Source organism: Geodermatophilus sp. SYSU D00696 (assembly GCF_054050235.1).
Window position 1 is genome coordinate 1 of the sequence record NZ_JBJGYY010000006.1, and the last position, 55,426, is coordinate 55,426.

At 75.9% G+C, this 55,426-nt stretch carries 60 protein-coding genes; 33 read left to right on the forward strand and 27 right to left on the reverse strand.

What is annotated here, in order from left to right; genetic code table 11:
• Positions 1-307, reverse strand: a 307-nt coding sequence (locus tag ACI79O_RS05535; RefSeq protein ID WP_456913537.1) for an MFS transporter, incomplete at its 3' end; no start/stop codon positions are given.
• Positions 304-798 (reverse strand): MarR family winged helix-turn-helix transcriptional regulator, encoded by a 495-nt coding sequence (locus ACI79O_RS05540; protein ID WP_456873852.1) that lies wholly within the window; start codon positions 796-798, stop codon positions 304-306. The genes ACI79O_RS05535 and ACI79O_RS05540, both read right to left, overlap by 4 nt.
• A 310-nt stretch (positions 799-1,108) precedes the next feature.
• Between ACI79O_RS05540 and hrpA the strand changes: the two genes are divergently transcribed.
• Entirely contained in the window at positions 1,109-5,056 is a 3,948-nt protein-coding gene (hrpA, locus tag ACI79O_RS05545; RefSeq protein ID WP_456913538.1) for an ATP-dependent RNA helicase HrpA, read from the forward strand.
• A gap of 14 nt (positions 5,057-5,070) precedes the next feature.
• Here the strand turns inward: hrpA and ACI79O_RS05550 are convergent, their stop codons facing one another.
• Complete coding sequence (locus tag ACI79O_RS05550; RefSeq protein ID WP_456893324.1) at positions 5,071-5,478, reverse strand: hypothetical protein; 408 nt, start codon at positions 5,476-5,478, stop codon at positions 5,071-5,073.
• A 211-nt stretch (positions 5,479-5,689) separates the two neighbouring features.
• Here ACI79O_RS05550 and ACI79O_RS05555 point away from each other — a divergent pair, with 211 nt between their 5' ends.
• The 3 genes from ACI79O_RS05555 to ACI79O_RS05565 all read left to right on the forward strand — a co-directional run bounded on the left by ACI79O_RS05555 (position 5,690) and on the right by ACI79O_RS05565 (position 7,335).
• A complete protein-coding gene (locus ACI79O_RS05555) occupies positions 5,690-6,079 on the forward strand; it encodes an ATP-binding protein (protein WP_456913539.1) in 390 nt (129 codons plus the stop codon).
• A 79-nt stretch (positions 6,080-6,158) separates the two neighbouring features.
• Positions 6,159-6,329, forward strand: coding sequence for a hypothetical protein (locus tag ACI79O_RS05560; protein WP_456873856.1), 171 nt, complete (start codon positions 6,159-6,161; stop codon positions 6,327-6,329).
• A gap of 94 nt (positions 6,330-6,423) precedes the next feature.
• Positions 6,424-7,335, forward strand: coding sequence for an NAD-dependent epimerase/dehydratase family protein (locus ACI79O_RS05565; protein WP_456913540.1), 912 nt, complete (start codon positions 6,424-6,426; stop codon positions 7,333-7,335).
• A gap of 35 nt (positions 7,336-7,370) precedes the next feature.
• On the opposite strand, the gene ACI79O_RS05570 is transcribed toward ACI79O_RS05565, so the two are convergent.
• Positions 7,371-8,684 (reverse strand): sulfate adenylyltransferase subunit 1, encoded by a 1,314-nt coding sequence (locus ACI79O_RS05570; protein WP_456893330.1) that lies wholly within the window; start codon positions 8,682-8,684, stop codon positions 7,371-7,373.
• 100 nt (positions 8,685-8,784) lie between these two features.
• Here ACI79O_RS05570 and ACI79O_RS05575 point away from each other — a divergent pair, with 100 nt between their 5' ends.
• Positions 8,785-9,000 (forward strand): hypothetical protein, encoded by a 216-nt coding sequence (locus tag ACI79O_RS05575; protein WP_456893332.1) that lies wholly within the window; start codon positions 8,785-8,787, stop codon positions 8,998-9,000.
• Positions 9,001-9,024: 24 nt separating this feature from the next.
• On the opposite strand, the gene cysD is transcribed toward ACI79O_RS05575, so the two are convergent.
• The 6 genes from cysD to ACI79O_RS05605 form a co-directional block, all read right to left on the reverse strand.
• A complete protein-coding gene (gene cysD / locus ACI79O_RS05580) occupies positions 9,025-9,930 on the reverse strand; it encodes a sulfate adenylyltransferase subunit CysD (RefSeq protein ID WP_456893348.1) in 906 nt (301 codons plus the stop codon).
• Positions 9,931-9,959: 29 nt separating this feature from the next.
• Positions 9,960-10,685, reverse strand: a complete 726-nt coding sequence (locus tag ACI79O_RS05585; RefSeq protein ID WP_456893334.1) for an inositol monophosphatase family protein — start codon at positions 10,683-10,685, stop codon at positions 9,960-9,962.
• Positions 10,682-11,401 (reverse strand): PaaI family thioesterase, encoded by a 720-nt coding sequence (locus ACI79O_RS05590; RefSeq protein WP_456893336.1) that lies wholly within the window; start codon positions 11,399-11,401, stop codon positions 10,682-10,684. Before ACI79O_RS05590 ends, ACI79O_RS05585 begins: the two co-directional genes overlap by 4 nt.
• Positions 11,391-12,983, reverse strand: a complete 1,593-nt coding sequence (locus ACI79O_RS05595; RefSeq protein WP_456893338.1) for an ATP-binding protein — start codon at positions 12,981-12,983, stop codon at positions 11,391-11,393. The genes ACI79O_RS05590 and ACI79O_RS05595 overlap by 11 nt, the downstream gene beginning before the upstream one ends.
• 32 nt (positions 12,984-13,015) lie before the next feature.
• The gene (locus ACI79O_RS05600; protein WP_456893340.1) at positions 13,016-13,744 is read right to left on the reverse strand and encodes a response regulator transcription factor; all 729 of its coding nucleotides are present in this window, start codon (positions 13,742-13,744) and stop codon (positions 13,016-13,018) included.
• A 126-nt stretch (positions 13,745-13,870) separates the two neighbouring features.
• Positions 13,871-14,647 (reverse strand): siderophore-interacting protein, encoded by a 777-nt coding sequence (locus ACI79O_RS05605; protein WP_456893342.1) that lies wholly within the window; start codon positions 14,645-14,647, stop codon positions 13,871-13,873.
• A 335-nt stretch (positions 14,648-14,982) separates the two neighbouring features.
• Here ACI79O_RS05605 and ACI79O_RS05610 point away from each other — a divergent pair, with 335 nt between their 5' ends.
• Positions 14,983-15,192 (forward strand): DUF2945 domain-containing protein, encoded by a 210-nt coding sequence (locus ACI79O_RS05610; RefSeq protein ID WP_456913541.1) that lies wholly within the window; start codon positions 14,983-14,985, stop codon positions 15,190-15,192.
• A 25-nt stretch (positions 15,193-15,217) separates the two neighbouring features.
• Positions 15,218-15,649 carry a DUF2795 domain-containing protein gene (locus ACI79O_RS05615; RefSeq protein ID WP_456878078.1) on the forward strand — a complete coding sequence of 144 codons (432 nt, stop codon included), beginning with the start codon at positions 15,218-15,220 and terminating at the stop codon, positions 15,647-15,649.
• A gap of 22 nt (positions 15,650-15,671) precedes the next feature.
• Here the strand turns inward: ACI79O_RS05615 and ACI79O_RS05620 are convergent, their stop codons facing one another.
• Positions 15,672-16,754, reverse strand: a complete 1,083-nt coding sequence (locus tag ACI79O_RS05620; protein ID WP_456913542.1) for a hypothetical protein — start codon at positions 16,752-16,754, stop codon at positions 15,672-15,674.
• Positions 16,755-16,970: 216 nt separating this feature from the next.
• Here ACI79O_RS05620 and ACI79O_RS05625 point away from each other — a divergent pair, with 216 nt between their 5' ends.
• Positions 16,971-19,115 carry an LCP family glycopolymer transferase gene (locus tag ACI79O_RS05625; RefSeq protein WP_456913543.1) on the forward strand — a complete coding sequence of 715 codons (2,145 nt, stop codon included), beginning with the start codon at positions 16,971-16,973 and terminating at the stop codon, positions 19,113-19,115.
• A gap of 124 nt (positions 19,116-19,239) precedes the next feature.
• Here the strand turns inward: ACI79O_RS05625 and pstB are convergent, their stop codons facing one another.
• The 6 genes from pstB to ACI79O_RS05655 form a co-directional block, all read right to left on the reverse strand.
• A complete protein-coding gene (pstB, locus tag ACI79O_RS05630; RefSeq protein WP_456876354.1) occupies positions 19,240-20,019 on the reverse strand; it encodes a phosphate ABC transporter ATP-binding protein PstB in 780 nt (259 codons plus the stop codon).
• 25 nt (positions 20,020-20,044) lie between these two features.
• Positions 20,045-21,124: a phosphate ABC transporter permease PstA gene (gene pstA, locus ACI79O_RS05635; protein WP_456888593.1), complete on the reverse strand. Its 1,080-nt coding sequence runs from the start codon at positions 21,122-21,124 to the stop codon at positions 20,045-20,047.
• On the reverse strand, positions 21,124-22,077 hold the full coding sequence (pstC, locus tag ACI79O_RS05640; protein WP_456876352.1) for a phosphate ABC transporter permease subunit PstC: 954 nt from the start codon (positions 22,075-22,077) through the stop codon (positions 21,124-21,126). Before pstC ends, pstA begins: the two co-directional genes overlap by 1 nt.
• 104 nt (positions 22,078-22,181) lie before the next feature.
• Positions 22,182-23,303 carry a phosphate ABC transporter substrate-binding protein PstS gene (gene pstS, locus ACI79O_RS05645; RefSeq protein ID WP_456888595.1) on the reverse strand — a complete coding sequence of 374 codons (1,122 nt, stop codon included), beginning with the start codon at positions 23,301-23,303 and terminating at the stop codon, positions 22,182-22,184.
• A gap of 233 nt (positions 23,304-23,536) precedes the next feature.
• On the reverse strand, positions 23,537-24,493 hold the full coding sequence (gene mshD / locus ACI79O_RS05650; RefSeq protein ID WP_456888788.1) for a mycothiol synthase: 957 nt from the start codon (positions 24,491-24,493) through the stop codon (positions 23,537-23,539).
• On the reverse strand, positions 24,490-25,257 hold the full coding sequence (locus ACI79O_RS05655; RefSeq protein ID WP_456913544.1) for a winged helix-turn-helix transcriptional regulator: 768 nt from the start codon (positions 25,255-25,257) through the stop codon (positions 24,490-24,492). Before ACI79O_RS05655 ends, mshD begins: the two co-directional genes overlap by 4 nt.
• 216 nt (positions 25,258-25,473) lie before the next feature.
• Between ACI79O_RS05655 and ACI79O_RS05660 the strand changes: the two genes are divergently transcribed.
• The 6 genes from ACI79O_RS05660 (at position 25,474) to ACI79O_RS05685 (ending at position 29,520) form a co-directional block, all read left to right on the forward strand.
• Complete coding sequence (locus ACI79O_RS05660; protein WP_456888599.1) at positions 25,474-26,289, forward strand: hypothetical protein; 816 nt, start codon at positions 25,474-25,476, stop codon at positions 26,287-26,289.
• 2 nt (positions 26,290-26,291) lie between these two features.
• A complete protein-coding gene (locus ACI79O_RS05665) occupies positions 26,292-26,993 on the forward strand; it encodes an LmeA family phospholipid-binding protein (RefSeq protein WP_456913545.1) in 702 nt (233 codons plus the stop codon).
• A gap of 37 nt (positions 26,994-27,030) precedes the next feature.
• Positions 27,031-27,378, forward strand: a complete 348-nt coding sequence (locus ACI79O_RS05670; RefSeq protein WP_456888602.1) for a thioredoxin family protein — start codon at positions 27,031-27,033, stop codon at positions 27,376-27,378.
• Between the two features lie 275 nt (positions 27,379-27,653).
• Entirely contained in the window at positions 27,654-28,487 is an 834-nt protein-coding gene (locus ACI79O_RS05675) for a sulfurtransferase (RefSeq protein WP_456913546.1), read from the forward strand.
• A gap of 2 nt (positions 28,488-28,489) precedes the next feature.
• On the forward strand, positions 28,490-28,783 hold the full coding sequence (locus ACI79O_RS05680; RefSeq protein ID WP_456876345.1) for a DUF1416 domain-containing protein: 294 nt from the start codon (positions 28,490-28,492) through the stop codon (positions 28,781-28,783).
• Positions 28,784-28,902: 119 nt separating this feature from the next.
• Positions 28,903-29,520, forward strand: a complete 618-nt coding sequence (locus ACI79O_RS05685) for an NADPH-dependent F420 reductase (protein ID WP_456888607.1) — start codon at positions 28,903-28,905, stop codon at positions 29,518-29,520.
• Here the strand turns inward: ACI79O_RS05685 and ACI79O_RS05690 are convergent.
• Complete coding sequence (locus ACI79O_RS05690) at positions 29,481-30,290, reverse strand: DUF4184 family protein (protein ID WP_456888609.1); 810 nt, start codon at positions 30,288-30,290, stop codon at positions 29,481-29,483. The genes ACI79O_RS05685 and ACI79O_RS05690 overlap by 40 nt on opposite strands.
• Positions 30,291-30,357: 67 nt before the next feature.
• Here ACI79O_RS05690 and ACI79O_RS05695 point away from each other — a divergent pair, with 67 nt between their 5' ends.
• On the forward strand, positions 30,358-30,498 hold the full coding sequence (locus tag ACI79O_RS05695; protein WP_456913547.1) for a hypothetical protein: 141 nt from the start codon (positions 30,358-30,360) through the stop codon (positions 30,496-30,498).
• Positions 30,499-30,518: 20 nt separating this feature from the next.
• Here ACI79O_RS05695 and ACI79O_RS05700 read toward each other — a convergent pair whose 3' ends face one another.
• Positions 30,519-31,562, reverse strand: a complete 1,044-nt coding sequence (locus tag ACI79O_RS05700; protein WP_456913548.1) for an MBL fold metallo-hydrolase — start codon at positions 31,560-31,562, stop codon at positions 30,519-30,521.
• A gap of 117 nt (positions 31,563-31,679) precedes the next feature.
• On the opposite strand from ACI79O_RS05700, the gene ACI79O_RS05705 reads away from it, so the two are divergent.
• Positions 31,680-32,216, forward strand: a complete 537-nt coding sequence (locus ACI79O_RS05705; protein WP_456888617.1) for an FABP family protein — start codon at positions 31,680-31,682, stop codon at positions 32,214-32,216.
• Positions 32,213-33,925 (forward strand): DUF885 domain-containing protein, encoded by a 1,713-nt coding sequence (locus ACI79O_RS05710; protein ID WP_456913549.1) that lies wholly within the window; start codon positions 32,213-32,215, stop codon positions 33,923-33,925. The genes ACI79O_RS05705 and ACI79O_RS05710 overlap by 4 nt, the downstream gene beginning before the upstream one ends.
• On the opposite strand, the gene ACI79O_RS05715 is transcribed toward ACI79O_RS05710, so the two are convergent.
• On the reverse strand, positions 33,926-34,609 hold the full coding sequence (locus ACI79O_RS05715) for a TetR/AcrR family transcriptional regulator (protein ID WP_456888620.1): 684 nt from the start codon (positions 34,607-34,609) through the stop codon (positions 33,926-33,928).
• Between the two features lie 129 nt (positions 34,610-34,738).
• Between ACI79O_RS05715 and ACI79O_RS05720 the strand changes: the two genes are divergently transcribed.
• Positions 34,739-35,671 carry an NAD-dependent epimerase/dehydratase family protein gene (locus ACI79O_RS05720; RefSeq protein WP_456913550.1) on the forward strand — a complete coding sequence of 311 codons (933 nt, stop codon included), beginning with the start codon at positions 34,739-34,741 and terminating at the stop codon, positions 35,669-35,671.
• 33 nt (positions 35,672-35,704) lie between these two features.
• On the opposite strand, the gene ACI79O_RS05725 is transcribed toward ACI79O_RS05720, so the two are convergent.
• A complete protein-coding gene (locus ACI79O_RS05725) occupies positions 35,705-36,403 on the reverse strand; it encodes a hypothetical protein (RefSeq protein WP_456888625.1) in 699 nt (232 codons plus the stop codon).
• Between the two features lie 321 nt (positions 36,404-36,724).
• A complete protein-coding gene (gene nhaA / locus ACI79O_RS05730) occupies positions 36,725-38,110 on the reverse strand; it encodes a Na+/H+ antiporter NhaA (protein WP_456913551.1) in 1,386 nt (461 codons plus the stop codon).
• Positions 38,111-38,239: 129 nt separating this feature from the next.
• Here nhaA and murD point away from each other — a divergent pair, with 129 nt between their 5' ends.
• The 9 genes from murD (at position 38,240) to ACI79O_RS05775 (ending at position 45,820) form a co-directional block, all read left to right on the forward strand.
• Complete coding sequence (murD, locus tag ACI79O_RS05735) at positions 38,240-39,598, forward strand: UDP-N-acetylmuramoyl-L-alanine--D-glutamate ligase (protein ID WP_456913552.1); 1,359 nt, start codon at positions 38,240-38,242, stop codon at positions 39,596-39,598.
• Positions 39,591-40,919 carry a hypothetical protein gene (locus ACI79O_RS05740; RefSeq protein ID WP_456888630.1) on the forward strand — a complete coding sequence of 443 codons (1,329 nt, stop codon included), beginning with the start codon at positions 39,591-39,593 and terminating at the stop codon, positions 40,917-40,919. Before murD ends, ACI79O_RS05740 begins: the two co-directional genes overlap by 8 nt.
• A gap of 25 nt (positions 40,920-40,944) precedes the next feature.
• Positions 40,945-41,400: a Fur family transcriptional regulator gene (locus ACI79O_RS05745; RefSeq protein WP_456876333.1), complete on the forward strand. Its 456-nt coding sequence runs from the start codon at positions 40,945-40,947 to the stop codon at positions 41,398-41,400.
• Positions 41,397-42,503 carry a CAF17-like 4Fe-4S cluster assembly/insertion protein YgfZ gene (ygfZ, locus tag ACI79O_RS05750; RefSeq protein WP_456913553.1) on the forward strand — a complete coding sequence of 369 codons (1,107 nt, stop codon included), beginning with the start codon at positions 41,397-41,399 and terminating at the stop codon, positions 42,501-42,503. The genes ACI79O_RS05745 and ygfZ overlap by 4 nt, the downstream gene beginning before the upstream one ends.
• Positions 42,500-43,066 carry an RsiG family protein gene (locus ACI79O_RS05755; protein ID WP_456888634.1) on the forward strand — a complete coding sequence of 189 codons (567 nt, stop codon included), beginning with the start codon at positions 42,500-42,502 and terminating at the stop codon, positions 43,064-43,066. The genes ygfZ and ACI79O_RS05755 overlap by 4 nt, the downstream gene beginning before the upstream one ends.
• On the forward strand, positions 43,063-44,031 hold the full coding sequence (locus ACI79O_RS05760) for an asparaginase (RefSeq protein WP_456888636.1): 969 nt from the start codon (positions 43,063-43,065) through the stop codon (positions 44,029-44,031). Before ACI79O_RS05755 ends, ACI79O_RS05760 begins: the two co-directional genes overlap by 4 nt.
• Positions 44,032-44,131: 100 nt before the next feature.
• The gene (locus tag ACI79O_RS05765; protein WP_456888637.1) at positions 44,132-44,656 is read left to right on the forward strand and encodes a helix-turn-helix domain-containing protein; all 525 of its coding nucleotides are present in this window, start codon (positions 44,132-44,134) and stop codon (positions 44,654-44,656) included.
• Positions 44,653-45,378, forward strand: a complete 726-nt coding sequence (locus ACI79O_RS05770) for a hypothetical protein (protein ID WP_456876328.1) — start codon at positions 44,653-44,655, stop codon at positions 45,376-45,378. The genes ACI79O_RS05765 and ACI79O_RS05770 overlap by 4 nt, the downstream gene beginning before the upstream one ends.
• A gap of 157 nt (positions 45,379-45,535) precedes the next feature.
• Positions 45,536-45,820 carry a DUF2516 family protein gene (locus ACI79O_RS05775; protein WP_456888640.1) on the forward strand — a complete coding sequence of 95 codons (285 nt, stop codon included), beginning with the start codon at positions 45,536-45,538 and terminating at the stop codon, positions 45,818-45,820.
• Between the two features lie 13 nt (positions 45,821-45,833).
• Here the strand turns inward: ACI79O_RS05775 and ACI79O_RS05780 are convergent, their stop codons facing one another.
• From ACI79O_RS05780 to ACI79O_RS05790, 3 genes are read right to left on the reverse strand one after another with little or no spacing between them, the layout of a single operon-like run.
• Entirely contained in the window at positions 45,834-46,043 is a 210-nt protein-coding gene (locus ACI79O_RS05780; RefSeq protein ID WP_456876326.1) for a PspC domain-containing protein, read from the reverse strand.
• Between the two features lie 51 nt (positions 46,044-46,094).
• A complete protein-coding gene (locus ACI79O_RS05785) occupies positions 46,095-46,931 on the reverse strand; it encodes a spermidine synthase (protein WP_456888642.1) in 837 nt (278 codons plus the stop codon).
• Between the two features lie 17 nt (positions 46,932-46,948).
• Positions 46,949-47,806 carry a class I SAM-dependent methyltransferase gene (locus tag ACI79O_RS05790; protein WP_456888644.1) on the reverse strand — a complete coding sequence of 286 codons (858 nt, stop codon included), beginning with the start codon at positions 47,804-47,806 and terminating at the stop codon, positions 46,949-46,951.
• 98 nt (positions 47,807-47,904) lie between these two features.
• On the opposite strand from ACI79O_RS05790, the gene ACI79O_RS05795 reads away from it, so the two are divergent.
• Positions 47,905-48,906, forward strand: a complete 1,002-nt coding sequence (locus ACI79O_RS05795; protein ID WP_456888645.1) for a UDP-N-acetylmuramate dehydrogenase — start codon at positions 47,905-47,907, stop codon at positions 48,904-48,906.
• Positions 48,907-49,050: 144 nt separating this feature from the next.
• Here ACI79O_RS05795 and ACI79O_RS05800 read toward each other — a convergent pair whose 3' ends face one another.
• Positions 49,051-49,839 (reverse strand): SDR family oxidoreductase, encoded by a 789-nt coding sequence (locus tag ACI79O_RS05800; protein WP_456913554.1) that lies wholly within the window; start codon positions 49,837-49,839, stop codon positions 49,051-49,053.
• A 128-nt stretch (positions 49,840-49,967) separates the two neighbouring features.
• On the opposite strand from ACI79O_RS05800, the gene mshA reads away from it, so the two are divergent.
• The 5 genes from mshA to ACI79O_RS05825 are packed head-to-tail and all read left to right on the forward strand — an operon-like array spanning position 49,968 to position 54,565.
• Entirely contained in the window at positions 49,968-51,251 is a 1,284-nt protein-coding gene (gene mshA, locus ACI79O_RS05805; RefSeq protein ID WP_456913555.1) for a D-inositol-3-phosphate glycosyltransferase, read from the forward strand.
• The gene (locus ACI79O_RS05810; protein WP_456888650.1) at positions 51,248-51,832 is read left to right on the forward strand and encodes a YbjN domain-containing protein; all 585 of its coding nucleotides are present in this window, start codon (positions 51,248-51,250) and stop codon (positions 51,830-51,832) included. The genes mshA and ACI79O_RS05810 overlap by 4 nt, the downstream gene beginning before the upstream one ends.
• Positions 51,829-53,430: an MFS transporter gene (locus ACI79O_RS05815; RefSeq protein ID WP_456913556.1), complete on the forward strand. Its 1,602-nt coding sequence runs from the start codon at positions 51,829-51,831 to the stop codon at positions 53,428-53,430. Before ACI79O_RS05810 ends, ACI79O_RS05815 begins: the two co-directional genes overlap by 4 nt.
• Positions 53,431-53,440: 10 nt before the next feature.
• Entirely contained in the window at positions 53,441-53,743 is a 303-nt protein-coding gene (locus ACI79O_RS05820) for a hypothetical protein (protein WP_456876318.1), read from the forward strand.
• Between the two features lie 48 nt (positions 53,744-53,791).
• Complete coding sequence (locus ACI79O_RS05825) at positions 53,792-54,565, forward strand: phosphoglyceromutase (protein WP_456888654.1); 774 nt, start codon at positions 53,792-53,794, stop codon at positions 54,563-54,565.
• 57 nt (positions 54,566-54,622) lie between these two features.
• Here the strand turns inward: ACI79O_RS05825 and phoU are convergent, their stop codons facing one another.
• Positions 54,623-55,282, reverse strand: coding sequence for a phosphate signaling complex protein PhoU (gene phoU, locus ACI79O_RS05830; RefSeq protein ID WP_456913557.1), 660 nt, complete (start codon positions 55,280-55,282; stop codon positions 54,623-54,625).
• Positions 55,283-55,426 lie beyond the last annotated feature (144 nt).

Genomic DNA, 55,426 nt, shown 5'->3' on the forward strand with positions numbered 1-55,426 from the left:
GGTAGAACGGCCGCCGGCCGTAGATGTCGGAGAGCTTGCCGTACAGCGGCGTGGCGATCGTCGAGGTGATGAGGAACGCCGTCGTCGCCCACGCCTGCAGGTCGTAGCCCTGCAGGTCGTCGGCGATGGTCCGGATGGCGGTCGACACCACCGTCTGGTCGAGGGCGGCGAGGAACATCGCCACCATCAGGCCGGCCACGATCGTGAGGATCTGCCGGTGGGTGAAGGCACCGGAGGAGTCCGGCGCGGCGGCCGCGGCGCGGCTGCCGCTGCGCCCGCCGGCGGGGCGGGCGGTGGTCTGGCTCATGGGTTCTCTCTCGGGACGGGAGGCGCGGAGGGGGAGCGGGGATCGGACGGCAGCGCTGCCGTGAGGTCGTCGAGCAGGCGCCCGAACAGCCCGGTGAGGGCGGTGAGGTCGGCATCGGACCAACCGGTGAGGACGGCGCCGAGGTGGGCGGCGCGCTCCTCGGCGAGCCGCTCGACGGCGGCCCGGCCGGCATCGGTGACAACCAGCCGGGAGGCGCGGCCGTCGGTCTCGTCGGCCACCCGCTGGACCAGTCCGTGCTCGACGAGCGCGGCGACGTGCCGGCTGACCGTCGAGGGGTCGGCGTGCACGACCTCGGCCAGGGTGCTCTGGCGGAGGGGGCCCAGGCGGGTCAGGGGGAACAGCAGCACGAGCGCGGCGCGCTCCCGCCCCTCGGCGGTGGCCGGGAGGCTCTTGAACGCGTGCACCAGCCGCACGAAGCGCGGCATCTGCTCCGACAGCCGGCGGACCTCGGCCGCCCGCGTGGCCGACACGGCAGTGCGCCCGGTCGCGGAGGGTGCGGACGAGGACACGGGGACTCCAGACAGGGAGGAGGGGATGTACGTGCAACCTACAAGACGTTGCACGTTACAAGCAACTAGTTGCGTGGTACATGCGACGTGATCTGGGCGACGAGCTGCACCCGCGAGTGCCGGTACCCCGCGCGAGGGCGACGGAACAGCCGCCCGCCGGCCGGCGTTGTCCTCCCCGGCCCCGGACGCCGGACGGCGCGGGCCTCCCCGATGCGATCCTGGGAGCGGAGCAGTCCGCTCCCCGCCCCCTGGAAGAAGGCCGAGCACCGCCGTGACCGCGACCCTCCCGGACCTCCGGTCCCGGCTGGCCGCGCTGACCCTCGAGGACGAGCACCGCATCGGCCGCCGTCTGGAGGGCACGCGCCGCATCCGCGACGAGGCGGCACGGGCGCGGGCGCTGGAGAGCATCGCCGCCGACGTCGCCGCCGCGGAGGAGCGCATCGCCCGCCGGCGGGCCGCCGTCCCGGCGGTCACCTATCCCGAGGGCCTGCCGGTCAGCGCCCGTCGCGACGACATCGCCGCCGCGCTGCGCGAGCACCAGGTGGTCGTCGTCGCCGGCGAGACCGGCTCGGGCAAGACCACCCAGCTGCCCAAGATCGCCCTGGAGCTCGGCCGCGGGGTGCGCGGCCGGATCGGGCACACCCAGCCCCGGCGGATCGCCGCGCGCACGGTGGCCGAGCGCATCGCCGAGGAGCTCGACACCCCGCTGGGCGGCGCGGTCGGCTGGAAGGTGCGCTTCACCGACCAGGTCGGCGACGGCACCCTGGTCAAGCTCATGACCGACGGCGTCCTGCTGGCCGAGATCGCGCGCGACCGGATGCTGCGCCAGTACGACACGATCGTCGTCGACGAGGCGCACGAGCGGAGCCTCACCATCGACTTCCTGCTGGGCTACCTGGCCCAGCTGCTGCCCCGGCGTCCCGACCTCAAGGTCGTCATCACCTCGGCCACCATCGACGTCGACCGGATCGCCAGGCACTTCGCGGTCGACGGCGCTGAGGTGCCCGTCGTCGAGGTCAGCGGCCGCACCTACCCGGTCGAGATCCGCTACCGGCCGGTGGTGGACCCCGACGACCCGGACGCCGACCCCGACCGCGACCAGGTCACCGCCATCGGCGATGCCGTCGAGGAGCTGGCGGCCGAGGGCCCCGGGGACGTGCTCGTCTTCCTCGCGGGTGAGCGCGAGATCCGCGACGCCGCGGACGGCCTCACCGAGCGCTTCCCGGGGGTCGAGGTGCTGCCGCTCTACTCGCGGCTGTCGGCCGCCGACCAGCACCGGGTCTTCCAGCCGCACACCGGGCGGCGGATCGTGCTGGCCACCAACGTCGCCGAGACGTCGCTGACCGTGCCCGGCATCCGCTACGTCGTCGACCCCGGGACCGCCCGCATCTCGCGGTACAGCGCGCGGACCAAGGTGCAGCGGCTGCCCATCGAGCCGATCAGCCAGGCCTCGGCGCGGCAGCGCTCGGGCCGCTGCGGCCGCGTGGCCGAGGGCGTCGCCATCCGGCTCTACACCGAGGAGGACTTCGAGAGCCGGCCGGAGTACACCGACCCGGAGATCCTGCGCACCAGCCTGGCCTCGGTCCTGCTGCAGATGGCCGCCCTCGACCTCGGCGCGGTCGAGGACTTCCCGTTCGTCGACCCGCCCGACCGCCGCGCCGTCGCCGACGGCCGGGCCCTGCTCGAGGAGCTCGGCGCGCTCGACGAGCGGGGCCGGCTCACCCCCACCGGCCGGGCGCTGGCACAGCTGCCGCTGGACCCCCGGCTGGGCCGCATGGTGGTCGAGGCCGACCGCCGCGGCGTGCTGGAGGAGGTCCTGGTCATCGCCGCGGGCCTGACCATCCAGGACCCCCGCGAGCGCCCGGCCGAGCACCAGCAGGCCGCCGACCAGGCGCACGCCCGCTTCGCCGACGAGCACTCCGACTTCCTCACCCTGCTCAACCTGTGGCGCCACCTGACCGAGCAGCAGGACGCGCTGTCGGGCAGCCAGTTCCGCCGCACGGTCAAGCGCGAGTTCCTGCACTACCTGCGCATCCGCGAGTGGCAGGACCTGCACGGCCAGCTGCGCAGCACCGCCCGGCGGCTCGGCATGACCGTCGGTGACCTCGCCGCCGAGCCCGACGAGCGCGGCGTGCACACCGCCCTGCTGGCCGGACTGCTGTCGCAGGTGGGCCTGCAGCTCGAGGACACCCGGAGGAAGGACGGCGACCGGCGGCGCGGTGGTCGCGAGTACCTGGGCGCCCGCGGGGCCCGGTTCGTCATCGCCCCCGGCACGCCGCTGGCCAGGAAGCCCCCGCGCTGGGTCGTCGCCGCCGAGCTCGTGGAGACCAGCCGGCTGTTCGCCCGCACCGTCGCCCGCGTCGACCCCGACGACGTCGAGCGGCTGGCGGCCCACCTGGTGAAGCGGGAGCACTCCGAGCCCCGGTGGGACGCGAAGCGGGGCTCGGTCGTGGCCAGTGAGCGGGTCACCCTCTACGGCATCCCGCTCGTCGTGGGCCGCCGCGTGCAGTACGGCTCGATCGACCCGGTCGTGTCCCGGGAGCTGTTCATCCGGCACGCGCTCGTGCAGGGCGAGTGGACGACGCACCACCGCTTCTGGACCGACAACCAGCGCGCGATCGAGCGGGTCGCCGAGCTCGAGGAGCGGGCCCGCCGCCGCGACATCCGGGTCGACGACGAGACGCTGTTCGAGCTCTACGACGCCCGGATCCCGGCCGACGTCGTCTCCACCCGGCACTTCGACCGCTGGTGGAAGCAGGCGCGCCGGGAGACGCCGGGCCTGCTCACCTTCACGCCGGAGGTGCTCACCAACGCGGTCGCGGCCGGGCAGGTCCGCGTCGAGGACTTCCCCGACGAGGTGCCGCTGACGCAGGGGCTGACCCTCCCGCTGTCCTACGCCTTCGCCCCCGGCGCGCCGGAGGACGGGGTGACCGTCGACGTGCCGCTCGCGGTGCTCGACACCGTGGCCGAGCGGACGTCGGGGGAGTCGCTGGCCTTCACCGTCCCCGGCCTGCGCGAGGAGCTGGTGACGGCGCTGCTGCGGACGCTGCCCAAGCAGCTGCGCCGCGCCCTGGTGCCGATCCCCGACCGGGTCCGCGAGGTGCTGCCGCGCATCGCCCCGGCCGAGCCGCTGCTGCCGGCGCTGGAGCGCGAGCTACGGCGGACGGCGGGCGTCGTCGTCCCGCCGGACGCCTGGCAGCCCGCACAGGTGCCCGACCACCTGCGGGCGACGTTCCGCGTCCTCGACGACCGGCAGCGGCCCCTGGCCACCGGCAAGGACCTGCAGGCCCTCCGCCGCGAGGTCGCCCCCGCCAGCCGGGCCAGCCTGGCCCGGGCGGCCTCGGACCTCGAGCGCACCGGGCTGACGGCGTGGACGATCGGGGAGCTGCCGCGCACCGTCGAGGTGGTCCGCGGCGGGCACGCGGTCACCGCCTACCCGGCGCTGGTCGACGAGGGCGCCACGGTCGGCGTCCGGGTCGTGTCCACCGAGGCCGAGGCCACCCGCCTGACCTGGCGCGGCGCGCGACGGCTGCTGGTGCTGGTGGCCGGCTCGCCCGCGCGGCAGGTGGTCAAGGGCCTGTCGCCCCGGACGCGGCTGGCCCTGCAGTTCAACCCCGACGGCGAGATCCCGGCCCTGGTCGACGACTGCGTCGACGCCGCCGCCGACGAGCTGGTCGCCGCCGCCGGCGGGCCGCCGCGCGACGAGGCCGCCTTCACCGCGCTGGTGACCACGGCCCGGCAGCAGCTGCTGCCGCTGACCCAGGACGCCGTCCGGCGGGTGGAGGCGGTGCTCACCCAGGCCCGCGAGGTCGCCGTCGCGATCGGCGCGGCCCCGGGACGGCGGGTGCCCGAGGCAGCTGTCGCCGACCTGCGCCGTCAGATGGCCGGGCTGCTGCACCGCGGCTTCGTGGCCGACGCCGGCCGCCGGCGCCTGCCCGACCTCGTGCGCTACCTGCGGGCGATGGCCCACCGGCTGGAGAAGCTGCCGGCCAACGCGGCGCGCGACGCGCTGTGGACGGAGCAGGTCGCGGCGGTCACCGCCGAGTACGAGCAGCTGCGCCGGGAGGTGTCCCCGACGGGGGCGCCGGACGACCCGGTCGCGCGGATCCGCTGGATGGTCGAGGAGCTGCGGGTCGGGCTGTTCGCCCAGCAGATCGGCACGCCGCGCCCGGTGTCGGAGCAGCGCCTCTACAAGGCCATCGACGCGCTCACGGCCTGAGGGAGGCCTCGGGGTCAGTCCTGCGCGCGGTCGCCGTCGCGCAGCAGGGCGGAGACGCGCTGCCGCGTCACGCCGTACAGGGCGGCGATCCGGTTGATGCTCACCCGCTCGGCCTGCAGCGCGCGGGCCTGCGCCCGGCGCCAGGCCGACCCGGCGCCGGCCAGCCCGGAGAGCACCGTGCTGATGCGCTCCACGACCAGCGGGCGGGACTCGGCGGTGACGATGTCCAGCCACGCCCGGCCGGCCCGGCGCTCGGCGAGCAACAGCTCCGCGCGCGCCCGCGCGTCCTGCAGCTCGGCGGCGCAGCGGTCGATCTCGCGCACCAGGTCCTCGAGTGCCAGCAGGGCGTCGTCGTCCCGTGGCGTGCTGTCGACCACGGCATCGTCCGGCGCGGCCGGCGTCGTCTGCGGTCCTGCCGTCACGGGGGTCCTCCTCCGTCCTCGCCGACGCTCTGTCGCGCCGCTCGGTTGCACACTACCGTGTTGAACGGGTGTTGCGTGCAACGGCTGTGACATGCAACTGCCATTCCGTGCAACGGGCGTTGCGTACCGGTCGCCGACCTGTCAGGCTGGCCGCCAGTTCGATGGTGCACAACCGATGAGGCGCCCCGGTGCCGGAACCAGGGAGGCCTCGATGTCCACGCTCACCGCCCGGGTCGACCTACCGCCCTCGGCGCGCAGCGTCCCGGTGGCCCGTCACCTGGCCCGGGAGGTCCTCCTGGCCTGGCGCGCGCCGCAGGACACCGGGGACGTCGAACTCCTCGTCACCGAGGTGGTCGCCAACGTCGTCGACCACGTCGGCGGGGAGAGCGTGCTGTCCCTGGAGCTGGAGTACTCCAACGGCTGGCTGCGCGTCGCCGTGGCCGACGGCAGCTCGGTGCGCCCGGTGGTCGGAGAGCTGCGCGGTGACCAGCCCCGGGGGCGGGGGATGCAGATCGTCGACGCGATCGCCGACGACTGGGGCGTGGAGGACGTGGACGGCGGCAAGCGGGTGTGGTTCTCGGTGCGGTCGCACGGCGGCTGAGGCCGGGCGCGCGCGTTTGTCGCCGGTCCCTCCCGGGGAGGGCTGGGGGCGACCGAAGCCGCCAGACGGAGGAGACGCGATGAGCGAGCCCAGCCACACCGAGGCCGCCGGCGAGGGCCTGTCCGACGAGGAGATGGTGCAGACCGTCGCCGACCAGACCGACAGCGCCTCGGGGCACGCCTACAAGGCCGGCAAGGACTGGGACGGCGACCCCAGCCAGGCGCCGGCGCCCCCGGACCCCGAGTCCTGACGAGCCGACCGGCCGTCCCGCCGCCCGGCTCGTGCCGGGCGGCGGACGACCTCCTGCCACGGGGCGCCGTGACGACGCCCCGGATCGGAGAGCCATGACCAGCGCGTCCGACCGTGCGGAGCCCGGCGGGAGCCGGCACGTGCTGGTCACCGGGGGGAGCGGCAAGCTCGGCCGCGCCGTCGTCGACCTGCTCGTGCGGCGCGGCCGCCGGGTGTCGGTCGTGGACCTCGTGCACCCCGGCCGGGCCGACGTCGCCTGGACACAGGCCGACCTCACCGACTACGGCCAGGCCGTCGGGGCGCTGACCGGCGTCGACGACCGGTGGCCGGCCCCGGACGCCGTCGTCCACCTGGCCGCGCTGCCGGCCCCGGGCCTGCGGCCCGACGCGACGCTGTTCGCCGCGAACGTGACGACGACGTACAACGTCTTCGCCGCCGCCCGGGTGGCCGGGATCGACACGGTGGTGTGGGCCTCCAGCGAGACGGTGCTGGGGCTGCCCTTCGACACCCCGCCGCCCTACCTGCCGCTCGACGAGGACTGCGGGCCGACGCCGAACTCGTCCTACTCGCTGTCGAAGACGCTGGAGGAGGAGATGGCGCGGCAGTTCGCCCGGTGGCGGCCGGAGCTGTCGATCACCGGACTGCGCTTCTCCAACGTGATGGAGCCGGCCGACTACGCGGCCTTCCCCTCCTTCGACGCCGACGCGGCGCTGCGGCGGTGGAACGCGTGGTCCTACATCGACGCGCGCGACGGTGCCGCCGCGGTCCTGGCCGCGCTCGACCACCGCGGCCCCGGAGCGGAGGTCTTCGTCATCGCCAACGCCGACACGGTGATGAGCCGGCCCAGCGCGGAGCTGGCTGCCGAGCAGTTCCCCGGCGTCCCGGTGCGCGGACCGCTGGGGCGGCACCAGGCGCTGATGAGCAGCGAGCGGGCCCGCCGGGCCCTCGGGTGGACGCCCGAGCACAGCTGGCGCGACGAGGTGGACGGCTCCCCAGCCGGCACGTGAGGTGCCGGAGCGGCCCCGTGCAGGGGCCCGGGGTCCTACTGGTGGGGGACGAGCATCCCCGCGCCGACCGTGGCGTTGGTGGCCTCGTCGACGAGGATGAACCGGCCGGTGGCCCGGTTGTGCGTGTAGTCGTCGACGAACAGCGGCTGGGTCGTCCGCAGCCGCACCCGGCCGATGTCGTTGAGGCCGAGCTCGCCGGCCTCCTCCTCGTGGTCGAGGGTGTTGACGTCGAGCCGGTGGACGATCTCCTTGACCATCGCCCGCACGCTGCGGGTGGTGTGCTTGACGGCCAGCCGCTGCCGCGGCCGCAGCGGCTCGTCGGCCATCCAGCAGACCAGCGCGTCGAGGTCCTGGGTCACCTCGGGCCCGCCCCCCGGTCCACACAGCAGGTCGCCGCGGGAGACGTCGAGGTCGTCGGCGAGCCGCACGGTGACCGCCATGGGCGGGTGTGCGGCGTCCACCGGGCCGCGGGGGCCGTCGATGGCGGCGATCGTCGTCGTCCGGCCGCCGGGCAGCACCTGCACCTCGTCGCCGGGGCGCAGCACCCCGCTGGCCACGGTGCCGGCGTAGCCGCGGTAGTCGTGGAAGGCGTCCGACTGCGGCCGGATCACGTACTGGACGGGGAAGCGGACGTCGGTGAGGTTGCGGTCACCGGCCACCTCCACCGACTCCAGGTGCTCGAGGAGTGCCGGCCCGTCGTACCAGGGCGCGGCGTCGGACCGGGTGACGACGTTGTCCCCACGCAGCGCCGAGACGGGGACGACGGTCAGGTCGGGGATGTCGAGCTTGGCCGCGAACGCGCGGAACTCGTCACGGATGGCCTCGAAGGTCTCCTGCGACCAGCCGGCCAGGTCCATCTTGTTGACGGCGACGACCAGGTGCGGCACCCGCAGCAGCGCGGCGAGGTAGGCGTGCCGCCGGCTCTGCTCCTGGATGCCCTTGCGGACGTCGACCAGCACGATCGCGAGGTCCGCCGTCGAGGCGCCGGTGACCGTGTTGCGGGTGTACTGCACGTGCCCCGGGGTGTCGGCCAGGATGAACGTGCGCCGCGGGGTGCTGAAGTAGCGGTAGGCGACGTCGATGGTGATGCCCTGCTCGCGCTCGGCCCGCAGGCCGTCGGTGAGCAGCGCGAGGTCCACGTAGTCGCCGCGGCTGGCCCGCTCGATCGCCGCGTACTGGTCCTCGAACACCGCCTTGCTGTCGAACAGCAGCCGGCCGATCAGCGTGCTCTTGCCGTCGTCGACCGAGCCGGCGGTGGCGATGCGGAGGATGTCCCGGCGCGCCGTCGCGATCTCGGCCGCCTGCTCGGCAGCGGCGGAGTGGACGTCGACGGCGGACTGCTCGGACACGACCCCCATCATCCCCGCCGCGAGCGGACGGCAGCGTCCGGGGCCGTCCTCGGGGACGCTGGTGTGAGCCGGGCCACCGGGCCCGCAGGGAGGAGCGGCGGTGGGCGGGCTCGTGTTCCTCGTTCCGGTGCTGCTGGTCGTCGTGGCCGGGTACTCGGTCGGTTACGTGGTCGCCGAGGCGCTCGGCGTCGGGTCACCGCAGGCGGTGGGCTGGCCGGCCGGGTTCGTGCTGCTGGCCGTCACCGTCGTCGTCCTGCTGCGCCACCGCCGCCGGCGTCGCTCGCGCGCTCGCGGCGGCCCGCCGCACGCTGGGTGAGCGTGGTGAGCGGATGGGGTCCTCCTAGAAGTAGCCCTCCTTCTTCCGGTCCTCCATCGCGGCGTCGCTGACCTTGTCGTCGCCGCGGGTGGCGCCGCGCTCGGTCATGCGGGTCACCGCGATCTCCGCGATGACCTCCTCGACCGTCGTCGCCTCCGAGCGCACGGCCGCGGTGAGGTTGGCGTCGCCCACGGTCCGGTAGCGCACCGTGGCGCGGGACACCCGCTCGCCCTCGCGGGGCCGGACGAACTCGTTGACGGCGTAGAGCATCCCCTGCCGCTCGACGACCTCCCGCTCCCGGGCGAGGTACAGCGACGGGATCTCGATGTGCTCCTGGGCGATGTACTGCCAGATGTCGAGCTCGGTCCAGTTCGACAGCGGGAAGACGCGGATCGACTCGCCGAGGTGGATCCGCCCGTTGTAGAGGTCCCACAGCTCCGGCCGCTGGTTCTTCGGGTCCCACTGGCCGAACTCGTCGCGGAAGGAGAACACCCGCTCCTTGGCGCGGGCCTTGTCCTCGTCGCGGCGGGCGCCGCCGAACAGCGCGGTGAAGCCGTGCTCCTCGACCGCCTCGAGCAGCACCGGCGTCTGGATCCGGTTGCGCGAGCCGTTGGGCTCCTCGCGGACCAGACCACGCGCCATCGCGTCGGGCACGGAGGCGACGACGAGCTCCACGCCGAGCTCGGCCACCCGCTTGTCCCGGAACTCCAGGACGTCGGGGAAGTTCAGCCCGGTGTCGACGTGCATCACCGGGAACGGGATCCGCGCCGGCGCGAACGCCTTGCGGGCCAGCTCGAGCATGACGATCGAGTCCTTGCCGCCGGAGAACAGCAGCACCGGGCGCTCGAGCTCGGCGGCCACCTCGCGGATGACGTGGATGGACTCGGCCTCGAGCGTCTCCAGCTGGGTGAGCCGGTGGTCGGTCGTCATCGTCACCCCGCCAGTGTCCGCCACGCGGGTCAGCCGACCGCGGCCAGGAGGTCGGCAGCCAGCTCCGGGCGGCAGACCAGCAGGTCGGGCAGCGACGGGTCGGGCTCGTTGTAGCGCAGCGGCGACCCGTCGAGCCGGACGGCGGTCAGCCCCGCGGCCAGGGCGACGGCGACCGGGGCGGCGGAGTCCCACTGGTACATGCCCCCGGCGTGCACGTAGGCGTCGACCTCGCCGCGCACCACCGCCGTCGTCTTCCACCCGGCCGAGCCCAGGGGCACCAGCTCGCCGCCGACCGCCGCGGCGGCGGCCCCGGCCTGCGCCGGCGGGCGGGTCCGGCTGACCGCGATCCGCGGCGGCCGCGCGGGCACGGCCGGGAGGTCGGGCGCGGGGTCGGTGACCAGCACCTCGCCGACGGCGGGCAGCGCCACCGCGGCGGCGGTCAGGCGCCCGGACGCCCACAGCGCCACGTGCACCGCGAAGTCGGACCGGTCCGTCTCGCCGTACTCGCGGGTCCCGTCGAGCGGGTCGACGATCCACACCCGTCCCGCCTCCAGCCGGCTGCGGTCGTCGGCGGCCTCCTCGCTGAAGACGACGTCGTCAGGCCGGTGCGCGGCCAGCACCGAGGTGATCGCCGCCTGCGCCGCCGCGTCCCCGGCGTCGCCGAGCTCGCGGCCGGTCAGCCTCCCCGCGCGCAGCTCCACCAGCACGGCGGCCGCCGCCCGGGCCGCGGCGGCGGCGACCTCGACGTCCCTCACCGGTCCCCGTCGGGGGCCGGGGCGGTCGCGTCGGTGGGCCGCTGCGGCGGGGCATGGCGGCCGGAGGCGTCGGTGACCTGCGCGAAGTAGGCCGTCCGCAGCTCCTCCCGTGGCAGCACGAACACCGCCCGCGCCTCGACCAGCGGCCGGCCCGGGTCGTCGGCCGGGGCGATCGAGCCGGTGACGACGGACTTGCGACCGCCGACCTCGGTGACCCGGGCCCGGCAGACGACGGGGGTGTGCAGCGGTACCGGACGACGGTAGTCGAGCTCGAGCCGGGCGGTCATGCCCCACAGGCCCGCGCGGATGGTGGCCGCGCCGAGCACCTGGTCCATGACCAGCCCGCTGACCCCGCCGTGCAGGTAGCCCGGCGGGCCCTCGTAGGCCAGGCCGAAGGAGACCTCGCCGACGACGCCGCCGGGCTCCTCGCGCAGCGCCAGCGGCGGGGCCAGCGCGCTGCCGACACCGGTGACCGGGTTGTAGACCCGCCGGAAGCGCACCGGGTCGTCGAGGGCCGGCAGCTGCGTGGGCGGGCGGGTCGAGGCCCCCAGCCGTCCGGCGGCGGCGCGCACCGCGGCGGCGACCTCGTGCAGCTCGCCGGCCGGGACGGTGGTGCGCACGGAGGCCTCCACGAGCCCGCGCAGCGCGTCCCCCAGGTCGGTGACGGCCGCCATCAGGTCGGGGTCGTACGGGGCGCCCTCGGCGTCAGTGGTCACCCGCGGACGGTACGTCCGCGGGTGCCGGCGCCTGCCTGGGGACCCCGCCCCGGCCGAGGTCGGGGCCCGAGCGGGGCAGCCGGACGGTGAAGACCGAGCCGCGTCCGGGGTCGGTGTCCAGGGACACGTCCCCGCCGTGCGCGGCCACCAGTGCCGCCACGATCGACAGGCCCAGGCCGGTGCCGCCCGCGGCGCGGCTGCGCGAGGCGTCGGCCCGGTAGAAGCGCTCGAACACCCGCGCGGCCACCTCCGGCGCCATGCCCGGGCCCTCGTCGGCCACGCGCAGGACCACCCGGTCGCCGCCGCCGCTGGTGTCCTCGCTGATCGAGACGGTGACCGGCGCCGTCTCCGGCGTGTGCGCCAGCGCGTTGATGACCAGGTTGCCCACGACCTGGCGCAGCCGGGCCTCGTCGCCGAGCACCACCGGCACCTCGGTCATCGCCTCGTCGACGTGCAGCGCGAGCGGCCGGTCGGGCTGCAGCACCCGCCCGTCGTGGACCGCGTCGCCGGCGAGCTCGGCCAGGTCGACCGGGGTGAGCGCCAGCGGCCGCTGCTGGTCCAGCCGGGCCAGCTGCAGCAGGTCCTCGACGAGCACGCCCATGCGCGCGCCCTCGCTCTCGATCCGCTGCATCAGCCGCTCGACCTCCGCGGGGCTGCCGACGGCGCCCTGCCGGTACAGCTCGGCGAACCCGCGGATCGACGTCAGCGGGGTGCGCAGCTCGTGACTGGCGTCGGCGACGAACCGGCGCATCCGCTCCTCGGACGCCCGCGCCTGCTCCTCGGAGGCCTGCTGGGCGCGGAACGAGCTCTCGATGCGGGCGAGCATGCCGTTGAGGGCCTGCGAGAGCCGGCCCACCTCGGTGTGGCCGTCCCCGGCGGGCACCCGCTGGGAGAGGTCGCCGGCGGCGATGGCCTGCGCGGTCCGCTCGACGGCGGCCAGCGGCCGCAGGCTGTGACGCACCAGCCCGTACCCGGCCAGGCCGAGGGCGACGAGCACCACCAGGCCGACGACGACCTCGAGGGCCACCAGCCGGCCGATCACCCGGTCGTCGCGGTCGAGGTCCCCGCCGACGACGACGACCAGCCCGCTGGGCAGCGTCGCGGCGGTCACCCGCCAGAGGGTGTCGCCGTCGACGGAGCGCACCGTGTACGCGGTCGGGCCGCCGGGGCCGCCGCCGGGCCGCCCGTCGCGGTCGGTCCCGGCGGCGATGGCGACCACCTGGGCGGCGTTCAGGTCGGGCAGGGCGTCGTCCGAGGGCGGGCCGGAGATGACGATCGGCGCGGCCTCACCCGGCACCGCGCAGGCCAGGTAGCCGAAGGTGATGACGCGCTGCCGGCCGCCGAGCAGGCAGGAGGCGACGACGTCCTGGGACTCGCGTGCCGTGCGCAGCTGGTTCGCCAGCTGCTCGTCCTGCTGCTCGACCAGGTAGCGCTTGAGCAGGGAGGTCGCCGTCAGGCCGGTGGCGATCAGGGCCACGGTGACCAGCGCCAGCAGCAGCGCCACGATCGTGATCCGCAGCGGGACCCGCGGCAGCCGGAGGCCGCCGCGGGTCGCCGGTGGGGCGCCGGGCGCGGTGTCCACCGCTCCCCGGTCGCTCCCGGGGGGCGCTCCGGTCACGAACCGCGCGGCAGCCGGAGCGTGTAGCCGACTCCGCGGATGGTGTGCAGCAGCCGCGGCTCGGTCGTGTCGATCTTGCGCCGCAGGTAGGAGATGTAGGACTCGACGACGTTGGCCTCGCCGTTGAAGTCGTAGTTCCACACGTGGTCGAGGATCTGCGCCTTCGACAGCACCCGCCCGGCGTTGGCCATGAGGTAGCGCAGCAGCTTGAACTCGGTCGGGGACAGGCTCACGACCTCGCCGGCCTTGACGACCTCGTGCGACTCCTCGTCGAGCTCGATGTCGGCGAAGGACAGCCGGGGGCTCTCGGCCGCCCGCTGCTGGCCGGTGCTGCGGCGCAGCACCGCCCGGATCCGGGCGAGCACCTCGTCGAGGCTGAAGGGCTTGGTGACGTAGTCGTCGCCGCCCAGGGTCAGGCCGGAGACCTTGTCCTCGGCCGCGTCTCGGGCGGTGAGGAACAGCACCGGGGTGTGCCGGCCGGTCTCGCGCAGCCGTCGGACGACCCCGAAGCCGTCGAGCCCCGGCATCATGACGTCGAGGACGAGCAGGTCGGGGCGGAAGGACGCCGCCAGCGCCAGCGCCTGCTGGCCGTCGGAGGCCGTCGCCACCTCGAAGCCGGCGTAGCGCAGGCTCGCCGACAGCAGCTCGCGGATGTTGGGCTCGTCGTCGACCACCAGGAGGCGGGCCTCGGGAGCCGACCCCCGGGCCGTTCGGGTCCCCGTCACGACATCTCCCGTCGGACGCCTGGTCACCGTCGTCATGCTCTCCACGGTGTGCGGCGCTGCTGCGGCCGCCCTGGAGGCTACCTGTGAGGATGCTGGGCGCGGTGCCTCCGGCGTCCCCGCGGTCGCTCAGCCCGCGGGGGCCATCGCGCGGCCGCGTCGCCAGTAGCCGATCGCGTGGTGCTGCGCGCGGGACAGCCCCCAGCGGCCGCGCAGGTCGGCGCGCACCGCCCGCACGGAGGCGGACTCGGCGGCGACCCAGGCGAACAGGTCGTCCCCGGCCGGGCGCTCCAGCGCGGCGACGGCATCGGCCAGCAGCGTGCTCTCCCCGGGCGGGGTGCTCCCCCGGTGCAGCCAGCGCACCTCGATACCCGGCGGCGCGGCGAGCGGTTGCTCCTCCTCCGGGCCGGCCACCTCGAGCAGCGCCGTGCCGACGGTGTCCGGGGCGGCCGCGGCGAGGATGCGGCTGATCGCCGGCAGTGCCGTCTCGTCGCCGGCGAGCAGCAGGGTGCCGGCCGGCCGGTCACCGAGCGGGCCGCCGCCGGCCACGCCCAGCAGCGCTCCCGGGGCCGCGGCGCCGGCCCAGGAGGCGGCGGGGCCGTCGCCGTGCAGGACGAAATCGATCTCCACCTCGCCGCGCTCCGGGTCCTGCCGCCGCGCGGTGTAGCTGCGCAGGCTCACCCCGTGCGCGCCGACGGGCCACACGACCCGGCCGTCGCGGGCGACGGCCGGCCAGCGCGGGGCGGGATCGCCCACCCGGGGGACCAGCAGGTTGACCGTCGGCCCGGCGGCCGCGACGGCGTCCGGGGTGCCGGTGAGGACGACCCGCCGCACCGAGGGAGTGGGGTCGGCGACGGAGACGACGGTGAGGACGTCGACGGTGCGGGGATCGCCGGGCTCGGTCACGCCGGCGAGCGTAGGGACCGGGTGCCGGTGCGGGCCGACCCGGCCGACCCCGGGGGAATGGGGTCGACCGGGCCGGCGATCGAGGACGAAGCCGGATCACTGTGCGTCACCGCTGCTCGACGCTCAGCAGCAGGTTCGCCCGGCGGGGCCCCGTCACCGGCAACGCTACGTGATCGCCGCCGTCCTGGCACTGCCTGATCGGGTGGCGCAGCTGCGCGGCGGGGTGATCTCGGTCGCCGCGCGGGCCGGCCTCCGGCGTGCCGCCGCCCATGTGTGCCCTCCGGACGGGAGGGGCACCGGGGAGGGACCAGTCGACGCCGACGGAGGGCGAGCGCGTGTCCGACGACTTCGAGAAGGGTGACCACGTCACCTGGAACAGCCACGGCAGCAAGGCCGAGGGCACGGTGACGAAGAAGATCACCGAGGAGACCGAGGCCGGCGGCCGGAAGGTGAAGGCGAGCTCCGACGACCCGCAGTACGAGGTCGAGAGCGACAAGAGCGGCAAGACGGCGGTGCACAAGCCGTCCGCGTTGGAGGAGAAGTGAGCCGCAGCAGAAGAGGAGAGACACCGTGAGCGAGACCGACGACCGCTTCGCCGGGGCGTCATCGCGCAGCAACAAGCACAACCCGCGGCTCGACGAGGAGCTCGAGCACGAGATCCAGGGGATGCTCAAGGCCAACCACGCCACGCGTTCCGAGGAGTTCCGCGAGGTCGAGCCGGTGGCCGAGGGCGAGCCGGACATCGACGCCGACCCGGAGGGCACGCTGGTCGGCGGCGTCCCGGTCGGGATGACGGAGGACGCCGTCGTCGCCCGCGCCGAGCTCGCGCGGTGGCTGGTCCGGGCCGACTTCCCGGCCGACGGTCCCGGCCTGGTCGAGGCCGCGCTCGACCACCGCGCGCCCGACGCGGTGGTCGCCGAGCTCGAGCGCCTGCCCGAGGGGCAGACCTTCGAGCGGATCGGCGACGTCGCCCGCGCGCTCGGCTACCCGACCGAGACCTGACCGGCGGGTCCCCCGAGGAGGCTCAGGAGCTCAGCCGCTCCTGGGCCTCCTCGTCGTCGTTCTCCGCGATCTCCTCGGCGCCGCGGCGACGGAACAGCTTGGAGCCGGGGAAGCCCTTCACGACCTGGCGCAGGTCCTGCATGGTGTCGACCAGGTCGTGCACGTCGGTCCCGACGCCCTGCAGCGAGGTCAGGACGGGGATCACCGTCTGGTCCAGGGAGTCGACCAGGGTGGGCAGCCGGTCGAGGAGCGTGACCAGCGCCTCCACCTCGTGCGGCTCGAGGGTCTCGGCGAGCCGGCGCACGCTCGGCGTGAGCCGGGCCAGCGGCTCCTCGTAGCCGGCCAGCAGCGGGTCGATCCGCCCGACGAGGTCCTCGGCCCGCCCGACGGTGTCCCCCGCGCGGTCGGTGGCGGAGTGGGCCGCCTCGACCGCCTCGCCGGCGCGCTGCTGGATCCGCTCGACGGCGGTGATCGCCTCGTCGGCGCGCTGCTGCGTGCGCTGCACGGCGGTGATCGCCTCGTCGGACCGCTGGTGGGTGGACTCGACGGCGGCGATGGCCTGGTCGGCGCGCTGCTGGGTGGACTCGACGGCGGTGATGGCCTGGTCGGCCCGCTGCTGGGTGGTCCCCACGGCGGCGATGGCGTCGTCGGCGCGCTGCTGGGTGGACTCGACGGCGGTGATGGCCTGGTCGGCCCGCTGCTGGGTGCCCTGGACGGCGCTGATCGCGTCGTCGGCGCGCCGCTGGGTGGACTCGACGGCGACGATGGCCTGGTCGGCCCGCTGCTGGGTGGTACCCACAGCGTCGATGGCCTCGTCGGCCCGGCTGCGGGTCCCGTCGACGGCGGCGATCTCGTCGTCGGCCCGCCGGCGTGTGGACTCCACGGCCTCGATGGCGCGGTCGGCGGCCCCGATCGTGTCCCCGGCGTGCTCGACGAGGTCCTCCACCCGGCCGACGACCCGGTCGACGCGGTCGAGGAGGCCCTCCAGCCGGCCCACCGCGGCCGCCACCCGGGGCAGCAGGACCAACGCCTCGCCGATGCCCTCGCGCAGGCTCTCGACCGCGGAGAACACGTCGGAGGGGCCGGGTATCGAGGGCAGCCGCACGAGGGGGACGCTACGGCCGCGCCCGGCAGGTCGCCCGGCCGGCGAGTGGCCCACCACCCGCCCGGGTAGGTCCCGGCGCGATCGTCGGCACCGACCTCCCGCGCGTCGGCCGCCCTGGAGGACCGCGAGCCGTATCGTGGAGTGCTGCCGCGAGTGCGGGGTGCAACCGATCGGACGCCGCGGCGCGGACGACGTGACACGGACGACGACGATGGGATGTCGACACCGGTGGGCGACGAGCGGGGGTGGGGCGACCGGGCCGGTGGCCGGGTGCCCGACGCGTCCGGGCCGATCTCGGTCGAGCAGCTGATCGCGCGCTCCGGCAACGCCACGGGCCGCCGGGCCGCCCGGCGCACCGGCGAGGTGCCGATCCCGCTCGAGCCCGGTGAGTCCCTCCCGCCGCACCGCGGACCCCGTCCTCCGGTCCCCCCTGCCACCCGGCAGCCGGCGCCGGAGCGGGACCACCGGCCGGCCGGCGACGACACCCCGAGCCCCCGCCGCGGCCTGCCGCCGGTCCCCGCGGCCCCCGCCGGTGTCCAGCAGTCCCGGCCGGTGCCGCCCGCGGTCCGCGAGGGCGTGCGCCGCTCCCAGCCGGTGCCACCGCTGCACCCCGGGACGCCGGGAGCGGTCCACCGTTCCGGCCCGGTGCCGCCGCTGCCCGGGACCCCGGGGGTGGTCCACCGCTCGGGCCCGGTGCCGCCGCTGCCCGGGACGCCGGGTGTCGTCCACCGTTCCGGTCCCGTGCCGCCGCTGCCGGGGACCGCCGGGGCCGTCCACCGCTCCGCGCCGGTCCCGCCCATCCCGGGACTGGACGGCTCGCCGGTGTCCGGTGCCGGCAGCACCCGCCGCTCCCCGGCGCCGAGACCCCCGCGCAGCCCCTTCCGCCGGCGGCTGGTCCGGGTGGGCCTGGTCCTGGCCGTGGTGCTCGGCCTGGCCCTCACCTACCACCTGGGCCTGTACACCTACGTCGACCGGAGCGTCGCCCGCGTCGCCGCGCTCGCCCCCGAGGGGCCGGAGGTGATCGCCCCGCAGCTGCAGGAGGGGTCGACCACCTACCTCGTCGTCGGCACCGGCCTCCCCGGCACCGACGGGCCGGCCTCGGTCACCACGCTGCTCGTCCACGTGTCCGCCGAGGAGGACCGCGCCGTCCTGGTCAGCGTGCCGCCGACCGCGCTGGTCGACACCCCCGGCTGCCGCACCGACGACGGCGCCGTCCGCGAGCCGGTGTCCGAGGCGTTCGCGGCCTCGCTGCTCGACGGCGGACCGGCGTGCATGGTCCGCGCCGTCCAGCAGGTGTCGGGGCTGCGGGTCGACCACTACCTCGCCGTCGACCTCGCCCGGCTGCCCGGCCTGGTCGACGCGGTCGGCGGGGTGGACGTGTGCCTGCCCACCGGCGACCCCGCCGACGCCGCCTCCGCCGCCTCCCTCCCGGCCGGCACCTCGCGCCTCACCGGGGACCTGGCGACGCGCTACCTGACCCCCGGTGACGCCGCCGCCGACGCCACCGGCACCGCCGCCGCCGAGCGCACCCAGCGGCTGCTGTCGGCGATGCTGCGCACGGCGGTGACCGCCGGCACGCTGGCGAACACCGTCGAGCTGACCCGGGTCCTCACCGGCGCCGCCGACGCGCTCACCGTCGACGAGCAGACGACGCTCGGCGACCTGCGGACCCTGGCGACCGCGCTCGGCGACCTCGAGGGCGACGCCGTCCAGCGCGTCGCGCTGCCGGTCGCCCAGGTCGGCCACGTCCCCGCGGGCAGCGAGCGGTCCTACGTGCTGCTCGACGGCACCGGCGTCCGGTCGCTGTTCGACAGCGTCATCGAGGACAGCCGGGTCCCCGAGGAGCTCGCCGCGCCGGGGGTGGCCGTCGAGACCGCCGCGGCACCCGAGCCGACGCCCGAGCCCGCCCCCGCGGCCGGGCCGTCGCCGGCCCCGGCCCCGGCCCCGCAGGGTCCGACCGTCGCGCCGGCCGCGGTGACCGTCGACGTGCTCAACGGAACCGCCACCCGGGGGCTGGCCTCCACCGTGGCCGACCAGCTGCGCCAGCAGGGGTTCACCGTCGGCACGGTCGGCAACGAGACCGGCGGCGTCGACGGGACCGTCGTCCGCCACGGCCCCGGCGCCCTGGAGCAGGCGCGCACGGTGGCCGCCGCCGTCCCCGGCGCGGTGCTGCAGGAGAGTGCCGCCGCGGGCGACGCCGTGCAGCTCGTCGTGGGCCCGGGCTACGACGGGGTCGTCCCCGTCCAGCTGGCCGCCCCGGCGCCCGCTCCGACCCCCGCCGCCGAGGAGACCCCCGCCGACGCGACCGCCGCGGCGGCGGCCGCCCCCGCGTCCGGCACCGCCCCGGCCGACTGCGGCTGACGAAGGACCCCGCTGCCCCCCCACCGCTCCCTCGCTCGCGGCGGGCCCCTGCAGCGGGGCCGACAGACGACGAGGGCCGCCGCGGACGTCCGCGGCGGCCCGGTCAGGCGAGGGGGTCCTCCGGTCAGCCGAAGCGGCCGGAGATGTAGTCCTCGGTCGCCTTCTGGTCGGGGTTGCTGAAGATCTTCTCGGTCGGGTTGAACTCGATCAGCCGGCCGGGCTGGCCCACGCCGTTGAGGTTGAAGAACCCGGTGGACTCGCTCACCCGCGCGGCCTGCTGCATGTTGTGGGTGACGATGACGATCGTGTAGCGGTCCTTGAGCTCGGCCATGAGGTCCTCGATCGCCAGGGTGGAGATCGGGTCCAGCGCCGAGCAGGGCTCGTCCATCAGCAGCACGTCGGGCTCGACGGCGATCGCGCGGGCGATGCACAGCCGCTGCTGCTGGCCGCCGGACAGGCTGGAGCCGGGGCGGTCGAGGCGGTCCTTGACCTCGTTCCACAGGTTGGCGCCGCGCAGCGAGCGCTCGACGAGGTCGTCGGTCTCGGACTTCTTCATCTTCCGGTTGTTGAGCCGGTTCCCGGCCACGACGTTGTCGTAGATCGACATCGTCGGGAACGGGTTGGGGCGCTGGAAGACCATGCCGATCTGCCGCCGGACGTCGACCGGGTCGGCGTCGGGGCTGTAGAGGTCCTGGCCGTCCATGACGACCTTGCCCTCGACGCGGGCGCCGGGGATGACCTCGTGCATCCGGTTGAGCGAGCGCAGGAAGGTGGACTTGCCGCAACCCGAGGGGCCGATCAGCGCGGTGATGCTGCGCGGCTCGATCGAGACGTTGACGCCCTCCACGGCGAGGAAGTTGCCGTAGTAGATGTTGAGGTCGGAGACCTCGATGCGCTTGGCCACGTACGGATCCTCCGGGACTGTCCGGTCAGCGACCGGTCTTGGGGGCGAAGAAGCGGCTGATCAGGCGGGCCACGATGTTGAGGGCCATGACCAGGATGATGAGGACGAGGGCCGCCGTCCAGGCGCGGTCCAGGAACGCCTGGGTGTCCGTCCCCGGCTGGGTCAGCTGGTAGTAGGCGAACACCGGGAGCGTCGCCATCCTTCCGTCGAACGGGTTGAGGTTGGTGCCGGTGATCAGGCCCACGGTCACCAGCAGCGGCGCGGTCTCACCCACGACGCGCGCGACGGCCAGGGTGATGCCGGTGCCCAGTCCCGCGATGGCGGTCGGCAGGACGACCTTGACCACCGTCCGCCACTTCGGCACGCCCAGGGCGTAGCTGGCCTCCCGCAGCTCGTTCGGCACGAGCTTGATGACCTCCTCGCAGGAGCGCACGACCACCGGGATCATCAGCACCGAGAGGGCGACCGCGCCCATGACGCCCATCCGGACGTCGTTGCCGAACAGCAGCGTGAACAGGGCGAAGGCGAACAGGCCGGCCACGATCGACGGGATGCCGGTCATGACGTCGACGAAGAAGGTGATGGCACGCGCGAGCCGGCCGCGGCCGTACTCGACGAGGTAGATGGCGGTCAGCAGGCCGATCGGCACCGAGATGAGGGTGGCCAGCGCGGTGATGATCAGCGTGCCGAGGATGGCGTGGTAGGCGCCGCCGCCCTCCCCGACCACCCGGAACATCGAGTTGGTGAAGAAGGCGGCGTCGAACCGTGCCAGGCCCTTGTCGAGCACGGTGTAGACCAGGGACACCAGCGGGATCATGGCGATCACGAACGCCGTGGTGACCAGGGCGGTGACCAGCCGGTCGGTGGCCTTGCGGGTGCCCTCGACGGCCCGCGCCCCGACGTACACGGCGAGGGTGCCCAGGACCGCCCCGTAGACGACGGTCAGGGCGATGCTGAAGCCGGTGAGGGCCGACAGGCCGGCCCCGAGCGCGATGCCCGCGGCGTAGAGCCCGGCCGCGCCGTACCGGGGCAGCCGGCGCCGCGGGCGGATGCCGGGTTGCGGCTCGTCGGCGACCCGGACGGGCGGCTGGATCTGGGTGCTCATCAGTTGGCTCCGGAGAAGTCGGCGCGCCGGTTGACGATCCAGCGGGCGAGCATGTTGACCGCGAGCGTGATCACGAACAGCACCAGGCCGCTGGCGATCAGCGTGTTGACGTCGATGCCGGTGGCCTCGGGGAACCGCAGGGCGATGTTCGACGCGATCGTCGAGGGGTTGGAGCTGCTGATCAGGTTCAGCGTGGCGCCGGCGCCACCGGACAGCACGATGGCCACCGCCATGGTCTCGCCGAGGGCGCGGCCCAGGCCCAGCATCGCGCCGGCGATGACGCCGGACTTGCCGTACGGCAGCACCGCCATCTTGATCATCTCCCAGCGGGTGGCGCCGAGGGCGAGGGCGGCCTCGCGGTGCAACGCCGGCGCCTGGCTGAACACCTCGCGGGCGATGGCCGAGATGATCGGCAGGATCATGACCGCCAGCACCAGGCCGACGGTGAACATCGTGCGCCCGCTGGAGGAGGCCGGGCCGGCGAAGAACGGGAGCCAGCCCAGGTTGTCGGCGGCCCACACGTGGAAGGGGACGAGGGCCGGCGCGAGGACCGCCAGGCCCCAGAAGCCGTAGACGACGCTCGGGATGGCCGCGAGCAGGTCGATGACGTAGCCCATGGTCGCGGCGATCCGCCGCGGCGCGTAGTAGGTGATGTAGAGCGCGATCCCCACGGCGAGCGGGGTGGCGACCAGCAGGGCGAGGACGGCGCCCAGGAGCGTCCCGAGGACCAGCGGGGCGACGTAGGCACCCAGGCCCTCGCCGCCGGGGATCTCCTCCGCCGGGGCCGTGAGGGCCGGGATCGCCTCGCCGATGAGGAAGGCGGCCACGCCGGCGAGCACGAGCAGGATGAAGATGCCCGAGCCCTTCGCGCTGCCGGCGAAGACGCGGTCGCCCGGCCTGCGGACCACGCGCTGCTTCGTCGGGGGTTCGGTCGGGGCCTTCGTGGCGGTCACCGCTGCTCCGGGTGGTCGGTCGGTGGTGCGGGGGAGCCCGTCTGCGGGCGGGGCGGGTGGCCCGGGACGTCGCCGACGCCCCGGGCCACCCGGGAGTGCTCCGGTCAGCCGGCGGTGATCGCGTCGACCGCGGGCTGCGCCTGCTCGCGGAGGGTGTCGGAGATGGGCGCGTTGCCCGCGTTCTCGGCGGCCGCCTGCTGGCCGTCCTCGCTGATCACGTAGGACATGAAGGCCTTGACGTTGTCGGCGGCCGACTGGTCATCGTACTGGATGCAGCCGATGTGGTAGCTGACCAGGACGATCGGGTACTCGCCCGAGCCCTCGGTCTGCCGGTTGACCTCGATGGCGAAGTCGTACTCGCCGCGGCCCTCGACGGCCGGGGAGTTCTCGACGACGGCCGCGGCGGCCTCGGCCGACGGCGCCACGAACTCCTGACCGACGCCGACGTTGACCACGCCCAGCTCGCCGGCGCGGCTCGCGTCGGCGTAGGTGACCGCACCGACGGTGCTCTCGACCACGCCCACGACGCCGGACGTGCCGTTGGCGGCCTCGCCACCGGGCAGCGGCCAGACGCCGTCGGGCTCGGAGGTCCACACGTCACCGGCGGTCTGGAACAGGTAGTCGGTGAAGTTGTCGGTGGTGCCCGAGTCGTCGCCGCGGTGCACGGGGGTGATCGGCGTGTCCGGCAGCTGCGCGTCCGGGTTCTCCTGCGCGATCGCCGGGTCGTTCCAGGTGGTGATCTGGCCGGCGAAGATGCGGGCGATGGTGCCCGGCGAGAGGTCCAGCTGGTCGATGCCCTCGAGGTTGAAGATGACCGCGATCGGCGAGATGTAGTTGGGCAGCTCGAAGATCTCCCCGCCGCCGCAGCGCTCCTGCGCGGCGGTGAGCTCCTCCTCGTCCAGCGGGGCGTCGGAGCCGGCGAAGTCGGTGGCGCCGGCGATGAACTGCTCGCGGCCGCCCCCGGAGCCGACCGGGTCGTAGCTGAAGGCCACGTCGGGGTACTCGCCCTCGAAGCCGGCCTGCCACGCCTCCATGGCCGCCTGCTGGCTGCTCGCGCCGGCGCCGACGAGGTCACCGCTGAGCTCCGCGGCGCTCTCCTCGCTGCCGCCGCCGTTGCCCCCAGAGGCGGTGTCGGACTCGTTCGCAGCGCCACACGCGGTGAGCGCGAGGGTGCCGGCCAGCGCCGTCGAGAGGACGGCGGCGCGCGACCTGGTGCTGAGCTTCAACTGGGTGCCTTTCGCAGAGGGAGCCCGGGCCTCGTCGCCGGGCATGGCGGGACCAACGGGCAGCGACGCTAGGCAGCGCAGGTGGCCGGTCCCGGGTAGATCGGTGAACGCCGGGTGAACGCCCACCGAGCCTTTCCCGACCGGGTGAGAACGAGGTCACGTCCGGCAGGTGAACGAGTGCGTTTCGGGTGGCGCCGGGCACACCGGGTAGGGCAGAACTGAGCGGTTGCGCCTCAGGCCGGGACCTGCGGGACGCGCCGCCAGGAGACGTCGGCGGCGTACCGCGTGAACCCGCTGCGCTCGTAGAGGGCGACCGCGGGGACGTTGTCCTCCTCGACGTAGAGCAGCACCTGTTCCAGACCGAGGCGGCGCAGGTGGGCCAGGCCCAGGGTGGTCAGCCCGCGGCCCAGGCCGAGGCCCTGGGCGTCCGGGTCGACGCCGAGGACGTACACCTCGCCGACCGGGTCCGGGCCGGCGTCGCCCGGCGGGTGCACCTTCGTCCAGTGCGACCCGAGCAGCGTGCCGCCGGCGCCGGGGTCGCCCCGCCAGGCGAGCAGGAAGCCGGCCGGGTCGAACCACGGCTCGGCCTCGCGCAGCCGCAGGTCCTCGGGCGTCCAGGAGCCCTGCTCGGGGTGGGTGGCGAAGGCGCGGGCGTTGACCCGCAGCCACGCCTCCTCGTCCCGCCCGGGCCGGAAGGCGGCGACGGTGACGTCCGCGGGCAGCGCCGGGCGAGGGTCGAGGTCGGCGTCGGTGAGCGGACGGCGCAGCTGCAGCAGCACCCGCGCCCGCGTGTACCCGCGCCCGCCGGCCAGCACGGCGGCCGCCGGCAGGTCGCCGTGCGCCCAGACCCGCAGCGGCCGGCTCCCGGCCAGCTCCTCGAGCCGGGACAGCAGCGCCCGCCCGGTCCCGCGGCCGCGGGCGGCGGGGGCGACGACGACCTCGGCCTCGGCGTCGCCGTCCGCCCCCGGCGCCCCCAGCTCCAGCCGGGCGTAGCCCACCGGCGCGCCGTCGGCGTCGGTGGCCAGCAGGTCGCGGCCGCCGGCCGGGCCGCCGTGCTGCAGGCGCAGCTCGGCCTCCTCCGACAGCGGCCGGACGCCGTCGACGGCGGCCGCCGCGCGCAGCAGCGCGAGGACGGCCGCGGTCTCGGCGGGGGCGAGCCGCTCGGTGTCGCGGACGGCGGCGGTGCTCAGCGCAGCGGGGCGGTGCTGCGGGAGCCCTCGGTCAGGGGCTCGGCGAGGTCGGCCTGGGCGCGCGCGGCGGCCGCGGTGGCGTCGGCGACCTGCTGGTCGAGCTTGTAGCCGACGTTGCGCACCGTGCCGATCAGCGCCTCGTGCTCGGTGCCGAGCTTGGCCCGCAGCCGGCGGACGTGAACGTCGACGGTGCGGGTGCCGCCGAAGTAGTCGTAGCCCCAGATCTCCTGCAGCAGCTGCGCGCGGGAGAACACCCGGCCCGGGTGCTGGGCCAGGTACTTGAGCAGCTCGAACTCCTTGTAGGTGAGGTCGAGCGGGCGGCCGCGGAGCTTGGCGGAGTAGCTGTGCTCGTCGATGACCAGCTCGCCGGCCTGGGTCACGCCGCCGTCGGCGCTGTCGGCGGGGGTGGCGGCGGCCAGCCGGCGGGCGGTGGCCCACCGGAGGCGGGCGTCGACCTCGGCGGGGCCGGCGGTGTCGAGCAGGACGTCGTCGACGCCCCAGTCGGCCGACAGCGCCACCAGCCCGCCCTCGGAGAGGACCGCCACCAGCGCGGAGGCCACCCCGGTGGAGGACAGCAGGGCGCACAGGGCGCGGGCCCGGACGAGGTCGTGGCGGGCGTCGACGAGCACCACGTCGCCGGAGTCGCCGTCGAGCAGGCTGGACAGCTCGGGCGCCACCACGCGCACCTGGTGGCCGAGCAGGCCCAGGGCGGGGAGCACCTCGGTGGTGGCCTGACGCGCCGCGGTCATGAGCACGAGTCGCATGTCGTCTCCTCGGGGAGGGCGTCGACGGCGCTGTCGAACCGAGATCGCAGGATAACCGACGGGTGCGGCCGGGACGCCGAGGTCACGGGTGCCCGCGTCGCGGCCGGACACGCCGGGGCCTCCGCTCGCCGGACGCGCCGGGCGGGGGGCGTCTGCGACGATCGGGGTCCAGCGGGCGCCGGGGCGCGGACCCGCCGTCCGCGGGCAGGAGGCGACGTGACCACCGCGCTGGAGACCGGGGCCGCCACGCGCGGGCGGCACCTCGCCGCGGCCGTCGTCGTCGCGGCCGCCGCGGCCGCCGTGGTCTGGGCGCCCGAGGTGGCCGGGGACGACGGCCGGCTGGGCGCGGTGCTCCTGCTGCAGGTCGCGCTGGCCGCCGCGTGGGCGCGGGCGCTCGCCCCTGCCGGAGCGGCCGGGGCGGTGGTGCTGGCCGTCGCGGCCGCCGCCGGCTCCGACCTGCTCGTCCGGTCGGTCGAGGACCCCGGGCCGGGCGTGCTGCTCGTCGTCGCGGGGCCGGCGCTGCTGGCCGCCGTCGTGCACCAGATGCTGCGCCGCCCGCCGCGGTCGGACGTGGTCGGCTCGCTCGGGTCGGTCGCCGTGCTCGTCTCGTCGGCCTGCGCGCTGTCACCGTTCCTGCTGCCCGGGGTGGCCGGCGACCCCGACTCCCCGGCCACCTCGCCGCTGCTGGTGGTCGCGGGCGCGCTCGCCGCCGGCCTGCTCGTCGACGCCGTGCTGCCGCGTCCGCCGGTCGCCGAGGGGGCCTCCCGCGGCGTGCTCGGCCTGCTGGCCGCGGTGGCGGCGGGCATGGCCGTGGCGCTGCTCGAGAGCGGCACCGCGGCGCTGGTCGAGGTCATCTCCGGGGTCACCACCGGGCTGGTGCTGGGCCTGGTCGCCGCGCTGGCCGGGACGGCGGCCTCCTTCCTGCTCGCCGACACCGGCCGCCGGGTGCCCGGGATCGCGGGAGCGGCGGTCGAGGCGCTGCTGCCACTGGCCGTCTGCGCGCCGGCGCTGCTCGCGCTCACCGTGGTCTGACCGTGCGGACCCTCCTCGCGCTCGTCGCGCTGCTGGTCGCGCTGCTCGTCGTCGTGGGGCTGGTCGCCGACCCGATCGCCGAGGGCGCCGCCGAGGAGCGCGTCGCGGCGGCGCTGCGGGACGGCGGCGGCCTGGTCGGCACGCCGGAGGTCGACGTCACCGGCTGGCCCTTCCTCACCCAGGCGGTGTCGGGCACCTACGACGACGTCCGGATCTCGCTGACCGCCGCGGACCTCGGCCGGCCCGAGGGCACCCGTGCCGACGTGACGCTGCGCGGCGTGCACGTGCCGCTGTCTGACGCGCTCGCCGGCTCGGTGCAGGAGGTCCCCGTCGACCGGATCGACGGGACCGCGACGCTGTCCTACGCGCTGCTGTCGCAGGAGCTCGGCGCCGACACCGTCCTGCGGCGCGAGGGCGACGGGCTGCGCGTCACGCGCACCGTCGAGGTGCTCGGGTACACGGTGCCCCTCACCGCCGTGGGCCGGGTGGCGCTCGACGGGCAGGACCTCGTCGTCGACGTCGAGGGGGCCTCGGCGGCCGGCGTCGACGTGCCCGACGCCGTCGTCGACCGGGCCGGCGACGCGCTCGACCTGCGCTACCCGGTGCAGCTGCCCTTCGGTCTGCGGCTGACCGGCGTCCGCCCGGCCGACGACGGCGTGCACGTGGCCGTCGAGGCCACCGACACGGTGCTGCGCACACCCTGACGGAACACCGCACCCCCCGGCCGGGTTGGTCGGGGGGATGCGCGAGGACGAGGGCGGGGGCGGGCCGACCGCCGTGCTCGAGGGCCTGGGCGTGCGGCCGGGTGACGCCGACCTGACCGTCGTCCAGTTCTCCACCGCGTTCTGCGGGCCGTGCCGGACCACCCGCGCCCGGTTGCAGCACCTGGCGGCCACCCGGCCGGGACTGGCCCACGTGCAGGTCGACGCCGAGAGCCACCTCGACGCCGTCCGCGAGCTCGGGGTCCGGCGCACGCCGACGCTGTTCTACCTCGACCGGGCGGGACGCCTGGTGGGCCGCAGCAGCGGCGCGCCGCGTCCGGAGGAGCTCACCGCCCTGGTCGACGCCCACACGGGCGCACGGACCTGATCGGTTACCCTCGTCACGTGGGCACCCTGCTGACCTCGCGCCGCACAGTGGACCTGTGCCGCGTCGGCAGCTGCCTGTGTCGCGCCTCCTGAGGGCGGCCCCGCTCCGCCCAGACGTGCCCTGACCGCCGTCCGGAGAGCCCATCCCATGCCCCACGGCCCCACGCGCACCGCCGACGTGCGCCCGGGGCGTGCGCCGTACCCCGTCGTCCGCCGGAGCCCCCCGGCGTGCACCGCCTGACCGCCGCACACCCACCACAGGGAGGAACACCCCCCATGAGCCGCAACGACGTGCTCGTCACCGCCGACTGGGCCCAGGAGCACATCGGCCAGCCCGGGATCGTCTTCGTCGAGGTCGACGAGGACACCAGCGCCTACGACAAGGGCCACATCGAGGGCGCGGTGAAGCTCGACTGGAAGTCCGACCTCCAGGACCCGCTGCGCCGTGACTTCGTCAGCAAGGAGCAGTTCCAGGAGCTGCTGAGCGCCAAGGGCGTCGGCAACGACGACACCGTGGTCCTCTACGGCGGCAACAACAACTGGTTCGCCGCCTACGCGTACTGGTACTTCAAGCTCTACGGCCACGACCAGGTCACGCTCCTCGACGGCGGCCGCAAGAAGTGGGAGCTCGACAGCCGCCCGCTCTCGTCCGACGCCGTCGAGCGGCCGGCCACGCAGTACCAGGCGAAGGACCCCGACACCTCCATCCGCGCCTTCCGCGACGAGGTCGTCGCCGCGATCGGCCAGAAGAACCTGGTCGACGTCCGCTCGCCCGACGAGTTCGCCGGCAAGCTGGTCGCCCCGGCCCACCTGCCGCAGGAGGGTGCGCAGCGCCCCGGCCACATCCCCACCGCGGTGAACGTGCCGTGGAGCAAGGCGGCCAACGAGGACGGCACCTTCAAGAGCGACGACGAGCTGCGCAGGCTCTACGCCGACGCCGGCCTCGACGACTCCAAGCAGACCATCGCCTACTGCCGGATCGGCGAGCGCTCGAGCCACACCTGGTTCGTCCTGCGCGAGCTGCTCGGCCACCAGGACGTCAAGAACTACGACGGCTCCTGGACCGAGTACGGCTCGCTGGTCGGCGTCCCGATCGAGAAGGGCGCCTGAGCATGTGCGGAGCCCCGAAGCAGGGCGGCGCCCTCGCCGGGATCGACCTGGACACCCAGACGGTGATCCAGGGCCAGGTCTGGCACGACGGCGCACCGGTGGCCGGCGCCTACGTCCGGCTGCTCGACTCGACCGACGAGTTCACCGCGGAGGTGGTCACCAGCCCCGAGGGCGAGTTCCGCTTCTTCGCCGCACCCGGGAAGTGGAAGCTGCGCTCGCTGGCCCCGGTCGGCCGCGGTGAGCGGATCGTCGCCGCCGAGGTCGGCCTCACCGAGACGACCGTCGTCCTCGACTAGCCGGAGGCCCCCGCCGCTCGCCCACTCGCCGCGGGACCCCGCGACGAGGCCGTTCCGGCACGTCAGCACCGCGCCCGTCCCCCTTCCCGGGGGGCGGGCGCGGTGCTGTGCTCGGGTGCGTGCGCATCGCGGTCCTCGGCAGCGGTCAGGTGGGGCAGGCGCTGGCGCGGGGCTACCCGCGGCACGGGCACGACGTGGTGGTCGGCACCCGGCAGGCGGCGGTCGGCGACCTGCCCGTCGCGCGGCCCGAGGACGCGGTGCGGGGCGCCGACCTCGTCGTGCTCGCCGTACGGGGCGACGCCGCCGTCGACCTGGTGACCGCGCTGGCCCCGCGGTTGGAGGGCACGGTCCTGGTCGACGCCACCAACCCGCTCGACTCCTCCTCCGGCGCCCCGGCCCTCTTCGTGGGCACCGACGACTCGCTGGGCGAACGGGTGCAGCGGGCGGCTCCGGGTGCGCGCGTGGTCAAGGCCTACAACACGGTGGGCAACGCGCTGATGGTGGACCCGCAGTTGCCCGGGGGCCCGCCCACGATGTTCGTCGCTGGGGACGACCCCGCGGCCAAGGACCTGGTCACCGGCCTGCTCCGCGACACCGGCTGGGACGTCGCCGACCTCGGCGGGATCACCGCCAGCCGCTGGCTCGAGGGCCTGTGCATGGCGTGGGTGGCCTACGGCGCCACGCACGGCACCTGGGGTCACGCCTTCCGGCTGCTCCGCCCGGACGCGGGGGACTGACCGCGCCGCGACGCCCCCGGGCCCGGCGGCCGGCCGCGGCGCCGGCCCAGGTGCCAGGCGGCCGCACCCAGCACCGCGGCCACGCCCATCGCCGCGCCACCCGCCGTCGCGCCGGCGAACCCGGCCCGGAGCACGTCGGGCGCGCGGACGGCGGCGGCCCCGCCCACGACCGCGCCCAGCCCGACCAGCCCGGCCCACACCGCCCACGCGGTCCCGCGCAGGTCGCCGGGCCGCGACGGCGTCCGGCGCCACCACAGGACCAGCCAGCCGGCGAGGACGACCGCACCCAGCACCGTGCTCACGTGCTGCGCGACGTCGTAGCCGAACCAGTCCTCACCGGCCAGGGTGGCCACCGGTGCGGTCAGCGCCGGCACGTTCCGCGTGCCCCAGCCCCACCAGTGCGTGAACTGGTCCCAGCCGACGTGCGTGGCCGCCCCGACGGCGAGGGCGGCCAGGACGGCCGCCACCGCCCGCGCCGACCCGAGCCGCGCGCGCAGGCCCGGGGCCACGGTCACCCGGCGGCGCAGCCCGCCCGGTGCGGCGGCGAGCGCCGGCGCGGCCAGCAGGCCGTGCCACACCAGCCACAGCCCGGCGCCCAGGGCGACGTCGAGGGAGACCACCGCGAGCAGGTCGTGGGTCGGCCAGTCCGGGCGCCCGGGCAGGTAGAAGGGCACGTCGGGGGCGAGGCTCCCCGCCACGAGCGCGGACGCGGGCAGGCCGGATCGCAGGAACGGCAGCACCGCCGCGGGGTGGCTCCCGGTGAACGGCACCGGCCCATCGTGCCTCCCGCGGCGGGTCCGGCCACCGGTCGCGTGCCGGCGCGCCTACCGTGGCGCCGTGGTCGCCGCGTGGGTCCTGGTCGCGCTCGCCGCGCTGGCGGCCCTGGCCTGCCTCGCCGCCGCCCGGCGGCTGGCCCGGCCGGGCGGGCGCCCGCGCCGTGAGCGGCCCCGCCCGGGGCGCGGCGCGCGGGGCCGCTGACCCGCTGACCCGCCCGGTCGTCAGGCCGCGGTGAGGGTGCAGCCGGTGCCCGAGCTGCTCGCCACCCACGCGTCGGGGAGGGCGGCGGCCAGCGCGTGCTGAGCCCGCCAGCCCGTGCAGTGACCGGGGACGAGGAGGTCCGGCGCCAGCTCGGTCAGCGCACGCACGGTGGGCGGGATGACCCCCTCGAACGCGGGACCGCCGAGGTGCAGTCCCCCGAACAGCGCGGTCAGCCGGTCGACACCGGTCAGCCGCATCGCGTGCCGCACCGTGTTGACCGCGCCGGCGTGGCCGCAACCGGTCAGCACGACCAGGCCGCGGCCGCGCACGTGCACGACCAGGGCCTGGTCGTCGAGGACCAGCGGGTCGTGCTCCCACGACGCGCCGGTCCACGCCTGGTGCGACGCGGGCATGCCGCGCTCGAAGTCGGTCGTCCGGTCGACCTCGCCGGTGACCAGCACGCATCCGTCGACCAGCAGCGACGGCTGCCGCCGCTCGACCACCGTGAAGCCCTCCGCCTCCAGCGCACGGCGGCTCAGCGTCGGCAGCTCGGTCGGCCGGGTGCCCGGCACCGTCACCCGCCGCCGCGTCCAGACCAGCGGGTGCACGGTCATCGGCAGGGGCCGCCGGCGGGCCAGGCCGGCCAGCCCGCCGGCGTGGTCGAAGTGACCGTGGCTGAGGACGACGCCCTGCACCGCGCCCAGGTCGACGCCGAGCCGCTCGGCGTTGTCCGCCATGCCGTCCGGGGAGATGCCGGTGTCGAACAGCAGGGTGGTGGACGTCCTCCCGCGTCGCACCGTCACCAGCGCCGAGAAGCCGTGCTCGGCGCGCAGCCCGGGCAGGGTCCCCCCGCCGTCGAACAGCGGTGCGACGACCGTGCCGGCCTGCCACGGGGCCACCCGGTGCACGTCCTCGGTGCCGGTCAGCAGGCCGTCGTAGGAGTTGTCGACGAGCGTGGTGACGACGACCTCGTCCACCGGCTCCAGCGCGATCGGGTCCACCGCCGGACCCACGGCCGGTCGGGGCGCCGTGGCGACCGGCTCCCCGGGTGCGCCTCCGCACATGGCCCGACGGTAGCCACGTCGCGGCCGCCCCGGCGGGGTGCCGGACCTGCCACGACCGGAGCCCGCCGGCCCGGCCCCGGCTACGGTGACGGGCATGTCTCCCCGGGACGCCGGCCGGTGACCGGCCCGACCGACCTGCCCGTCGCCGACACCGTCGACGTCCGCTCCGGACCCGAGGTCGCGCACGGCCTGCTGTCGGTGCTGCCGCTGCTGGGGGAGTGGCACGGCGAGGGCGTGCTCGCCGGGGGAGACACCGGCGACCGGCGCTTCGGCCAGTGGATCCGCTTCGCCCACGACGGCCGCGACTTCCTCGCCTACGAGTCCCGGACCTGGCTGATCGGCGACGACGGCCGGGTCGAGGGCCCCGCCGTCCGCGAGACCGGCTTCTGGCGGCCCCGCGGCGAGGACGATGTCGAGCTGCTGGTGACCAGCCCCGAGGGCCTGGTCGAGCTCTACGTCGGCTCGGCGCGGACCACCACGAGCTGGGAGCTGACCAGCGACGTGGTGGCCCGCACGCCCGACGCGCCGGAGACCACCCGGGCCGTGCGGCTCTACGGCATCGTCGAGGGGGCGCTCATGTACGCGATCGACCGGGCGGGGGCCGACACCCCGCTGCGGCCCACGATGTCGGCGCGGCTGGAGCGGCTGCGGTGAGCGTCCCGGTGAGCGGCTCGGTGAGCACCCCCCGCCAGGTCGCCGACCGCTACGTCGACGCCGTCTGCGACCTCGACCCCATCGTCGCGACGTCGCTGGGGACCCGGCCCGGCGACGACCGGCTGCCCGACCTGAGCCCCGACGGGCTGGCGGCCGAGGCCGACCTGACCCGGCGGACCCTGGCCGAGCTCGACGCCGTCCTGGCCGCCGACCCCGCGCTGGCCGACGACCCCGTCGAGCGGCGCTGCGCCCGCCTGCTCCGCGAGCGGCTGGGTGCCGAGCTCGCCGCGCACGAGGCCGGGGAGGGCTTCCGCGCGCTGTCGAACCTGTTCAGCCCGGTCCACTCGGTGCGCCAGGTCTTCCTGCTCATGCCCACGGCCACCGAGGACGACTGGTCGGTGGTCGCCCGCCGCATGGCGCGCATCCCGGAGGCCTACCGCGGCTACCTCGACACGCTGCGCGAGGGCGCCCGGCGCGGGCTCCTCGTCGCACCGCGCCAGGTGTCGACCGTCGTCGGGCAGCTCGACGAGTGGCTGTCCGGGCCGTTCTTCGGCGGCCTGGCCGCGTCCGGTCCCGAGGCGCGCCGGGGCGAGCTGGAGGCCGCCGCGCGGTCGGCCGACGCCGCGGTGGCCGAGGTCCGGGACTTCCTCCGCGACACCTACCTGCCGCAGGCGCAGCACACCCCGGACGCCGTCGGCCGCGACCGCTACGCGCTCGCCGCGCGCCGGTGGAACGGCTCCGACCTCGGCAGCGGGGACGGCCTGGAGGAGGCCTACGCCTGGGGCTGGGCCGAGCACCGGCGGATCCTGGCCGAGCAGCGGGCCGAGGCCGAGGCGCTGCGCCCCGGGTCGACCCCGCGCGAGGCCATGGCCTGGCTCGACGAGCACGGCCCCGCGGTCGACGGCGTCGAGGCCGTCCGGCAGCGGCTGCAGGCGATGATGGACGAGGCGATCGCCGCCCTCGACGGCACGCACTTCGACCTCGCCGAGCCGGTGCGCCGGGTGGAGGCGATGATCGCCCCGCCGGGCAGCGCGGCGGCGCCGTACTACACCCGCCCCGCCCTGGACTTCTCCCGTCCCGGCCGCACCTGGCTGCCGACCCTCGGCCGCGAGCGCTTCCCGCTGTGGGACCTGGTCTCGATCTGGTACCACGAGGGCGTCCCCGGCCACCACCTGCAGCTGGCGCAGTGGGTCTACGTCTCCCGCGACCTGTCGACCTACCAGACGTCGCTGGGCTCGGTGAGCGCCAACGTCGAGGGCTGGGCGCTGTACGCCGAGCGGCTCATGGACGAGCTCGGCTACCTCACCGAGCCGGGCGCGCGGATGGGTTACCTCGACGCCCAGCAGCTGCGCGCGATCCGGGTGGTGATCGACATCGGCATGCACCTGCGGCTGCCGGTCCCCGACGACGCCGAGGGCGCGCTCGCCGCCCACCGCGGGCAGCCGTGGACGCCCGAGCTCGCGCGCGCCTTCGCCGGCGACCACCTGGGCAGCGACCCGGCGTTCCTCGACAGCGAGCTGGTCCGCTACCTGGGCCTCCCCGGCCAGGCGATCAGCTACAAGCTCGGCGAGCGCGCCTGGCTGGCGGGCCGCGCGGCGGCCCAGCGCGCCCGCGGCGCGGACTTCGACCTCAAGGCGTGGCACATGGCGGCGCTGTCGCAGGGTTCGCTCGGCCTCGACGACCTCGAGGCCGAGCTCGCCCGGCTCTAGTCAGGACGGCGCGAGCCCGACCAGGCGGGCCAGCTCGGCCGTCGCCCGGGCGAAGAAGCGGTCCCCGTCCTCGACCGACCCGACCAGCTGGCCGAACAGCTCGAAGCCCACCGTGCCGAACAGCGCGCAGTAGGCGAGCAGGGCGCGCACCCGGACGGCGTCGTCGATGCCCGGGGCGTCCTGCCCGAGGATCTCCACCGCGGCGTCGCCGAGCAGGCCCGGCTCCCGGCCGCCGTCCCCGGTGAGCAGCCCGGCCCGGGCGGCGTCGCCGAGGATCCGGCCGAGGACGATGCCGACCCGCGACGCCGCCGGCACCGTGTCCCGCGGCGCGGCGTAGCCGGGTACGGGCGAGCCGTAGAGCAGCGCGTACTCGTGCGGGTGCATCCGCGCCCAGTCCCGCACCGCGGCGCACACCGCCGACCAGCGCCGCTCCGGTGCCGCGGCGGGGTCGTCGGCGGCCTCGGCCGCGGCGCCGAGGGCGTCGTAGCCGTCGATGATCAGCCGGGTCAGCAGGTCGTCGCGGCTGGGGAAGTAGCGGTACACCGCCGACGACGCCATCCCCACCTCCCGCGCCACCGCGCGCAGCGAGAGGGCCGCGGCGCCGACCTCGGCCAGCTGCCGGCGCGCGGCCTCCGTGATCTCGACGGTCAGCTCGGCGCGGACGCGCTCGCGGGCGGTGGGCATGCCGGGATGGTGCCGTACCGAGAGCGGCGCACGCAAGTGCGAGCAGTGCTCTTGACAGGAGGCCGAGATGGCGCGATCGTCGTTCTCGAACGAGAGCACCGCTCTCGTCGGAGCGGACGAGGAGTCCTCATGGCACTGCACGTGATCGTGGGCAAGGGCCCGGTGGGCACGACGACGGCCGAGCTGCTGGCCGCCCGGGGCCACCGGGTGCGGGTCCTCTCCCGCAGCGGCGGCACCTCCACCGGCACCGTCGAGCACCGCCGGGTCGACGCCGCCGATGCCCGGGCGCTCACCGAGGCCGCGGCCGGCGCCGCCGCGCTCTACAACGCCGTCAACCCGGCCTACCACCGCTGGCCCACCGACTGGCCGCCGGTCGCCGCCGCCCTGCTCGCGGCCGCCGAGCGCACCGGCGCGGTGCTGGTGACGATGTCGAACCTCTACGTGTACGGCCGGCCGGCCGGGCCGATGACGCCGGAGAGCCCGCTGGCGGCCACCGACACCAAGGGCCGGGTGCGGACGGCGATGTGGCGCGACGCGCTCGCCGCGCACGAGGCCGGCCGGATCCGGATGACCGAGGCCCGCGCCGGGGACTTCCTCGGACCGCAGGTCCCGCCCGCCCAGTCGCACCTCGTGCGCCAGCTGGAGACGCTGCGCCGCGGCCGCCGCGCCTGGGTGGTCGGGGACCCCGACGTGCCGCGCAGCTGGACCCACCTCCCCGACGTCGCCGCCACGCTGGCCGTCCTGGGCACCGACGAGCGGGCCCTGGGCCGCGCCTGGCACGTGCCGAGCAACCCGCCGCGCTCGCAGCGCCAGGCGCTCGCCGACCTGGCCCGGGCGATGGGCCGCCCGCCGGTGCCGGTCAGCGGCATCCCGTGGCCGGTGCTCTCCGCCATCGGGGTGGTCGCGCCGAAGATGCGCGAGATCGTCGACGTCCGGCACCAGTTCGACCAGGCGTACGTCCTGGACGCGACGGCTACCACCGAGACCTTCGGCCTGACCGCCACCCCGTGGGACCAGGTGGTCGCGGCGACGGTGGGCGCCGCGGTGGCGTCCCGGGCCTGAGTGCCCGGTGGGGTCTCCCCGGACGGCGGGCGCTCAGCGGACCCGGTCGACGACGTTGACCGGGTCGCTGTCCGGGGTGACCGGGTCGCCGGGCCGGGCCGGGGCCACCTCCAGCCGGCTGGCCAGCAGCGCGTCGACGGCCGCCACGGTGCCGCCGACGTAGGTGCTGGTCAGCGCGGGGTCGGTGACCACGCACCAGGCGCGGTCGGCCGGCCACCACAGGGAGGCGCTCTGCTCGCGCGGTTCGGGGGCGAAGTTCTCGGCGGCCCGCTCGACCGGGCCGCGCACCAGCAGCAGGTCGGCGCGGGGCAGCAGCAGCCGCGGCAGGTCGGCGACAGCGCCGTCGTCCCAGCCGAACCAGCACTCGCCGGGGGTGGTGGTGTGCCCGGCGAGCACCGCGGCCAGCTCGCGGGCGACGTGCGCGGCCAGGTGCCCCTCGGCCGGAGCGTCGTTCCACAGCCCGGGCTGGTCGGCCTCGCCGAGGTGGTCCCAGGAGCCGGTGATGCCGGGCCACTGCATCAGCCGGTGCGGGGTCGTGCCGTTGGCCGCGGCGACCTCGTCCCAGCGGACGTGCACGTCGGCGTCGCCGTCGTAGCGGACGGCGGGGTGGAACACGCGGGCGGCGGCGGCGAAGCCGGCGGGGAGGAGCGCGGCGACGGTCTCCGGCGGAGCCCGGCGGACGGACTCGGCGATCCAGCGGCCGGCCGGCGCGGTGCGCCCCACGATCGACACCGGGCGCTGCCCCCTCCCCCGGGAACGGACAACCCCCGGGCTGCTCCGCGGCGCCGTCCCGGTACGGGTGGCAGCTCGCGGGCCGACTGGACAAGTGTCGGCGGCCCGGGGGTCGGGTGACTGTCCGGTTCTCGCTCGCCGCCGTACGACGGACGGGCGATCATGCCGTCGTTCGGATTCCACTCCGAACGGGCGGCCCATCTGGACGGCGGCTAGCGGACAGCCACCTCACGAGTCCGATAAGCATGCAAAGTACGGACCACCTCCTCTCTCGTGTACCTCGACGGTACGACGTGGTTCCGGGGTCGGCAACGACGTTCTTCAGCCGTCGGCGGAACCGCCGGCGGTGCGCCCGGGCGGCGGCGCGCCGCGCCAGTCGGGATCGTGGTCGGCCTCGTCCCGCACCGTGCCGCCCTGGAAGACGTCCGGGATGTCGTCGTGGTCGGCGTCGACCTGCTCCATCTCCCAGATCTGCCGGTACCGGCGGTTGCGGAGCCGCAGCACGACCGTGGCCAGCAGGGCCGACAGCAGGGTGCCGAGGAGCACACCGACCTTGACGTGCTCGTCGCGCTCGCTCCCGACGCCGAACGCCAGCTCGCCGATGAGCAGGGACACGGTGAAACCGATGCCGCCGAGCAGCGCCAGGCCCACCACGTCGGGCCAGCCCAGGTCGTCGGCGAACTCCGCCCGGGTGAACCGGGTGACCAGCCAGCTCGCCCCGACGATGCCGGCCACCTTGCCGACGACGAGGCCGACGATGATCCCCAGGGTCACCCGGTCGTTGATCGACTCGACCAGCCCGGACAGCCCGCCGACGGTGACCCCGGCGGCGAAGAAGGCGAAGACCGGCACGGCGAAGCCGGCCGAGATCGGGCGGAACCGGTGCTCGAGGTGCTCGGCCAGGCCCGGTCCGGCGCCGGGCCCCCCGGCCGCCTCGCTGCGGACCACCGGCACGGTGAAGGCGAGCAGGACGCCGGCCACGGTGGCGTGCACGCCGGACTCGTGGACGAGCACCCAGGTGAGCACGGCCAGCGGCATCAGCAGCCACCACGAGCGGATCCGCTTCTGCACGAGGAACCCGAACACCGCGAGCGGCACCAGCGACAGTGCCAGCCAGCCCGCGGCCAGCGACGTCGTGTAGAAGACCGCGATGATCGTGATGGCCAGCAGGTCGTCGACGACGGCGAGGGTCAGCAGGAACGTGCGCAGCGCGCTGGGCAGGTGGGTGCTGATCACCGCCAGGACGGCGAGGGCGAAGGCGATGTCGGTGGCCACGGGGATCGCCCAGCCGCGCAGCGCGTCACCGCCCCCCAGGTTGATGACCGTGTAGAGCGCCGCCGGCACGATCATCCCGCCGACGGCCGCGGCCACCGGCAGTGCCGCCCGACGGGGGTCGCGCAGGTCACCGGCGACGAACTCCCGCTTGAGCTCGAGCCCGGCGACGAAGAAGAAGATCGCGAGCAGGCCGTCGGCCGCCCACGTGCCCAGGGTCAGGTCCAGGTGCAGGGAGGCCGGCCCGACACGGGTGTCACGCAGCGCCTCGTAGGCCGCGGACCACGGCGAGTTCGCCCACACGAGGGCGATGACGGTGCCGATCAGCAGCAGGACGCCGCCGACGGTCTCCTTGCGCAGGATGTCCGCGATCCGGCTGGTCTCGGTCCACGAGCCGCGGGCGAACATGCGGGTGGATCCGTGAGGGGCGTTCATGGGGCGGCTCCGGGGCGGTGGGTCGGGTGGGACACCGCCGACCAGACTTCCCGGCACACCCGGGGCAAGCCTAGCGGCGGGGTCCCGTCGTCGCCGTCCGGAGCCGGGGCCGTCCGTAGAGTGGGCGCCGTGGACCCCCGCCCGGCACCGCCCCCGCGGGAGCGTTCCCTCCGGCCGGCCGAGCTGGCCGGCCGCCGCGTGGGGGTGTGGGGTCACGGCCGCGAGGGCCGCGCCGCCGTCCGGGCCGCACTGGCCGCCGGGGCCGCCGGGGTGCTCGTCGCCGACAGCCGCCCGGTCGACCCCGCGTCCCTGCCCGAGGGCGTCACCGCGACCACCGACGCCGCCGACCTCGCCGGCTGTGACGTCGTCGTCCGCTCCCCGGGGATCAGCCCGTACCGCGAGGACGCGCGGCGGCTGGCCGACCGGACCGTGGTGACCACCGGCACCGGCATGGCGCTGGCCGAGGCCGCCGCGCGGGGCGTCCCGGTGCTGTGCGTCACCGGCACCAAGGGCAAGAGCACGACCAGCGCGCTGGCCGCCGCCGTCCTCACCGCGGCCGGGCGCCCGGCGGTGCACGCCGGCAACATCGGCACCCCGCTGCTCGACGTCCTGGCCGACGTGGGGGACCGGACGCTCGTCGTGGAGATCTCCAGCTACCAGGCCGCCGCCGTGCCGGACTTCGCCGGCCGTGGGGCGCTGACCTCGCTGGCCCCCGAGCACCTGGACTGGCACGGCTCGGAGGCGACCTACTTCCGCGACAAGCTGCGGGTCTTCACCGCCTGCCCGGAGCGGTCGGTGGTGGTCAGCGCGCAGGCGCGGCCACTGGCCGAGCGCCACCTCGACCCCGCCCAGCTGGTCGACCCCACCGAGGTGCTGCCGCCCGGCCTGGCCGACCGGGCCCGCCCGGTGCACCTGCCCGGCGCGCACAACCGCAGCAACGTCGGCGTCGCGCTGGCCGCCTGCGCGCTGCTCGGCCTCGACCTCGCCGCGGCCGCCGACGCGGTCACGGCGGCGGTCGCGGGTTTCCGCGCGCTGCCGCACCGGCTGGCGCCCGTGGCCACGCTGGGCGGCGTCACCTTCGTCGACGACACGCTCTCCACCACGCCGGTGTCGGTGCTCGCCGCGCTCGACGCCCTGGCGGACCGGGCCGTGACGCTGATCGCCGGCGGCCAGGACCGGGGCCTGGACTACACCGGCCTGGCCGCGGCGTTGGTGCAGCGGCGGGACACCGTCGCGCTGGTCACCGTCCCCGACACCGGGGGGCGGCTGGCCGACGACGTCCGCCGGGAGGCCGCCGGGGCGGCGGTGCGCCTCACCGAGACGCAGTCCCTCGCCGAGGCGGTGGCGGCGGCGATCGCCGGCACGCCGCCGGGCGGGGTCGTGCTGCTCTCGCCCGGCGCCCCCAGCTACAACCGCTACCGCGACTTCGAGGAGTTGGCAGCCACCTATGAGCACGTCCTCGCCGATGCCGGCGCCGAGCGTGTCTGACCGCCCGGGCACCGGCGCCTTCGTCGTCGGCGGCCGGTCCCTCGACCCCGCCACCGGCGAGGCCGCCTTCACCTACCGGCTCGGCGACGACGAGTTCACCGAGCGGCTGACCCTCGACCCCGCGCTGCTGACCGGCCCGGCGCCCGCGCAGCTCGACGCCGCCCTCGACCTGGTGCACCTGGTCATGGGCACCAGCTACTACAAGCTGGCCGCGCCCGGCCGGGTCGTCGTCGAGCGGCCGGTCACCGCCGCCCAGCTCGCCGTCGCGCGGGCCGCCTACACCGACGGGCTCGGCGAGTTCGCCGCGGTGAACCGGCTGCCGGTGCCGCACCGGGTCGAGTTCGACGTCGAGGTCCGCCCGGCCGGCCCGGCGCCGTCCCCCGGCACCCGTGGTGCGCTGCTGCCGGTCGGCGGCGGGAAGGACTCCGCGCTGGCCCTGGTCGTCATCCCCGACGGCACCGCCCTGGCGGTCAACCCCACCGGCGCGCAGCGCGACGTCGCCCGCGCGGCCGGCGTGCCGCTGCTCGAGGTGCGCCGCCGGCTCGACCCGCTGCTGGCCGAGCGCACCGCGCAGGGCGGCCTCAACGGGCACGTCCCGGTGACCGCGATCAACTCCGCGATCGCCACGCTGGTGGCCGTGCTCGGTGGCCACGACCCCGTGGTCTTCGCCAACGAGCGCTCCGCCGACGAGGAGACGCTCACCGTCGACGGCGCGAGCGTGAACCACCAGTACTCGAAGTCCTTCGCCTTCGAGCGGCTGTTCACCGCGGCCGCCGCCGAGGTCGGCACCGGCTACTTCAGCCTGACCCGGCAGCTGTCGGAGCTGGCCACGGTCGCCGCCGTCGCCGCGCTGCCGCTGCGCTCCGACATCCTCAGCTGCAACCGCTCCTACACCCAGCGGCACCTGGGCGGGCAGGCCGAGCAGCGCTGGTGCCTGCACTGCGACAAGTGCCTGTTCACGTTCCTCTGCTTCGCCGTCTTCCTCACCCCCGACGAGGCGCGCGAGGTGTTCGGCGGCAACCCGCTGGACGACCCCGCGCTCGCCGACGGGTTCCGCAGGCTGTGGGCCACCGAGAAGCCCTTCGACTGCGTGGGGGAGCGGGCCGAGAGCGCCGCGGCGATGGCGCACCTGGCCGCCGGCCGCTCGTGGGGTGACGCGCCGGTGGTGCGGCTGCTCGGCGCCGAGGCCGCCGACGCCGCGGAGGTCACCGGGGCCACCGTCGCCCGGTTCCTGCCGCCGCGCGGCGAGCACGGCATCCCGCAGCGGTACCTCGAGGCGTTGCAGCGGGTGCTGGCGAACGCCCGGTCCGCCGTCGCCTAGCCCGGCCGGAACTACGCTCGTCGCCGTGGGACCGGAGCACGGGACGGCGCCGCTGGCCGAGCGGCTGCGAGCGCAGGGACTGCGGCTGACGCCCCAGCGCCAGCAGGTGCTGGCCGCCGTCGCCGCCCTCGACCACGCCACCCCCGAGGCCATCGGCGCGCGGCTGCGCGAGCAGGCCGGACCCGACGGCGCGGCCCCCGACACCTCGACGGTCTACCGCACGCTGGAACTGCTCGAGCGGCTCGGCCTGGTCTGGCACACCCACCTGGGCAAGGGAGCGCCGGTCTACCACTCCTCCGAGCACCCGCACCTGCACGTGGTCTGCGCCTCGTGCGGCGAGATCTCCTCCGCCGACCCGGGTCTCCTCGACGCCGCGGCGGAACGTCTGGCGGCCGACCTGGGTTTCACCGTGGACGTGGGGCACGTCGCGCTGTCGGGGACGTGCCGTCGATGCAGGGAAGCCGGGACGGAGAACCCATGACCACCTCACCGCTGGCCGCGCGCGCGGGCGCCGTCGTCGCCGAGGGCGCGACCGTGGCCGCCCACCTCGGCGACCCGCTGCGCGAGCAGCGGCTGCTCGCCGAGGGCGCCGGCTGGGTCGACCGCAGCGACCGGGACGTGCTCACCGTCCCCGGCGCCGACCGGCTCACCTGGCTGCACAGCCTCACCAGCCAGCACCTCGAGCGGCTCGCCGACGGCACCGGCACCGAGGCGCTGGTGCTCTCGCCGCACGGCCACGTGGAGCACCACCTGGTCCTCGCCGAGCTCGCCGGCACCACCTGGGCCGACGTCGAGCCCGGCACCGGGGCCGCCCTGCTGGCCTTCCTGCAGCGGATGGTCTTCATGCTGCGCGTCGAGCCGGCCCTGGTCACCGGCGAGTGGGCGGTGCTGTCGCTGGTCGGCCCGCGCGCGCCGGAGGTGCTGGCCGCCGCCGGGCTGCCCGCGCCCGCGACCCCGTACGCCGTCGCCGCGCTGCCCGACGGCGGCTGGGTGCGCCGGATGCCGCCGCTCGGCGACGGCGGCGCGATCGCGTTCGACCTGCTCGTCCCGCGCGCCGACCTGGCCGCCCGCGCCGACGCGCTCTCCGCCGCGGGTGCGGGCGCCGCCGGGCTGGACGCCTACGAGGCCCTGCGGGTCGAGGCGCGCCGCCCGCGGCTGGGCACCGACACCGACCACCGCACCATCCCCAACGAGCTGGAGTGGCTCACCAGCGCCGTCCACCTGGACAAGGGCTGCTACCGCGGGCAGGAGACCGTCGCCCGGGTGCACAACCTCGGCCGCCCGCCGCGGCGGCTGGTCCTGCTCCACCTCGACGGCGTCAGCGAGGACCTGCCCGCCCCGGGCGCCCCGGTCCTGTCCGGGGCCCGCGAGGTGGGCCGCGCCGGCACGGTGGTGCGCCACCACGAGCTCGGCGTCGTCGCGCTGGCGCTGGTCAAGCAGTCGGTGGGCGCAGCCGCCGAGCTCACCGTGGGCGGCTCGCGCGCCGTCGTCGACCCCGACGACGTCCCGGCCGCGGTCGACGACACCCGGGCCGCCGCCCGCGACCGGGTCCGGGCCGTCCGGTCTGCCACCATCGGGCGGTGACCTCGCTGAGCCCCGACCCGACGCCCGCCGGCGGTGCGGCCGTCGACGAGCTGCTCGACCCCGCGTTCCTCCGCGACGTCGAGCAGCGGTCCATGTCCGACGTGCGGCAGCTGCGCCGCCGCGCCGAGCAGGAGGAGGTCAACCTCTCCTACACGCGGCGGCTGCTGCAGGGCCGGCTCGACATCGTGCGCCGCGAGCTGCAGCGCCGGGCCGACCAGGACGGCCGCTCGCTGCTCGACCTGCTGCCGGAGATCCTCGCCGAGAAGGGCCGCGGCCCGGCGCACGGCCTGGGCCGGCACCAGACGCTGCAGCCCGCCGCGCCCGGCGTCTACGAGTCGTGGGTGCACGGCCTGACGCCCGACGTCGACCTGTCCGACGTCGCCGCGCTCCCGGACGCCGACCTGGAGCGGGCCGCCCGTGCGCTCGCCGCCGCCGAGGGGTCGCTGTCCGAGCGCCGCCGCGGCGTGCAGCAGGTCATGGACACCCTCGCCGGGGAGCTCGCCCGCCGGTACCGCAACGGCGAGGCCGACGTCGCCGCGCTGCTCGCCGCCGAGGGCCGATGACGGGCTGGCCCGACGCGCCGGTCCTCGTCGAGGTGTGGCGCTCGGGGTTCCTGGAGTCGGTGCACCGCGGCGCCGTCGTCGTCGTGGACGCCGACGGCGGGGTGCGCTGGTCGGCCGGCGATGTCGACCGCCCGGTCCTCCCGCGGTCGGCCAACAAGCCCGTGCAGGCCACCGCCTACCTGGCCGCCGGCTGGGTCCCCCGCTCCGGCGAGGAACTGGCGATCGCGGCCGGCTCGCACCTCGGCGAGGACGGCCACCGCGACCTCGCCGAGGGCATCCTCGCCGCCGCGGGCCTGGACCCGTCGGCCCTCGGCTGCCCGCCGGCCCTGCCCGGGCACGAGCCGACCCGCGCCGCCTGGCTGGTCGCCGGCCGCGCGCCCGAGCGGCTGGCGATGAACTGCTCGGGCAAGCACGCGGCGATGCTCGCGGCCTGCGCCGCCGCCGGCTGGCCGACCGAGGGCTACCTGCAGCGGGAGCACCCGCTGCAGCAGGCGATCGAGGCCCGCCTGGGCGCGGCGGCGGGTGAGCCGGTGGCGGCCGTGGTCGTCGACGGGTGCGGCGCGCCGCAGCACGGGCTGTCGCTGACCGGGCTGGCCCGCGGCGTCGGCTCACTGGTGGAGGCCCCGGCGGAGAGCCCGGAGCGGGCGGTGGCCGACGCGATGCGGGCGCACTCCTGGTACGTCGCCGGCACCGGCCGGGAGGACACCGACCTCATGACCGCCGTCCCGGGCCTGCTCGTGAAGGGCGGCGCCGACGGCGTGCACGTCGCCGCGCTGCCCGGCCGCGGCGCGGTGGCCTTCAAGCTCGACGACGGCGGCGACCGCGGCCGGGCCCCGGTGCTCGCCGCCGCCCTCCGCCGGCTCGGGGTCGACGCCGGCGTGCTGACGCCGTGGTCGGCTCCGCCCGTGACCGGCGGCGACGGCGTCGTGGGCGAGGTCCGGCCGTCGGCCGTGCTCGCCGCCTGACCTGCGGGGAGGGAGCGACACGCCGGGTGTGAGGCGACTCACGGAGGAGTGCTAGCAGCTGCGCTTGCAGTTGCTAGCACCCTTGCCTACCGTCGAGTACGTGCAGACCCCCGGCGAGTTCGTGAGCGGTCAGGTGAGGTCGGTCCGCGAGAAGGTGGACCAGCTCGCCGGCAGCGTCGCGGAGACGGTCGCGGCCGAGGCCCAGCAGGTCTCGACCGTGCGCTCGCAGGTGGGGGAGTTCATCCGGGAGCAGCGCAGCGCCGCCCGGGTGTCCCTGCGCGAGCTCGCCCGCGCCGCGGGAGTGAGCAACCCCTACCTCTCGCAGGTGGAGCGGGGGCTGCGCAAGCCGTCGGCGGAGATCCTCGCCGCCATCGCCAAGGGGCTGGAGATCTCCGCCGAGACGCTCTACGAGCAGGCGGGCATCCTCGACCGGCGCGCCGGCAACCCCGACACGGTCGCGGCCATCCGGTCCGACGACCAGCTCTCCGAGCGGCACAAGGCCGTGCTGCTCGAGCTGTACGAGACCTACGTCCGCGAGCACGCCACCGCTCCCCGCGGATCCGTGAGCACCGCCCGGGACCGCACGCCCGGGGACGACCCGAACCCCTCCAAGGAGACCGCATGACCACCGCCACCTCCCTCCTCGAGCAGGTCGCCGAGCGCGGCCGCACCCCGCTGCTGGTCGCCGTCGGCGCCGGTGACCTCGCCGTCGAGCAGGCCCGCACCGTCCTCGCCTCGCTGCGCTCGCGCGCCGTGGCCCTCCCCGGCGAGGCCCAGGTCCAGGTCGACCTGGCCACCCGCGAGGCCCGCACCCGCGCCGAGCAGGCCGCCGACCGCGCCCGCCAGCTGGCCACCGTCGTCCGCCCCGACGCGGTCGTGACCACCGTCAACGGGCTGGTCGAGCAGGCCCGCACCCAGGCCGTCGGCACCGTCGAGGCGCTGGCCGAGCGCGGCGCGGACGTCCTGCAGGAGCTGCGCCGTCAGCCCGGCCTCCGCCGCTTCGTGGTGCGCGCCGAGCAGGCCGTCGACACCGTCGAGGACGCCGTCGAGGAGGTCATCGAGGAGGCCGCCGAGGCCGTGACCGAGGCCTCCGACGAGATCACCTCGCGGGTCCAGAAGGCCGCCTCCCGGACGACCAAGGCCGCCGCCAAGGCCGAGGCCGCCGTCGAGGAGACCGCCGAGCAGGCCAAGGCCACCCTCGAGGAGACCGTCGAGGCCGCCGACCAGGCGACCGCCAAGGCCGCCCGCAAGCCCGCCAAGCGCACCACCGCCGCGCGCTCGTCGGCCGCCAAGGGCACCTCGGCCCGCGTCACCCGCACCCGCACCACCAAGAAGACCACCGACTGACGAAGGACCCTCCTGCTCCTGCAGGAGGGCCGCGACCCAGGGTGACGATCCAGGGCCCCGGAGCTGCACGTCGCGCTCCGGGGCCCTGTCGCGTCCCGGGACGGTGTCCACCCGTCGGGGGCAGCCCGAGCACCGCTCCGGCGGGTACCCTCCGGGCATGTCCTTCGACGGGATCGTGCTGTTGGCGCTCTACTACGCCACGCAGGCGCTGACCGTCTGGGCCCTCGTCGACGCCGTGATCCGCCCGGCCGCCGGGTACGTCGCGGCCGGCAAGCTCAGCAAGCCGGCCTGGGCGGCCATCACCGCGCTGGCCGCGGTGGTCATCTACCTGCAGGGCCCGATGACCTTCCTCGGCCTGCCCGCGGTCATCGCGGCCGTCGTCTACCTCGTCGACGTGCGCCCGGCCGTCCGCGGCGTGCAGCGGGGCAACAGCAGCTGGTGACGCAGCGGCCGGCTCAGTACCGGTCGTCGCGCGGCATGAACGCCCACAGCACCAGGTAGGCGATGAACTGCGGCCCCGGCAGGATGCACGAGACCACGAAGGCCAGCCGCAGGGCCCCGGTGGAGATGCCGTAGCGGCGGGCGATGCCGGCGCAGACGCCGGCGATCATCTTGTTGCGGGTGTCGCGGGCCAGCCGGCGCGGAGCCGGTGCGGGATAGGTCATGTCCCGACCCTAGGCGCGCCACGGGCCGCCGGGTATCGGGGAAGACCCTGGTCAGCGGCTGAACACACCCGGAGGCGGTTCCGGGGAGGCCACCGCCTGCGCGTCCCGGACCGGCGCCGCGTCGCCCGCGAAGCGCGCCAGGTCGTCGCCGGCCACCACCCGCGCCGGCATCGGGTCGCCCGCGCAACGCCGGGTCAGGGCGGCCACCGGCAGCGGTGCGTCGGAGGCCACCGTCACCAGGTTGCCGAAGCGCCGGCCGCGCAGCGTCCCGGGCTCGGCCAGCACGCAGACGTGCGCGAACACCGCCTGCAGCGTGGCCACCTGGCCGCGGGCGAAGCGCAGCGGCGGCCCGTCGGCGACGTTGGCGGTCAGCACGCCGCCCGGCCGCAGCACGCGGCGGGCCTCGGCGGCGTACTCGACGGTGGTCAGGTGCGCCGGGGTGCGGGCCCCGGCGAAGACGTCGCTGACGACGACGTCCGCGCTGCCGGCGGGCAGGGCCGCGAGCCCGGCGCGGGCGTCGGCGGCGCGCACCCGCACCCGCGCTCCCCGCGGCAGCGGCAGGTGGGCCCGGACCAGGTCGGTGAGCCGCTGGTCGGCCTCGACCACCCGCTGGCGCGAGCCCGGCCGGGTGACGGCGACGTAGCGGGCCAGCGTCAGCGCACCGCCGCCCAGGTGCACCGCGTCGACCGGCTCCCCCTCGGGAGCGACCAGGTCGAGGACGTGGCCCATCCGGCGGACGTACTCGAACTCCAGGTGCGCGGGGTCGTCGAGGTCCACGTGCGACTGCGGCGTCCCCGCCACGACGAGGACCCAGGAGCCGTCGCGGTCGGCGTCGCCGAGCAGCTCCGCGGTGCCGCCGTCGACCTCGGTGGGGCCCGGTGGCACCACCGGCGTCCGGTCCCTCCTCACCGCGGCGCGACCGCGGACCAGCGGACGCTGAGCTCGCCGTGCCGCCAGCGCCGGGTGGTGCCGACCAGCGGCCAGCCGTCGTCGGCCAGCGTCTGCACCGCGGCGACCCAGCGCTGCCGCGGCCCGAAGGTCGACAGCCCTGCCGCGGCCGCCCACGCGGCGTCGAACGCGCGCAGCAGCTCGTGCACCGGCTGCCCGGGCACGTTGTGGTGGACCAGCGCCTTCGGCAGTCGCTCGGCGAGGTCGGAGGGCCGGTCGAGGTCGGCGACCCGCGCGGCGAGGGTGAGGGTGAGTGGCCCGTCGGCGTCCAGCGCCACCCAGCTCGCCCGCCGTCCCCACTCGTCGCAGGTGCCCTCGACCAGCAGCCCGCCCGGGCCCAGGGCGGCGCACGTGGTCTCCCAGGCGCGGGCCGCGGACGCCTCGTCGTACTGGCGCAGCACGTTGAACTCGCGCACCAGCACCGGCCGCAGCCCGGCGAGCTCGAAGCCGCCGACGCGGAAGTCGACGCGCGGCGGGTCGCGGTCCTCGGCGACGGCGTCGACGCGGGCGGGGTCGATCTCCAGGCCCACGACCTCGAGCCCCGGCACCTCGGGGCCGAGCCGGTCGGCGAGCTCGAGGGTGGTCACCGCCGACGAGCCGTAGCCCAGGTCGACCACCAGCGGGCGGGCGGCGTCACGCAGCCGCGGGACCTGCGTGGCGAGGATCCAGCGGTCGACCCGGCGCAGGCGGTTGGCGTTGGTGGTGCCGCGCGTCGGCAGGCCCAGGGCCCGGGCGCGGCCCGCGGCCAGCCGGGGGTGGGCCCTGCGCGGTGCCAGGTTCGCCCGGCGCTTGTGCTCGCTGCCGCCCTCACTCACCGGACCCGAGGGTAGTCGGCCTCCCGAGTCGCCTCGCCGCCCGCGTCCACCCCGTGCGGCCCGGCCACCGATCGGCGTGACCCGATTACCGTGGGGCGGTGCTCGTCCGATCCGACGCCCGTCTCGCCGACCTCACCACCCTCGGGGTGGGTGGGCCCGTGCAGCGGCTGGTCGAGGTCACCGACGCCGCCGACCTGGTCGCCGCCGTCCGCGAGGCCGACGAGGCCGGCCGGCCGCTGCTGGTGCTCGGCGGGGGCTCCAACGTCGTCGCCCCCGACACGGGGTGGGACGGCGACGTCGTGGCCGTGCGCAGCCGCGGCGTCGAGCGGCGCGGCGACGTCCTCGAGGTGCAGGCCGGCGAGGACTGGGACGACCTCGTCGCGTACACCGTCGAGCAGCAGCTGGCCGGGATGGAGGCGCTCTCCGGCATCCCCGGCTCGACCGGCGCCACCCCGGTGCAGAACGTGGGCGCCTACGGCCAGGAGGTCGCCCAGACGATCACCGGGGTGCGGGTGTGGGACCGCGCCGAGAAGACCGAGCGGACGCTGCCCAACGCCGAGTGCGACTTCGGCTACCGCGACAGCCGGTTCAAGCGGGAGCCCGGCCGCTTCGTCGTCCTGACCGTGACCTTCGCGCTCGAGCCGGGACCGCTGTCGCGGCCGGTCGGCTACGCCGAGCTCGCCAAGCGGCTGGGCGTCGACCTGGGCGGCCGGGCGCCGCTGGCCGACGTCCGCGCCGCGGTGCTCGACCTGCGCCGGGGCAAGGGGATGGTCGTCGACCCGGCCGACCCCGACACCCGCAGCGCCGGGTCGTTCTTCACCAACCCGGTCGTCCCGGCCGAGCAGGCGGTGCCGGGGTGCCCGAGCTGGCCGGCCGGCGACGGGCGGGTCAAGCTCAGCGCCGCGTGGCTGGTGCAGTCGGCGGGCTTCGGCCGCGGCACCCGCGAGGGCCGGGTCGGGACCTCGTCGCGGCACAGCCTGGCGCTGACCACCGAGCCGGGTGCGACGGCGGCCGAGCTCATGGCCTTCGCCGACCGCGTCGTCGCCGCCGTCCACGACCGCTTCGGCGTCACGCTGGTCCCCGAGCCGCAGCGGCTCTGACGCCGTCGGTCCGGCGTCGCCCCGCGGTGCCCGACCTCGCGCTGCAGGGTGAGGTCGGGCACCGCGGGGTGCGGTCGCCGCGCGGTGTGGCCGGTCACACCACCGGGGACCCCGGTTCGCGCAGTTGTGGCCGGCTGCGCGGGGTCACTCGGACTCGCGGTGCACCTTGTGCTGGGCGGCCTGGGCACGCGGCCGGACGACGAGCAGGTCGACGTTGACGTGGTGGGGCCGGGTGAGCGTCCAGGCGATGCAGTCGGCGACGTCCTCGGCGACCAGCGGCTCGCGCACCCCGCGGTAGACGGCGTCGGCGGCCTCCTGGCTGCCGGTGCGGACGAGCGAGAACTCCTCCGTCCGCACCATCCCGGGCGCGATCACGATGACCCGCACCGGCTCGCCGACCAGCTCCAGCCGCAGGGTCTCGGCCAGGGTGTGCACGCCGTGCTTGGCCGCCGTGTACGACGCGCCGCCCTCGTAGCTGACGATCCCCGCCGTGGAGCCGACGAACAGCACGTCGCCGGCGCCCGAGGAGCGCAGCGCCGGCAGGAGTGCCTTGGTCAGCCGGACCGTGCCCAGCACGTTGACGTCGTAGGTGCGCGCCCACGAGTCGAGGTCGGCCTCGGCCACCGGGTTGACGTCGAAGGCGCCACCGGCGTTGTTGACCAGGACGTCGACCCGGGGCAGCGCGGCCGCGAAGGCCTCGACCGAGGCGGCGTCGGTGACGTCGAGCGGCAGCGCGCGGCCACCGATGCGGTCGGCGAGCGCGGTCAGCCGGTCCAGCCGCCGGGCGCCCAGGACGACGTCGAACCCCTCGGCCGCCAGCCGTTCCGCCGTCGCGGCGCCGATGCCGCTGGAGGCGCCGGTGACGACGGCGGTGCGCCCGGCCCCGGGCAGCGGGGCGGGGCCGGAGGGTGAGAGATCGCTGACACCGGGCATGTGGCCATCCTGTCGCTGTTGCAGGATGGAGAGCCGACAGGGGTGCCGCGACGGCGCTCCGGACGGGGACGAGGCGGGAGGTCGGAGTGCCTGCTCGCCGTCTCCTGCCGCACCGTGCGCCGCGCCGGGTGGCGACCATCTCGGTGCACACCAGCCCGCTCGACCAGCCCGGCGCCGGCGACGCCGGAGGCATGAACGTCTACATCGTCGAGGTCTCCCGCCGGCTGGCCGCCCGCGGCATCGCCGTCGACGTCTTCACCCGCGCCACCTCCAGCGACCTGCCGCCGGTGGTCGAGATGAGCCCCGGCGTCTGCGTGCGGCACGTCAGCGCCGGGCCGTTCGAGGGCCTGGGCAAGGACGAGCTGCCCGCCCAGCTGTGCGCCTTCACCGCCGGCGTGCTGCGTGAGGAGGCGCAGCACGAGCCCGGGCACTACGACGTCGTCCACTCGCACTACTGGCTCTCCGGCCAGGTCGGCTGGCTCGCGCGCGACCGGTGGAGCGTGCCGCTGATCCACACCGCGCACACGCTGGCCAAGGTCAAGAACGCCGCGCTGGCGGACGGCGACCGCCCCGAGCCGCGGCTGCGGGTGATCGGCGAGGAGCAGGTGGTCGCCGAGGCCGACCGGCTGGTGGCCAACACCGAGGAGGAGGCGCGCCAGCTCGTCGAGCACTACGGGGCCGACCCGCGGCGCACCCTCGTCGTCCCGCCGGGGGTCGACCTCGACCGGTTCGCGCCCGGCGACCGCGCCGCGGCCCGCCGTGTCCTGGGCGTGCCCGCCGACGCCGTCGTGCTGGCCTTCGTCGGTCGCATCCAGCCGCTCAAGGCGCCCGACGTGCTGCTGGCCGCGGCCGCCCGGATGCTGGAGGACGACCCTTCCCTCCGCGGCCGGCTGCAGGTGCACGTGGTGGGGGCGCCGAGCGGCTCGGGTCTGGAGGCGCCGCGCCAGCTCGAGGAGCTGGCCGCGTCCCTGGGCATCGCCGACCTCGTGCGCTTCCTGCCGCCGCAGCCGCCCGAGCGGCTGGCGCTGCACTACCGCGCCGCCGACGTCGCCGTCGTCCCCAGCCACAACGAGTCCTTCGGCCTGGTCGCGCTGGAGGCACAGGCCTGCGGAACGCCGGTGGTCGCCGCCGCGGTCGGCGGCCTGCCCACGGCGGTGCGCGACGGCGTCTCGGGGGTGCTCGTCGCCGGCCGCGACCCCGGTGCCTACGCCGCCGCCATCCGCTCGGTGCTGGCCCGGCGGCCGCTGCTGGCCGCCGGTGCCCGCCGGCACGCCGCGGACTTCTCCTGGGACCGCACCGCCGACGCCCTCGTCGCGGCCTACGCCTCGGCCGCCGCCGAGATGGCCGCGGCCGCGCGCCGCGCGCTGCGGCCGGTGGTCGGGGTCCCGCTGGGCACGCAGGTGGCCTGGTGACCGGCGGCACGGACGGCGCCGAGCGCCCGGCCCGGGCCGACGTCGTGGCCCGGCTCGACGCCGTCGTCGACCGGACGCTGCGCGAGGCCGAGCTGGTGCACGAGCACCCGGCGCCGGGCCGGTGGCTGGTGGACCTGCCCGGCACGCACAAGCTCAAGACGGTGTGCGGGCTGGTCGTCGGCGAGCACGCGCTGCGGGTCGAGGCGTTCGTCTGCCGCCAGCCCGACGAGAACCGCGAGCAGCTGTGGGCCCACCTGCTGCAGCGCAACGCCCGCATGTACGGCGTCGCGTGGTCGATCGACCGGGTCGGTGACATCTACCTGACCGGGCGGCTGCCGCACGCCGCGGTGACGCCCGAGGAGCTCGACCGGGTGCTCGGCGCGGTGCTCAGCTACGCCGACGACTCCTTCAACACCCTGCTGGAGATCGGGTTCGGCACGTCGATCCGCCGCGAGTGGGAGTGGCGGGTCCGGCGCGGGGAGTCCCTGCGCAACCTCGAGGCGTTCGCCGCCTTCGCCCGGGCCGGCCGCACCGACCGGCAGGGTGACGGGGGAGGGGATCCCCCGGACGGCGGGGGATGACCGCCACCGAGCGGGACGGGGCGCTCGCCGAGGCCGAGGAGCGCCCCGGCTACGCCCGGCGGTGGTGGGTGCTGGCGACCATGACCGTGTGCCTGCTCGTGGTGATCACCGGCAACACCACGCTCAACGTCGCCATCCCCACGCTGCAGCGCGAGCTGGGCGCCACGCAGGGCGAGCTGCAGTGGGCCGTGGACGCCTACATCGTCGTCTTCGCCGGGCTCTTGTTCTCCTGGGGCGTGATCGGTGACCGGATCGGCCGGCGCCGGGTGCTGCTGGTCGGCCTCACCGTGTTCGCCGTCGGGTCGGTGTTCGCCGCGTTCTCCGGCAGCCCGCTCGAGCTCATCCTCTGGCGCGCGGTGATGGGGGTCGGCGGCGCCGCCGTGCAGCCGACCACCCTCGCCGTCATCACCAACGTCTTCCCGGCCGGTGAGCGCGGCCGCGCGATCGGCATCTGGGCGGCGACCGCGGGGCTCGCCGTCGCGGGCGGCCCGCTGGCCAGCGGCGCGGTGCTCACCCACTTCTGGTGGGGCGCGGTCTTCCTCGTCGGCGTCCCGGTGGCCGTGCTCGGCGTCGTCGGCACGTTGGCGGTCGTCCCCGAGTCCCGCGACCCGTCGCCGGGCCGGCTCGACGTCCCCGGGGTGCTGCTGTCGATCGTGGCCCTGGCCGGCCTGGTCTACGGGATCATCCACGCCGGCTCCGGGGTGGGCTGGGCGACGCCCGGGGTGCTGGTGCCGCTGGTCGGCGGCGCACTGCTCATGGCCCTGTTCGTCTGGCTGCAGCGGCGCTCCTCGCACCCGGCGCTGGACGTCTCGCTGTTCCGCGTCCCGGCCTTCTCCGCCGCGGCCGCCGCCCTCGGCCTGAACTTCTTCGCGCTGATGGGCGCCACCTTCTACCTCGTCTACTACCTGCAGGGCGCCCGCGGCTACGACCCGCTGCAGTCGGGTGCCGCGCTCATCCCGGTCGCGCTCGGGATGGCGCTCATGGCGACGCGCAGTTCCCGGCTGGCCGAGCGGTTCGGCGCCAAGGCCGTCTGCGCCGGCGGGTTCGCCCTCATCACCCTGTCGTTCCTGGGTTTCCAGCTGCTCGACGAGGCGGCGCCGCTGTGGTTGCTGGTCACCGTGCTGAGCGTGCAGGGGCTCGGCATGGGCGCGGTCATGGCGCCGGCCACCGAGTCGATCATGTCGGTGGTGCCGCGGGAGAAGGCCGGCGCCGGTGCCGCGGTCAACAACACCGTCCGGCAGGTCGGCGGCGCGCTGGGCGTGGCCATCCTCGGCTCGCTGCTGGCCACCGCCTACGCCGCGAACGTCGGCCGGGCCGTCGACGTGCTGCCCGCGCCGGTCCGCGACGAGGCCAGCACCTCGATCGCGGCCACGCTGGAGGCCGCCCGGACGACGGCGGTGCAGGCCCGCGCGGCCGGCGACGAGGCCACCGTGGCCGCGGCGGTACGGCTGGAGGACACCGCCCGCGACGCGTTCGTCTCGGCGATGCACCTGACCGCCGTCGGCACCGCCACCGCCTCGGCCGTCGCCGCCGTCGTGGTGCTCGTCTGGCTCCCCGGCCGCCGCCGGCCGGGGACAGGGGCGCCGTCCGCGGCCTAGCGTGGGCGGCGTGCAGGAGCCACCCGCGCAGCAGGAACGGCTCGGCCGGGCGCTGATCGGCGTGGTGGCCGCCTCCGGCCTGGTCTACCCGCTGCTGCTGTGCGCGGTGCAGCTCGTGCTCGCCCAGCTGGTCGTGGTCGACGTGGGCGCGACCGTGCTGTGGCTGGGCGTGGCGCTGACCTGCAGCGTGGCGCTGGTGGCCGCGGTGCGCTGGGGCGCGGCCCGCCGGGTGCGCAGCCCCTGGCTGCTGGTGGGCCTGGCGCCGCCGGTGCTCTACGAGGCCTGGGTGCTCTGGCCGCTGGTGACCCGTTAGGCCGCCTCGGCGGGCCGCCGGCCGGGCGGGTCGGGCAGGATGGACTCCGTGACCCAGTCTGCGGCGACCGCACCCGGCACCCTGGTCCTGCTCCGCCACGGCGAGAGCGAGTGGAACAAGGCCAACCTGTTCACCGGCTGGGTCGACGTCGAGCTGTCGGAGAAGGGCCGCGCCGAGGCCGCCCGTGGCGGCGAGCTGCTGGCCGAGCACGGCCTGCTGCCCGACGTGCTGCACACCTCGCTGCTCAAGCGCGCGATCACCACCGCCGAGCTGGCGCTGGCCGCCGCCGACCGGCAGTGGATCCCGGTGCGCCGCTCCTGGCGGCTCAACGAGCGGCACTACGGCGCGCTGCAGGGCAAGGACAAGGCCGCCACCCTCGCCGAGTACGGCGAGGAGCAGTTCATGGTGTGGCGGCGCTCCTACAGCACCCCGCCGCCGCCGATCGAGCCCGGCAGCGAGTACTCCCAGGACGCCGACCCGCGCTACGCCTTCCTGCCGCCGGAGGTCCGCCCGGCCACCGAGTGCCTGGCCGACGTCGTCGTGCGGATGCTGCCGTACTGGTACGACGCGATCGTCCCCGACCTGCGCACCGGCGCCACGGTGCTGGTGGCCGCGCACGGCAACAGCCTGCGCGCGCTGGTCAAGCACCTCGACGGCATGGGCGAGGAGGAGGTCGTGGGCCTCAACATCCCCACCGGCGTCCCGCTGCGCTACGACCTCGACGACGACCTGCGGCCGGTCAAGCCCGGCGGCGAGTACCTCGACCCCGAGGCCGCCGCGGCCGCGATCGAGGCGGTCAAGAACCAGGGCAAGCAGAAGTAGCGGAGACGCCGAGGGCCTCCCCACCGCACGGTGGGGAGGCCCTCGGCGTCTCCGGGATCACGTGGGGATGGAGGTCATCTCCCGCTCGCCGGTGACCAGGTAGACCACCCGGCGGGCGACGCTGACGGCGTGGTCGGCGAAGCGCTCGTAGTAGCGGCCGAGCAGCGTGATGTCGATGGCCGACTCCATGCCGTGCGGCCAGCCCGGGCTGAGCAGCTCGGTGAACAGCTGCCGGTGCAGCGCGTCCATCAGGTCGTCGTCGCTCTCGAGCTCGGTGGCCGCGCGGACGTCGAGCTTGGCGATCACCGCGCCGGTCTTGGTCACCAGGCTCTGCGCCACGTGGCCGGCCTCGAGGAAGATCGGCCGCACCTCGGCCGGGACGGCCGACTCGGGGAACCGCATCCGTGCCAGCTTCGCCACGTGCACCGCGAGGTCGCCCATGCGCTCGAGGTCGGCGACGATCCGCATGGCGGTGGTGATCGTGCGCAGGTCGGTGGCAACCGGCTGCTGCCGGGCCAGCAGGGTGAAGCAGCGCTCCTCGATGCTCTCGCGCACCGCGTCGACGTGCTCGTCCCCGGCGATGACGAGGTCGGCGAGGGCGACGTCGGCGTCGAGCAGGGCGGTGGTCGCCTTGCTCATGGCCGAGCCGACCGAGTTCGCCATCTCCACCAGGCAGGTGTTGATGTCCTCGAGCTCTTCGCGGTAGTGCTCGCGCACGGGTCCTCCTCCCGACCGGTCGGACGCCGGCCCCCGCCGTCCGGACACCGTCTGCTCGATGCGCCGCCAGCTGTCCCCCCGAGGGTAGGTGCTGTTCCGCGGCCTGCAGGTCCGGGCCGGGTGAACGCCGGTGCACCCGGGTGT

Excerpts from the sequence above, each read along its gene's own strand:
- ACI79O_RS05770 (WP_456876328.1), top strand. The coding sequence starts at position 44,653 with ATGACCACCGCCACCTCCCTCCTCGAGCAGGTCGCCGAGCGCGGCCGC.
- ygfZ (WP_456913553.1), top strand. The coding sequence starts at position 41,397 with ATGACCACCTCACCGCTGGCCGCGCGCGCGGGCGCCGTCGTCGCCGAG.
- ACI79O_RS05720 (WP_456913550.1), top strand. The coding sequence starts at position 34,739 with ATGGCACTGCACGTGATCGTGGGCAAGGGCCCGGTGGGCACGACGACG.
- ACI79O_RS05675 (WP_456913546.1), top strand. The coding sequence starts at position 27,654 with ATGAGCCGCAACGACGTGCTCGTCACCGCCGACTGGGCCCAGGAGCAC.
- ACI79O_RS05780 (WP_456876326.1), bottom strand. The coding sequence starts at position 46,043 with ATGACCTATCCCGCACCGGCTCCGCGCCGGCTGGCCCGCGACACCCGC.
- ACI79O_RS05760 (WP_456888636.1), top strand. The coding sequence starts at position 43,063 with ATGACGGGCTGGCCCGACGCGCCGGTCCTCGTCGAGGTGTGGCGCTCG.
- ACI79O_RS05560 (WP_456873856.1), top strand. The coding sequence starts at position 6,159 with ATGAGCGAGCCCAGCCACACCGAGGCCGCCGGCGAGGGCCTGTCCGAC.
- ACI79O_RS05680 (WP_456876345.1), top strand. The coding sequence starts at position 28,490 with ATGTGCGGAGCCCCGAAGCAGGGCGGCGCCCTCGCCGGGATCGACCTG.
- ACI79O_RS05625 (WP_456913543.1), top strand. The coding sequence starts at position 16,971 with ATGTCGACACCGGTGGGCGACGAGCGGGGGTGGGGCGACCGGGCCGGT.
- ACI79O_RS05800 (WP_456913554.1), bottom strand. The coding sequence starts at position 49,839 with ATGCCCGGTGTCAGCGATCTCTCACCCTCCGGCCCCGCCCCGCTGCCC.
- nhaA (WP_456913551.1), bottom strand. The coding sequence starts at position 38,110 with ATGAACGCCCCTCACGGATCCACCCGCATGTTCGCCCGCGGCTCGTGG.
- ACI79O_RS05715 (WP_456888620.1), bottom strand. The coding sequence starts at position 34,609 with ATGCCCACCGCCCGCGAGCGCGTCCGCGCCGAGCTGACCGTCGAGATC.
- ACI79O_RS05555 (WP_456913539.1), top strand. The coding sequence starts at position 5,690 with ATGTCCACGCTCACCGCCCGGGTCGACCTACCGCCCTCGGCGCGCAGC.
- ACI79O_RS05775 (WP_456888640.1), top strand. The coding sequence starts at position 45,536 with ATGTCCTTCGACGGGATCGTGCTGTTGGCGCTCTACTACGCCACGCAG.
- ACI79O_RS05815 (WP_456913556.1), top strand. The coding sequence starts at position 51,829 with ATGACCGCCACCGAGCGGGACGGGGCGCTCGCCGAGGCCGAGGAGCGC.
- ACI79O_RS05655 (WP_456913544.1), bottom strand. The coding sequence starts at position 25,257 with ATGCGACTCGTGCTCATGACCGCGGCGCGTCAGGCCACCACCGAGGTG.
- pstA (WP_456888593.1), bottom strand. The coding sequence starts at position 21,124 with ATGAGCACCCAGATCCAGCCGCCCGTCCGGGTCGCCGACGAGCCGCAA.
- ACI79O_RS05700 (WP_456913548.1), bottom strand. The coding sequence starts at position 31,562 with ATGTGCGGAGGCGCACCCGGGGAGCCGGTCGCCACGGCGCCCCGACCG.
- ACI79O_RS05670 (WP_456888602.1), top strand. The coding sequence starts at position 27,031 with ATGCGCGAGGACGAGGGCGGGGGCGGGCCGACCGCCGTGCTCGAGGGC.
- cysD (WP_456893348.1), bottom strand. The coding sequence starts at position 9,930 with ATGACGACCGACCACCGGCTCACCCAGCTGGAGACGCTCGAGGCCGAG.
- ACI79O_RS05565 (WP_456913540.1), top strand. The coding sequence starts at position 6,424 with ATGACCAGCGCGTCCGACCGTGCGGAGCCCGGCGGGAGCCGGCACGTG.